General features: G+C 31.3%; 49 protein-coding genes, 1 pseudogene and 1 riboswitch (2 of these 51 cut by a window edge). Of the genes and pseudogenes, 35 read left to right on the top strand and 15 right to left on the bottom strand.

The genetic code is table 11. The annotated features are described in order from the left end of the window. From KMP11_RS04775 to KMP11_RS04730, 10 genes are all read left to right on the top strand, one after another. Positions 1-705: the 3' portion of a DHH family phosphoesterase gene (locus tag KMP11_RS04775; RefSeq protein ID WP_216279591.1), read on the top strand. Its footprint begins 1248 nt before the window's first position; 705 of the gene's 1953 nt are visible here — the last part of the coding sequence; its start codon lies off the left edge, out of view; it ends in the stop codon at positions 703-705. Between the two features lie 44 nt (positions 706-749). Next, complete coding sequence (gene rplI, locus KMP11_RS04770) at positions 750-1193, top strand: 50S ribosomal protein L9 (protein ID WP_215756270.1); 444 nt, start codon at positions 750-752, stop codon at positions 1191-1193. Between the two features lie 89 nt (positions 1194-1282). Continuing rightward, positions 1283-2638 carry a replicative DNA helicase gene (gene dnaB, locus KMP11_RS04765; protein ID WP_216279590.1) on the top strand — a complete coding sequence of 452 codons (1356 nt, stop codon included), beginning with the start codon at positions 1283-1285 and terminating at the stop codon, positions 2636-2638. 3 nt (positions 2639-2641) lie between these two features. Further along, positions 2642-3607 (top strand): signal peptide peptidase SppA, encoded by a 966-nt coding sequence (sppA, locus tag KMP11_RS04760; RefSeq protein ID WP_215756272.1) that lies wholly within the window; start codon positions 2642-2644, stop codon positions 3605-3607. A 10-nt stretch (positions 3608-3617) separates the two neighbouring features. Then, complete coding sequence (locus KMP11_RS04755) at positions 3618-4298, top strand: RDD family protein (RefSeq protein ID WP_215756273.1); 681 nt, start codon at positions 3618-3620, stop codon at positions 4296-4298. Between the two features lie 96 nt (positions 4299-4394). After that, positions 4395-5303, top strand: coding sequence for a class I SAM-dependent methyltransferase (locus KMP11_RS04750; protein ID WP_216279589.1), 909 nt, complete (start codon positions 4395-4397; stop codon positions 5301-5303). A gap of 410 nt (positions 5304-5713) precedes the next feature. After that, positions 5714-7447: an ABC transporter ATP-binding protein gene (locus tag KMP11_RS04745; protein ID WP_253195940.1), complete on the top strand. Its 1734-nt coding sequence runs from the start codon at positions 5714-5716 to the stop codon at positions 7445-7447. After that, positions 7434-9176, top strand: coding sequence for an ABC transporter ATP-binding protein (locus tag KMP11_RS04740; RefSeq protein WP_216279588.1), 1743 nt, complete (start codon positions 7434-7436; stop codon positions 9174-9176). The genes KMP11_RS04745 and KMP11_RS04740 overlap by 14 nt, the downstream gene beginning before the upstream one ends. 35 nt (positions 9177-9211) lie before the next feature. Continuing rightward, positions 9212-9574, top strand: a complete 363-nt coding sequence (locus KMP11_RS04735; protein ID WP_216279587.1) for a DUF1304 family protein — start codon at positions 9212-9214, stop codon at positions 9572-9574. 16 nt (positions 9575-9590) lie between these two features. After that, complete coding sequence (locus tag KMP11_RS04730; RefSeq protein WP_215756277.1) at positions 9591-9872, top strand: hypothetical protein; 282 nt, start codon at positions 9591-9593, stop codon at positions 9870-9872. A gap of 147 nt (positions 9873-10019) precedes the next feature. On the opposite strand, the gene glmS is transcribed toward KMP11_RS04730, so the two are convergent. Together glmS and KMP11_RS07940 are read right to left on the bottom strand one after the other, a co-directional pair. Then, a complete protein-coding gene (gene glmS, locus KMP11_RS04725; protein WP_216279586.1) occupies positions 10020-11819 on the bottom strand; it encodes a glutamine--fructose-6-phosphate transaminase (isomerizing) in 1800 nt (599 codons plus the stop codon). Positions 11820-12182: 363 nt separating this feature from the next. Beyond that, complete coding sequence (locus tag KMP11_RS07940) at positions 12183-12536, bottom strand: DUF6612 family protein (protein ID WP_371741371.1); 354 nt, start codon at positions 12534-12536, stop codon at positions 12183-12185. 213 nt (positions 12537-12749) lie between these two features. On the opposite strand from KMP11_RS07940, the gene KMP11_RS04715 reads away from it, so the two are divergent. The 5 genes from KMP11_RS04715 to KMP11_RS04695 all read left to right on the top strand — a co-directional run bounded on the left by KMP11_RS04715 (position 12750) and on the right by KMP11_RS04695 (position 18969). After that, a complete protein-coding gene (locus tag KMP11_RS04715; protein ID WP_215756280.1) occupies positions 12750-13625 on the top strand; it encodes a YitT family protein in 876 nt (291 codons plus the stop codon). A 192-nt stretch (positions 13626-13817) separates the two neighbouring features. Beyond that, a complete protein-coding gene (gene clpP, locus KMP11_RS04710) occupies positions 13818-14456 on the top strand; it encodes an ATP-dependent Clp endopeptidase proteolytic subunit ClpP (RefSeq protein ID WP_216279584.1) in 639 nt (212 codons plus the stop codon). 276 nt (positions 14457-14732) lie between these two features. Then, on the top strand, positions 14733-16475 hold the full coding sequence (locus KMP11_RS04705; RefSeq protein ID WP_216279583.1) for an ABC transporter ATP-binding protein: 1743 nt from the start codon (positions 14733-14735) through the stop codon (positions 16473-16475). 62 nt (positions 16476-16537) lie between these two features. Next, a complete protein-coding gene (locus KMP11_RS04700) occupies positions 16538-18247 on the top strand; it encodes an ABC transporter ATP-binding protein (protein WP_216280186.1) in 1710 nt (569 codons plus the stop codon). 125 nt (positions 18248-18372) lie between these two features. Beyond that, a complete protein-coding gene (locus KMP11_RS04695) occupies positions 18373-18969 on the top strand; it encodes a TetR/AcrR family transcriptional regulator (protein WP_216279582.1) in 597 nt (198 codons plus the stop codon). Positions 18970-19126: 157 nt separating this feature from the next. Here KMP11_RS04695 and KMP11_RS04690 read toward each other — a convergent pair whose 3' ends face one another. The 11 genes and pseudogenes from KMP11_RS04690 to gshAB form a co-directional block, all read right to left on the bottom strand. Next, complete coding sequence (locus KMP11_RS04690; RefSeq protein WP_215756284.1) at positions 19127-20272, bottom strand: MFS transporter; 1146 nt, start codon at positions 20270-20272, stop codon at positions 19127-19129. A 484-nt stretch (positions 20273-20756) separates the two neighbouring features. Continuing rightward, entirely contained in the window at positions 20757-21608 is an 852-nt protein-coding gene (locus tag KMP11_RS04685) for a hypothetical protein (protein ID WP_216279581.1), read from the bottom strand. A 6-nt stretch (positions 21609-21614) separates the two neighbouring features. Then, complete coding sequence (locus KMP11_RS04680) at positions 21615-22838, bottom strand: MFS transporter (protein ID WP_216279580.1); 1224 nt, start codon at positions 22836-22838, stop codon at positions 21615-21617. Continuing rightward, positions 22831-23148, bottom strand: a complete 318-nt coding sequence (locus KMP11_RS04675) for a pepsin/retropepsin-like aspartic protease family protein (protein WP_216279579.1) — start codon at positions 23146-23148, stop codon at positions 22831-22833. Before KMP11_RS04675 ends, KMP11_RS04680 begins: the two co-directional genes overlap by 8 nt. Before the next feature lie 289 nt (positions 23149-23437). After that, positions 23438-23566, bottom strand: coding sequence for a hypothetical protein (locus KMP11_RS07845; protein WP_256444855.1), 129 nt, complete (start codon positions 23564-23566; stop codon positions 23438-23440). Between the two features lie 781 nt (positions 23567-24347). Next, positions 24348-24776, bottom strand: a complete 429-nt coding sequence (locus KMP11_RS04670) for a cytidine deaminase (RefSeq protein ID WP_253195939.1) — start codon at positions 24774-24776, stop codon at positions 24348-24350. After that, a complete protein-coding gene (locus tag KMP11_RS04665; RefSeq protein ID WP_216279578.1) occupies positions 24766-25641 on the bottom strand; it encodes a Cof-type HAD-IIB family hydrolase in 876 nt (291 codons plus the stop codon). The genes KMP11_RS04670 and KMP11_RS04665 overlap by 11 nt, the downstream gene beginning before the upstream one ends. Before the next feature lie 172 nt (positions 25642-25813). Continuing rightward, positions 25814-26863, bottom strand: a complete 1050-nt coding sequence (locus KMP11_RS04660; RefSeq protein WP_216279577.1) for a restriction endonuclease subunit S — start codon at positions 26861-26863, stop codon at positions 25814-25816. Next, entirely contained in the window at positions 26856-28634 is a 1779-nt protein-coding gene (locus KMP11_RS04655) for an HsdM family class I SAM-dependent methyltransferase (RefSeq protein WP_216279576.1), read from the bottom strand. Before KMP11_RS04655 ends, KMP11_RS04660 begins: the two co-directional genes overlap by 8 nt. Before the next feature lie 44 nt (positions 28635-28678). Then, a pseudogene (locus KMP11_RS04650) lies at positions 28679-29005 on the bottom strand (multidrug efflux SMR transporter). 155 nt (positions 29006-29160) lie between these two features. Beyond that, positions 29161-31416: a bifunctional glutamate--cysteine ligase GshA/glutathione synthetase GshB gene (gshAB, locus tag KMP11_RS04645; protein WP_216279575.1), complete on the bottom strand. Its 2256-nt coding sequence runs from the start codon at positions 31414-31416 to the stop codon at positions 29161-29163. 210 nt (positions 31417-31626) lie between these two features. On the opposite strand from gshAB, the gene murA reads away from it, so the two are divergent. From murA to KMP11_RS04620, 5 genes are all read left to right on the top strand, one after another. Then, complete coding sequence (gene murA, locus KMP11_RS04640; RefSeq protein WP_215756292.1) at positions 31627-32895, top strand: UDP-N-acetylglucosamine 1-carboxyvinyltransferase; 1269 nt, start codon at positions 31627-31629, stop codon at positions 32893-32895. Between the two features lie 10 nt (positions 32896-32905). Further along, positions 32906-33106 (top strand): DNA-directed RNA polymerase subunit beta, encoded by a 201-nt coding sequence (locus tag KMP11_RS04635; RefSeq protein ID WP_215756293.1) that lies wholly within the window; start codon positions 32906-32908, stop codon positions 33104-33106. A gap of 18 nt (positions 33107-33124) precedes the next feature. Continuing rightward, entirely contained in the window at positions 33125-34114 is a 990-nt protein-coding gene (gene pta / locus KMP11_RS04630) for a phosphate acetyltransferase (protein WP_216279574.1), read from the top strand. A 50-nt stretch (positions 34115-34164) separates the two neighbouring features. Next, positions 34165-34270: riboswitch (SAM riboswitch) on the top strand. 105 nt (positions 34271-34375) lie between these two features. Then, a complete protein-coding gene (gene metK / locus KMP11_RS04625) occupies positions 34376-35557 on the top strand; it encodes a methionine adenosyltransferase (RefSeq protein WP_216279573.1) in 1182 nt (393 codons plus the stop codon). Positions 35558-35640: 83 nt separating this feature from the next. After that, positions 35641-36000, top strand: a complete 360-nt coding sequence (locus KMP11_RS04620) for a truncated hemoglobin (RefSeq protein WP_216279572.1) — start codon at positions 35641-35643, stop codon at positions 35998-36000. A 337-nt stretch (positions 36001-36337) separates the two neighbouring features. On the opposite strand, the gene KMP11_RS04615 is transcribed toward KMP11_RS04620, so the two are convergent. Both KMP11_RS04615 and KMP11_RS04610 read right to left on the bottom strand, forming a co-directional pair. Beyond that, entirely contained in the window at positions 36338-36667 is a 330-nt protein-coding gene (locus KMP11_RS04615) for a hypothetical protein (protein WP_215756297.1), read from the bottom strand. A 123-nt stretch (positions 36668-36790) separates the two neighbouring features. After that, complete coding sequence (locus KMP11_RS04610; RefSeq protein WP_216279571.1) at positions 36791-37750, bottom strand: IS30 family transposase; 960 nt, start codon at positions 37748-37750, stop codon at positions 36791-36793. Between the two features lie 211 nt (positions 37751-37961). On the opposite strand from KMP11_RS04610, the gene tig reads away from it, so the two are divergent. The 15 genes from tig to KMP11_RS04550 form a co-directional block, all read left to right on the top strand. After that, the gene (tig, locus tag KMP11_RS04605; protein WP_216279570.1) at positions 37962-39236 is read left to right on the top strand and encodes a trigger factor; all 1275 of its coding nucleotides are present in this window, start codon (positions 37962-37964) and stop codon (positions 39234-39236) included. A 125-nt stretch (positions 39237-39361) separates the two neighbouring features. After that, on the top strand, positions 39362-39790 hold the full coding sequence (locus KMP11_RS07665) for a GIY-YIG nuclease family protein (RefSeq protein WP_253195938.1): 429 nt from the start codon (positions 39362-39364) through the stop codon (positions 39788-39790). A gap of 47 nt (positions 39791-39837) precedes the next feature. After that, positions 39838-40245: a DUF4357 domain-containing protein gene (locus KMP11_RS07660; protein ID WP_253195937.1), complete on the top strand. Its 408-nt coding sequence runs from the start codon at positions 39838-39840 to the stop codon at positions 40243-40245. A gap of 326 nt (positions 40246-40571) precedes the next feature. Next, positions 40572-40697, top strand: a complete 126-nt coding sequence (locus tag KMP11_RS07840) for a hypothetical protein (RefSeq protein WP_256444854.1) — start codon at positions 40572-40574, stop codon at positions 40695-40697. A 533-nt stretch (positions 40698-41230) separates the two neighbouring features. Beyond that, a complete protein-coding gene (locus tag KMP11_RS04595) occupies positions 41231-42211 on the top strand; it encodes a thiamine pyrophosphate-dependent dehydrogenase E1 component subunit alpha (RefSeq protein WP_215756300.1) in 981 nt (326 codons plus the stop codon). A gap of 50 nt (positions 42212-42261) precedes the next feature. Continuing rightward, on the top strand, positions 42262-43248 hold the full coding sequence (locus tag KMP11_RS04590; protein WP_215756301.1) for an alpha-ketoacid dehydrogenase subunit beta: 987 nt from the start codon (positions 42262-42264) through the stop codon (positions 43246-43248). Positions 43249-43279: 31 nt separating this feature from the next. Further along, entirely contained in the window at positions 43280-44398 is a 1119-nt protein-coding gene (locus KMP11_RS04585) for a dihydrolipoamide acetyltransferase (protein ID WP_253195936.1), read from the top strand. A 68-nt stretch (positions 44399-44466) separates the two neighbouring features. Then, positions 44467-46215: a dihydrolipoyl dehydrogenase gene (gene lpdA / locus KMP11_RS04580; protein ID WP_216279569.1), complete on the top strand. Its 1749-nt coding sequence runs from the start codon at positions 44467-44469 to the stop codon at positions 46213-46215. Positions 46216-47080: 865 nt separating this feature from the next. Beyond that, the gene (locus tag KMP11_RS04575) at positions 47081-48538 is read left to right on the top strand and encodes a S1C family serine protease (RefSeq protein ID WP_216279568.1); all 1458 of its coding nucleotides are present in this window, start codon (positions 47081-47083) and stop codon (positions 48536-48538) included. Between the two features lie 196 nt (positions 48539-48734). Beyond that, positions 48735-49613, top strand: a complete 879-nt coding sequence (gene galU, locus KMP11_RS04570) for a UTP--glucose-1-phosphate uridylyltransferase GalU (protein WP_216279567.1) — start codon at positions 48735-48737, stop codon at positions 49611-49613. Between the two features lie 216 nt (positions 49614-49829). Next, positions 49830-50291, top strand: coding sequence for an S-ribosylhomocysteine lyase (locus tag KMP11_RS04565; RefSeq protein ID WP_216279566.1), 462 nt, complete (start codon positions 49830-49832; stop codon positions 50289-50291). A 65-nt stretch (positions 50292-50356) separates the two neighbouring features. Further along, positions 50357-51703 carry a glucose-6-phosphate isomerase gene (locus tag KMP11_RS04560; RefSeq protein WP_216279565.1) on the top strand — a complete coding sequence of 449 codons (1347 nt, stop codon included), beginning with the start codon at positions 50357-50359 and terminating at the stop codon, positions 51701-51703. A 255-nt stretch (positions 51704-51958) separates the two neighbouring features. Next, a complete protein-coding gene (locus tag KMP11_RS04555; RefSeq protein WP_216279564.1) occupies positions 51959-55588 on the top strand; it encodes a DUF1542 domain-containing protein in 3630 nt (1209 codons plus the stop codon). Positions 55589-55940: 352 nt separating this feature from the next. Further along, positions 55941-56093 (top strand): DUF1542 domain-containing protein, encoded by a 153-nt coding sequence (locus KMP11_RS07935; protein WP_371741370.1) that lies wholly within the window; start codon positions 55941-55943, stop codon positions 56091-56093. 340 nt (positions 56094-56433) lie between these two features. Then, positions 56434-57671: the beginning of a DUF1542 domain-containing protein gene (locus tag KMP11_RS04550; protein WP_216279563.1), read on the top strand. It continues 6217 nt past the right edge of the window; the window shows 1238 of its 7455 coding nt (coding positions 1-1238); the start codon lies at positions 56434-56436; the stop codon falls past the right edge of the window.

Here is a 57671-nt window from a genome sequence, read left to right as displayed (position 1 = left end):
ACGTCAGATTCTGACAGGGTAATAGATGTAGGCATATTAAATAAGGCTAACAAAAAAGTAATAATCGACCACCACAGAAGAGGGGAAGATATAATTGCTAATCCTCTATTAACCTATATAGAACCCTATGCTTCATCAGCTTCTGAACTTATAGCAGAACTTATAGAATATCAAGCTAAGGGTAAAAGATTAGATAATTTATCTGCAACCATTATGTTGGGTGGAATTGTTGTTGATTCACAAAATTTTGCTATAAGAACAGGATCAAGAACATTCGATGTGGCAGCCTATTTAAGAAGTAATGGGGCAGACCCTATAAAAATAAAAGCAATTCTTAAAGAGCCACTAGAAAACTTTATTAATAGGGCAGAAATAATTAGTTCGGCTACTCAGATAGCTGATAACATTTTAGTATCTCTTGCTCCTGACTATAAAGAATATACTAATGTTATGCTTGCTCAGAGTGCTGATATACTTTTAACAATTAAAGGAATTGATGCTAGTTTTGTAGTGGGTAAATTAGGAAAAGACAAAATAGGAATATCAGCCCGATCTTTAGGCAACTTAAATGTTCAAGTTGTTATGGAGCGTTTGGGTGGTGGAGGACATCTATCTAATGCTGCTACGCAGATAAGTGGAGATAATTTAGAAGATGTAAAAGTTGAACTTATCAAGGCTATTGAAGAAATATTAATTTCAAAATAAATTATTCAATTAAGAAGAAAAAATTAAAAAGTGAGGTAAATTAAATGAAAGTAATTTTTATTGAAGATGTAAAAGGAAAAGGGAAAAAAGGAGAGGTCAAAGAAATTGCTGACGGTTATGCAAAATTTCTTTTATCAAATAAAAAAGTTTTAGAGGCTAATAATGCCAATATGGCAGTATTAAGAGGTCAACAACAACGTAAAGAAAAAGATAAGGCTGAAGAATTAGCTAAGGCTAAAGAAGTCGCAGAAAAATTATCAAAATTAGAAATCAAAATACTTGTAAAAGCTGGTGAGGGTGGTCGTCTATTCGGTTCAGTTTCGTCAAAACAAGTAGCAGAAGAATTAAGAAAACAACATGACCTAAAAGTTGACAAGAAAAAAATTGAATTACCTTACGGTATTCAATCATTAGGCTACACAAATGTAAAAATAAAACTGCACAACCAAGTAGAAGGTGTGATAAAAGTTCATGTAGTAGAAAAATAATTTTAATAATTAAATTGCAATAAGAAGTTAAATAAATTCTTACTAAAATTAAAAATTATTTCATTATCCTATAAGAAAGGAGAGAAAGTATGAACAATAATGAATATGAGGCAATACTCCAGGCAGAGCAATCTGTTTTAGGAGCCTTGATGATAGATTCTGATAAGCTAGTTGAAGTTCGTGGTATTTTAGAAGAAGATGATTTTATAGATGAGCGTAATAAAGAAATTTATAGGGCAATAATCAAATTAAATGATGAAAATATAGAACCCGACCATGCAACTATTTTTAGTGAAGTCTATGGCAAGGGAGCCTTTAGAAATATTGACGCCTCAATTTATATAGTAGAAGTTTATGAGATTACACCAACATCAAGAAATGTTAGCCATTATGCCAATATAGTAAAACGTAATTCTATTTATCGGGAAGTCAAGAGTGTCTTATCAAATAATATTAAAAAAATGAATGATGGAGAAACTGACCTTGATTCGATAGTTGCAACGGTAATGGAGCAAATAGAAAGAGCGACAGAAAGAGCAAAAACTTCTGAATTTAAGGATATAAAAAATGTAACTCAAGACGTTTTTAATGAAATTATCGCTAAGATGACCGGTGATGGAAATAATAATGCAGTGCCGACTGGTTTTACAACTTTAGATAATATTTTGCATGGTTTTTCTAAGGGAGATTTGGTTATATTAGCGGCTCGTCCGTCTATGGGCAAAACAGCATTCGCACTTAATATAGCCTTAAATGTTGCAGGGCGAAACGAAAAACCTGAAAATAAAAAAACAGTAGCTTTATTTTCACTAGAGATGGGGGCAGAACAGTTAGTATCTCGTATGCTTTGTAGCGAAGGTATGGTTGACTCGGAAAAAATTCGTACAGGAAATATGTCGCAAGAGGACCTGCAAGCTCTTGAGGTAGGTATGGCTTTTTTAAATAATAAAAATATTTACATAGATGATAGTCCCTTTATCAAGGTTAATGAAGTTAAAGCCAAATGCAAGACCTTAAAAAATGAGTCTGGCTTAGATTTGATAATTATAGATTATTTACAGCTATTACAGGGGTCAAGAAAAACTGATAATAGGCAGCAGGAAGTTTCAGAAATTTCAAGAAGTTTAAAACAGATGGCAAGGGAATTAGAATGTCCAGTAATAGCCCTTTCTCAATTATCTCGTAGTGTGGAAAGTCGTCAAGATAAAAAACCTATGATGAGTGATTTGCGTGAATCGGGAAGTATAGAGCAAGATGCTGATATTGTTGCATTCTTATATCGAGATGACTACTATAATCGTGATAAGGATGAAGACATGCCAGAAAATAAAGATGTAGCAACCGTAGAAGTAATTGTCGCAAAACATAGAAATGGTTCTACAGGTAATGCAGAATTATTATTTTTAAAGAAATACAATAAATTTAGTGTCAAACAAGGAGCGTAATCAATGAAAAATAAGAAAAGACTAATAGCATTAATATCATCAGTAGTAATATTAATATTGTCAATATCTTTTGGAAATTCTGTTTCTGTAAATAAAAAATCTGATGATAATTCATTTGTAAAATCTTTACTTAATAAAGAAATTACTGGTAGTAAAATAGTTTTACGTGATGGAGATAGCAGTAATGTAATCCAACGTATAAAAGTTAAGGGAACTATTGATGATGCAATGGCAGATGAAGAAGCGGCTTATTCTGTAATCAACCAAATTCACATGGCAAAAAACGACCCTAATGTAAAAGCAATTTTACTTGTAGTAGATAGTCCAGGTGGTGGTGTATATGAAAGTAATGAACTATATAACGCCTTGGTAAAAAGTGGTAAAGATGTTTATGTTTCAATGGAAAGTTTAGCTGCGTCTGGCGGTTATTATATTTCTATGGCTGCTAAAAAAATATATGCACATCAAGAAACTATTACAGGTTCCATAGGGGTAATCATGAGTAATCTTTCTGCCCAACAATTTTTAAATGAACACGGTATAAAAAATCAAATTATTCGTTCAGGAGAACAAAAAGCAGTTGGTGGCTTAACAGAAGATATGAATGAAGCAACTATTGCAACTTATAAAGAACTGAATTTAGAATCTTATAATCGTTTTGTAGACCTTATAGCCAAAGGTCGTAACATGGATAGGGAAAAAGTATTATCTCTAGCAGATGGAAGAATTTATAGTGCAGAGCAAGCCCTAAAAAATGGTTTGATTGACAAAATAGCTTCGCAAAAAGAGTTAATAAGTGATATAGAAGCTGATAAAAAAATATCTAATGCTCAAGTGGTAGAATACAAGGCTATTGATGTTAATGCAGGACTGTTAAATAGATTTATTAATGGTTTATCAAAATCAATAGTAAAAGAAATTCAGTCTGCATCAGCAGAAACAAATATCCAAAGAAATTATTTAGGTTAGGAGTAAACTTATGAGTGAACAAAATAACCCAAAAGAAACTAATTACATTGAAGAAGAAAATATTGCTGAAAATAATTTAACTACTAAAACTACTGAACAAGTAAACAATAATTTTTCAGATTTTGAAAATCAAATAAAAGAAAATACTGAAGAAAATCATAATAAAAAGGCTAAGGATATAAAAATAGAAAATACACTAGATGAATATTTAAGTATTTCTAAAAATTTTTATGGAGGATTTTTCCTTAGATTTGTAGCCTACTTAGTAGACTTATTAATTGTAATTCATTTAACAAGATTACTTAATACTTTGACCTTTGGTTTTTTAGATTTTGATTACAGCATACCAGTATTTAATTATACAATTTTATTTGCCATTACTTATTTTCTTTATTTCCTTTCTATGACTTATTTCTTATCTCAAACTTTAGGTAAGATGCTATTAAAATTAAAAGTTGAAAAATATAATGGAGAAAAACTTTCTTTAGTAGATACTTTTTACAGGGAAATAATAGGAAGATTTTTATCTCAAGTATTATTCTTGCTACCTTATTTAGCAGTAGCTTTTACAAATAGAAAAAAAGGTTTACATGACTATATAGCTGATACGGTAGTTATCAAAGAAGATTTTTCTAATTTAAGAGCCAAATTAAATGAAAGTTTGAAAAAGGAAGTTAAGATTATAAATTAGCTAGTTATAATTTTAAGTATGACTAGCTATATATTTTAATAAGATAGATTTATATTAATCTTAAAATATAAATTATAAAATTATTTAGGAGTATATATGTCTAATATAGAAAAATTATTTAATAAAATAGATAGTAAAACTGAAGAGATAAAAACAAAAACAGGTGATAATTATTTAAAGGCACTTGTAAAATATTTAAAGTTAGAAGATGATAATGAATATTTTGAAATAGTAGATAATTATTCAAAGGAAGAAATAAAAAAAGTTTATCACTTTTTAGTTTTAAAATCTTTTAAGGAATTGCAAAATATTAACTATAATGTTACACCAGAAATTATAGGTTTTTATATAGCTAATCTAGTTAAAGAAATTTATGACGATAAAAAAATTAGTGTAACAGACTTGGCTAGTGGTAGTGGAACACTCTTACTTTCATTAGCGGAAAAATTAAATTTAGAAACTAACTTTACATCTGTTGATGTAGATTTTGATTATGCTAGTCTACAAGCAAATATTTTTAATTTGCTGGAACAAAAAGTAGATATTATCAACCAAGACGGACTAAAAAAAATAAATATTCCCAAGCAAGATGTTATTGTTAGTGATACGCCCTATGGTTATTATACTGATGAAGACAACAGCCTTAATTTTAAATTATGTAGCGAGGAAGGTTATAGCCTAAATGCCCTATTATTTTTAGAGCAGGCAACAAATTATTTAAAAGATGATGGTCTTGCAGTTTTGCTTATGCCAAAAGAAATAATGAACTTTGATGAAAAAATTAAAAAGTTTATTGAAAAAGATATTAATTTTAATGCCTTTATTGTCTTGCCAGAAGAAATGTTTAAAAATAAAAATCAACAAAGAGTAATAGTCCTTGCAACTAAAAAGGGGCAGACTATCTTACCAAAGCAGGTGTTTTTAGCTGAATTGCCAGCCTATCAAAATAAGAATGCTTATTTGAATTTCATATCCAACTTTAAAAAATGGTTAGCAAGTAAATAATAAAAAAAATATTTAGTTTAGTAAAAGGCTAGGCTAAATATTTTTTTATTTTTTCTAAAAGAAAATTAATTTAGGAAAAAGAAATTTTGAATTTATTACTAGCATAAGTATAATGTTTTTTTAAATACTTATTGAAATTTTAAAAAGTTTTGCTAAGTACAGTACATTAAAAAATTCTTTTGCTGAGAAGATTAGTAAATTTTTTTTGTTTTGCCACATAAAAATAAAAAATTTTTTCCAAAATAATTTAGAAATTTTTTTATGGTTTGATTTTGGAATATTTTCAAGTGAAATTTTATTTGATATTTTTCTTAAGGATTTATTTAATTATTTTGTAATTTTAAAATTGAAAAAAATTTTTATTTATGCTAGTATTATATGATGTTAAAATGTAGTAAGGAGGGGATTTTGTGAATAGTGTTTTAAGATTTTTTAAAAGAGATAAGTGGCGTGTTTTTGCAGTAACGATAACTTCCATGATTTCAAATTTATTGACCCTTTATCCTGTAACGAGGGTGTCTTATATTGTGGATAGTATTTCAACAAACACTATAACCTATAATGACGTTGTTCGAGAAACTTTGCTTTTACTTCTTGTCGGTGTCTTAAAATATTTAATTAGTTCTTTAAATGACTATATTACTTTTCTAGGTTACTTTTCTTCTATAAAATATTTGAGCCAAGATGTGCAAGAGGCAGTTTATAAGCATACGCCAATTTTATTTAATAAGATTAGTATAGGTGATGTTATAAGTAGGTCTACCAATGATGTTATTGACTATATAAGTCCCATGGCTTCTTTTGGTCTTTTTTGTTTTTTAGAGGGAGTTATTTATAACGGCTATATCACTTTTTTAATTTTTTCTAAGTCAACACTTACCTATACGATACTAATAATTTTACCCTACATAATTCAAACAATTTATCTGTATCGTCATAAGGGCAAGCAGGAAATTTATTACGACAAAATGTTAAAAATTATGGATAAGATTACAGATGAAACTTTAGAAAATGTTAAGGGTGTAAGAGTTATTCGTACCTATAATTTATTAAATAAGGTAAGACAAAGTTTTGTAGAAAAATTAAATCTTTATGCTGATAATAATTTAGAATACATGAAAAATGTTAAACTATTCCAGCCAATTAATATGGTTTCAACAGCAGTTTCTTATTTTATTTCTGTTGTATATGGTTTCTATTTAATTCAGTCATCGCAAATGACTATCGGTGGAATTATGGCAATTTTTATTGTCCTTGTTTTGATACAATGGCCCTACATAGCCCTATCACAATTTATAATTTCTTGGGTGGAAACTAAAAAGGGAATGGAGCGTATCGAAGAAATTGAAAATGAAAAAATTCTAGTGAACAATGACTTAGCAACAGAAAATTTCGATTTTGATAGTGCCATAGAATTTAAAAATTTTTCTTTTAAATATGACAATGAAGAAGTTTTAAAAAATATTAATCTAAAAATTAACAAGGGAGAAACTATCGGAATAGTTGGCAAAACAGGTTCAGGTAAATCAAGCCTAGTAAAACAATTATTGCGTTTGTACCCGGTAGCAGAAAATCAATTAATTTTAGACGGTAAAAGTATCGAAAAATATTACGACTATTCAATAAGGTCTAAAGTAGCCATAGCCCTACAAGAGTATCAACTATTTTCTAAAAGTTTAAAAGAAAATATTTTGTTTTATAGAAATAATCTCGAAGAAAATTTAGAAGAGGCTTTACTTATTGCTGATTTGAAAAAAGATGTTGATAGGTTTGAAGATGGAGTAGAAACTTTAATTGGAGAAAATGGTCTGTCCCTATCTGGAGGTCAAAAGCAGCGTATCGGAATTGCTCGAGCTGTAATTGGCAATCCAGAAATTTTAATTTTAGATGATAGCCTTAGTGCAGTTGATGCAACAACAGAAAAAAATATTATAGCTAATATTAAAAATAGTCGTCAAGGCAAAACAAATATTATTGTTGCCCACAGAATTTCTGCGGTGCGTCATGCTGATAAGATAGTCGTTCTTAGTGAGGGTGAAATTATTGGACTAGGTAACCATGAAGACTTGATAAAAACTTGTCTGTGGTACAAAGAGTTAGACGAATATCAAAATAAGGAGGTAGAAAAAAATGAAGAAGAATAACAAAACTTTATTTCAGTTCATTCCTTATATGAAAAATGCTAAACGTGAATATATTTTTGGGTTGGGTGCAGCCTTGCTATCAACTTTAGGAAGTGTAGTGGCAGTTTATCTTCTTGCCAAAATTTTTGATAATGTCGAGGGAACTATCACCCAAAAAATAATCTATCGTTCCCTGCTTATTGTTGCAGGTTACGGAATAATGCAAATAGCTTCAGGTCTACTTACCTACATCAGAAATATTTTTTTGGTTGCTGGTGCAAACAAGGTTTATGTGAGAATTCAAACAAGGATATACGACCATATTCAAAATTTACCTATCAGTTATTTTGATAATATGCCAGCAGGTTCTGTGGTTTCAAGAATAACAAGTGATGCTAATGTAATAAGAAAATTTTTTACCGATACCTTTGTCAATATAGTAGTAATATTTTTAAAATTATTTTTTATCTATATCGTTCTCTTTAGCGTAGATATTTACTTTGCATTCTTTATGCTACTTTTGATACCACTTATGTATTTTATAATGGTGCTTTACAATAAATTTACTGTTAATACCATGATAAAATATCGTAAAACTTATTCAGAGTGTAGTGCTATTATAAATGAAAGTTATCAAAATTTAGAAATTATAAAATCTTTTAATAAAGAAGAAGAGAGTTTAAATTATTGGAAAAAAGCCAACGATAGACGTTATAAATACGGCTTGAAAATTAATTTTTTTGACGCAACTTTATTGCATACTTTGACAGGTTTTTTACAAATATTAATTTTTACGGCAGTAATTTTTTATTACAGCTACTCATATTTTCATGACAATAAATTCGGTATTACAATCGGAATAGCTTATCTATTTATTAATTACAGCCAAGATATTATTTATCGTTTGACTGACTTTACAGCAGAAATTTCAGTCTATACAAGGGCGATTAGTGCCGCAGTAAATATTGGAGAAGTTTTAGAATTAAAAGTAGAAGAAGATACTGGAAAAATTACAGCTAAAGATAATTTTCAAGGAAATATAAAATTTGAAGACGTATCTTTTGCCTACAAATATGATAGCTATGTCTTAAAAAATATCAATTTAGAAATAGAAAAAAATCAAACTGTTGCCTTTGTCGGTTCTACCGGTAGTGGTAAGAGTACAATTATGAATTTATTAATTAAATTTTACGAGGCTAACAAGGGCAGGGTAAGTATAAGCGATGAAGATGTAAAAAATTATAGTCGCAATTACTTGCGTGAACAGATAGCCATAGTTTTACAAGATTCATTTTTATTTGAAGGGAGTTTACTAGATAATATAACTCCAACTGGTGATGAAAATTTAGCGAAAAAATCACTAGAACGTGTGGGAGGAAGTTTTATTTTAGAGCAGGGAAGAACTCTACAATCAAAAGTTGAAGATGGGGGTAATAATTTTTCAACTGGTGAAAAACAATTAATTTGTCTGGCTCGTGCCTTAGCAAAAAATCCAAAAATTTTAATTTTGGACGAATCTACTGCCAATGTTGATAGCCAAACAGAACAATATGTAAGTCGTGCCATAGAAGAATTAAAAGTAGGACGTACAACTCTAATAATTGCCCACAGACTATCAACTATAAAAAATGCAGACAAAATTTTTGTCTTACATTACGGGGAACTCGTTGAAGCAGGAAATCATCAAGATTTGCTTGAGATAGGTGGACGTTACAGTAAAATGTACAGAACACAAACAAAGGGAGAATAATGTGAATAGATAATTTTATAAAAGAGAGGAATTACATGAATTTATTAATCACAATATTATCAATCTTAACAGGACTAGAATTTTTATACATTATGTATTTAGAAACTATCGCAACAACTTCAAAAACAACATCAAGAGTATTTGAGATGTCTAAAGAAGAGTTAGAAAGAAAATCAGTAAACATCCTTTTTAAAAATCAGGGTCTTTATAACGGTTTGCTAGGTTTATTAATTATCACAGCTACAATTTTAGGAGATTTAAGATGGCAAATTTTACTGTTAGTCTATGTAGTTTTAGTAGCAGCTTACGGAGCCTTAACATCTAATCCTAAAATTTTATTAAAGCAAGGTGGTTTAGCAATCTTAGCCTTAATACTAATAGCTATAAATATTATTTAAAATATAAGGAGGGAATATGACAAGATATATCTTATTTTTTAGCGACAAGTGTCCAGATACGCAAGCGTTTGTTGCTGAGCTTAAAGCCCAAAATATCCAGTATCAAGAAGTAAATATTACAGACTCTATGGCAAACTTAAAACAATTTTTAAAATTACGAGATAGCAGAGTAGAATTTGAAGAAAGAAAATTGTGGGGCTTTGTTGGCGTGCCAGTTTTACAACTACCCAATGACAATTTAATTTTTGACCTAGCAGATTTAAAAGGTTTGTCTTGTAATCTAACAAGCAGAGATTAAAAAATATTTTGAAATAAATATTAAAAAATACTTTCTAAAACTTCTGAAGTTTCATAAAAAATAATTTCTAAAATTTAATTACTTCACGGCAATTTATAATTTATTTTCACTTTTTATTTGTTAAATTTATTTAAAAATTTTTTATTTTTATTCTACCGTAACTGATTTTGCAAGATTTCTTGGTTTATCTACATCTAAACCACGATTTACAGCTGCATAGTAAGCAAATAATTGAGTTACTACAATACTCACTATAGGTGCTAATTCTTCGTGAACATTAGGAATTGCATAATCTCCCTTGCGGGCAAGTTTTTCAAGAGTGATAACTAAAGTATTAGCTCCACGACTAGCAACTTCACTAATATTGCTACGAGTATTTAAGTCTAATCTTGTACTTGTTATTAGGGCAATAACAGGAGTTTTTTTCTCGATTAGGGCGATAGTTCCATGTTTTAATTCTCCACCAGCAAAACCTTCTGTTTGAATATAAGAAACTTCTTTTAATTTTAAGGCGGCTTCACAAGCAGAATAGTAGTCAGCTCCACGTCCTATATAAAAAGCATTTCTTTCTGTGAAGAGATTAGCAGCTAAGTTTTTAATATTTTTTGTATCATCTAAAATAGATTCGATGGCATTAGTAACTACTGATAATTCTTTTTCAATATCAATTTTTAGTTTGTTACCTAATCTTTTAGCAACTTCATAAGCAAGAATACTCAAGATTGCAATTTGAGAAGTATAAGCTTTTGTAGAAGCAACTGCAATTTCCACTCCAGCGTGTAAGATTAAGCTATAATCACATTCGCGACTTAGGGTTGAAGCATCTACATTTGTTAGAACCAAAAATTTTAATTCTGGATATTTATCACGTACTTTTGTTAGAACGGCACGTAGGTCAGCAGTTTCTCCTGATTGTGATAGGAATATAAACATTGGTTTTTTTGAAAGTAGGGGCAGATTATAAGCAAATTCTGATGCTAGGTGAACTTCTGTTGGAATTTTTGCCCATTTTTCAAAATATTCTTTTCCTACTAGTCCAGCATTGTAACTTGTACCACAACCAATTATATATAATCTATCAGATTCTTTTACTGAATTTATTATATCTTCATCAATACTTACTTCTTTACCCTTAAAGTATTCAGAAATTATATTACGCATGGCAAATGCTTGCTCGTTTATTTCTTTAATCATATAGTGGGCGTAAACACCCTTGTCAATTTCCCCGTATTTTATGTTTGGTGTGAAAGATTTTCTATCGATACTTTGACCTGTGCTATCTTCTATAACAACACTATCTTTTTTTACTGTTACTATTTCACCGTCATTAATTTCTAAAAATTTGTTAGTGTATTTAATCATGGCAAGAGCGTCACTACCAACATAGTTACAGTCTTGCCCCAAACCTACAAGAAGTGGACTTTTATTTTTTGCTACATAGATAGTATCAGCATTTTCTTTATCTATTAAACATAGGGCGTAAGAACCATGTAATTTTGAGATTGCTTTTAAAAATGCTTCTTTTGTTGTTAAACCATCTTTTGCAAAAAGTTCAATTAGTTGGACTATAATTTCTGTATCTGTTTCTGAATTCATTTGAATTTTTTTGAAAAATCTATCCTTTAGTTCTTGAAAATTTTCTATTACTCCATTGTGAACAAGGGTAAATTTACCGCTAAAACTTTGATGAGGGTGTGAATTTTTTGTATTCACTCCTCCGTGTGTAGCCCAACGTGTATGACCGATACCTATATTTAATTCTAAATCACTTGGAATTAAGTCTTCTAAATTTTTAATACGACCAATAGTTTTTATAATTTCTGTTTTACCATCCACAACTCCAGCTATCCCACAAGAGTCGTAGCCACGATATTCAAGACTACTAAGACCGTCAATTAAAAAATCTACTCCGTTATTATTTCCTATAAAACCTACAATTCCGCACATATATTTTTCTCCTAATTTATTTTTTAATAAGTAATAATAAAACTCTATTTACTTATGAAAATAGAGTTGATTATATACTACTCTTTACATAAGAAAATAAAGGTTTATGCAACCTTATTTTGAATATTGTAAGAGATAGTAACAATTTTGTGGAATAATAATTCTTTTGTATGTTACCTAACGAAACTCTAAATTCCGAAAAAGTATCCGCCGAATTTTCGATAACTTTTTTCCTCGGCAAGTAAATTTATTTTAAACTTTAAAACTTAGTTCGGGAGCTATAATTATAAAAAAATATCTCCGATTTTTAACAAATCAGAGATATTATAACATAATAATATTTTTTTTGCAAATTTACATTTATTAGGCCTTGTATGCTACTTGAGCATTAAGTGCTTCTGCTGGTAGAATTATTTCTGCAACATTATTTATATTTGAAAATTCTGTTTCTGAAATCATAGTAACAATCTCGCTACTTCTTTGTCCCTTATTAAGAACATAAAATTCTGCTTTTGTAGTTGCTGATATAATTTGGAAAGTATTTTTATTTACTAGATACTCCATGCTAGCAGATTTTATTTCTATGTTTTCTATTGCATCATCTAAATCAGTTGCCTCTCTAGCAGAAGAATTTTCTAGAGCATCTTTTATTATATCTTTATATTGCTCATCTGTTCCCTCATAAACTATTTGATATTTGCCATCTTTTTCATTTATTTTAATTCCTTTGTATAGTAATATTTATTATAATTTAAAAATTTTAAATATAAAGAATTTAATTATAGGCTTAGTATATATTTTATATAGCAATTGAAATTAAGCAAATTAACTTTTAATTTTATTTTAAAAATATTTATAATTTTCATCTTGCTTTTTTCTATATTACTTATTACAATAGTAGGGTAAATATATGAAAGAATGAGAAAAATTATGTTTAAAGATTTTTTTTTCCAAGTAGAACAAAAGAAAACTACAAAACAATTTTTATTTCTATTTGTAGGAATAATTATATTTTCTGTTTATGCAGGAATATTGCTACCTGCTAATGATTTAGGAACTGGTGGAGCCTTGGGGCTTGCCTTTGTTTTAAATAAGTTTACAGGTATTAATTTAGGGACAGCTCAGCTACTGTTAAATATCCCTTTATTTTATATAGGTTTTCGTTATGTAGGAAAGAATTTTATGATTTTAACAACAATAGTTGTCCTATCTTCAGCCTTTTTAATTAATTATTTACCCCTGGTAATTCATCCGGTAGACTTGCAAGACAAGTTAGTTGCTACCATATTTTCTGGAATTCTATCTGGTATTTCTATGAGTTTTATTATTATAGCTGGTGGCTCAACTGGGGGTACTGATATTACAGGGAAATATATTGTTAAAAAATTTAATTTAAATCTTCCTACGGTATTTTTGGTGCAGGATCTTATAATATATTTAATAATTTGGTTTTCTTTTGATATTCGCTACGTTATGTATGCCTTTATTATGAGTTTTGTTAGAAATCAAACTATGATAACTATTCAAAAATTTTTATCAGCCTATGTTCAGTGTACAATTATTTGCGACGATACAGAAGAACTTGTAGAAGTTATAAATACTAAAATGAATAGGGGTTCTACTATCATAGACGTAGAGGGTGGCTATAGTCATCAAAAACGCCGTATGATAATTTTAGTTATTCAACAAAATGAAATGCACATTTTAAGAAAAATAGTTAATAAACATTGCCCAAATGCCTTCATCACAACCAATAGTATTAATGCAATTATGGGTAACTTTAAAGAGCATTCTTACAGGTGGTAAGTAAATAATCTTTTAATTAATTTTATAAAAAATATTTAGTGGTTGGGCTGCTAAATATTTTTTTTGTTTGAAAAAAATTTTTTTAAAAGTTTTATAAATTTTTTGTTTCAGTCCTACAATTATTTTAATTTCTTTACTAAAGCAAGTATTTCAAGTATAATTAAGATAAGAAAACTTTACGGAGGAAGAGAGATGAATTTAATTCCAACAGTAATTGAGCAGACTTCACAAGGTGAAAGAGCCTATGATATTTACTCAAGATTGTTAAAAGATAGAATTGTAATTCTTGGTTCAGATGTAAATGACCAAGTTGCTAACTCAATAGTTAGTCAATTATTATTTTTAGAAGCACAAGATAGTGAAAAAGAAATCTACTTCTACATAAATTCACCAGGAGGAAGTGTAACAGCCGGGTTTGCAATTTATGATACTATGCAACATATTAAATGTGATGTAGTAACTATATGTATGGGTATGGCCGCTAGTATGGGAGCATTTTTACTTGCTGCTGGAACAATAGGTAAGAGATATTGCTTGCCAAATGCAGAAGTAATGATTCACCAACCACTAGGAGGGGCTCAAGGACAAGCAACAGAAATAGAAATAGCTGCCCGCCATATCCTAAGAACAAAGGCTAAATTAAATAAAATATTAGCTGACAGAACGGGTCAAACTATCAAGGCAATAGAAAGAGATACAGAACGTGATAACTATATGACTGCTGAAGAAGCATTGGCTTACGGTTTAGTAGACAAGGTAATGTATCCAGAAAATAATAAATTACAAAAAAAAGAAAAAGTAAAAAAATCAAATAAAAAATCAGAAGAATAAAATTATGAACTAACCTGAAAAGTTGGAACTAAATCTAACTTTAGGTTAGTTTTTATTTTTTATAAAGAAAAATAATTTTTCTAATTAAAAAAATATAAAAGAAATTTTAGAAAAAATTCTAAATAAAAATTTATAAAATAAATTAGCAATAGATTATTTAGGAAAAAATTTTATAAAAATAAAAACTTATTAAATAAAAATTTAATTAATCTTTACTTTTTTTTGTAAAAGTTGTTATAATAATTATTGCATTATAATTTGAAGAAAGGAATTTATATGAATCTCATAAAAAAATTGAGTTGGTTCTTAAAACTTGAAAAGAAACAATATATTATAGCTATATCATCACTGATATTAGTTAGTATTTTAAATTTAATACCACCAAAAATTATAGGTATCGTGATAGACGGAATTACAGACGGTAATTTAACAGATTCTCAGTTGCTTATAGATGTTTTTGTTTTACTCTTGTCTGCTCTTGCCATGTATTTTTTACGTTATATCTGGCGTGTAAATTTATTTGGTTCGTCTAGTAGACTGGGAAAAATTTTGCGTTATAAACTTTATTCTCATTTTACAAAAATGTCGCCGTCATTTTATCAAAAATATAGGACTGGAGATTTAATGGCTCATGCGACTAACGACATAAATGCCGTAACGCAAACTGCTGGAGCTGGAGTTATGTCAGCAGTTGATGCAACAATTACTGCCTTTGTAACCCTGCTAACAATGTTTATAAGTATATCTTGGGAATTAACTTTATTAGTTTTAATCCCCCTACCATTTTTATCTTTTGCAACTAATCGTTTAGGAAAAAAAATTCATTTAAGTTTCAAAGAATCTCAAAATTCATTTTCTGAACTTAATAATAATGTTCAAGAAAGTGTTACGGGTATCAAAGTTACAAAAGCATTTAACTACGGTAAGCAAGAAGTAGAGAAATTTAAGCAAACTAATGATAAAACTTATGCAAAAAATTTAAAAACTATGCGATATGATGTTTTATTCGACCCAGCCATTTTGGTATTTATAGGTTTGTGTTATTTAATTTCTTTAACTATGGGAGGTTATTTTGTATCTGTTGATAAAATAACAATAGGAAACTTGGTAACTTTTATTACCTATCTTGATATGTTAGTTTGGCCCTTGCTTGCTATGGGATATTTATTCAATATCATACAAAGAGGTAATGCTTCTTATGGAAGAATTGAAAAATTATTGAATGAAGAAAGTGATGTTGATAGCAACGAAAATTCTAATCTAACAATAGCAAATGGAAAATTAGAATATAATATAGAAGAATTTATTTATGAAGATGTTACGACACTTGCAAATATAAATTTTTCTTTAGAAAAAGGAGCAACACTGGGTATAGTAGGTCCAACTGGTTCAGGAAAAACAAGCCTATTAAAATTATTACTTAGAGAAAGAGATGTAAGTAAGGGAAATATCTCATTAAATAATCATAATATAAATGATTATAAGTTATCAGATTTAAGAAGTTTAATAGGTTATGTTCCCCAAGACCAAATATTATTTTCAGCATCAATTCGAGATAATGTAAAATTTGCTAATCCTGATTTGTCTGATGAAGAAGTTGCAGAAGCAACAAGATGGAGCGGAGTTTATAGGGATATAATTTCTATGCCAGCTACTTTTGATACCATAGTTGGTGAACGTGGAGTAGTCTTATCTGGCGGACAAAAACAACGTATTGCAATTAGTAGAGCCTTGATTACAAATCCAGAAATTTTAATTTTAGATGATAGCTTGAGTGCAGTTGATGCCAAAACAGAAGATTTAATTTTAAATAATTTACGGACACTTAGAGAGGGAAAAACCAATATTATTACAGCCCACCGTTTGAGTGCAGTTGTGCATGCAGATTTAATTATTGTTATGGATAAGGGAACTATTTTAGAAAAAGGAAATCATAATCAACTATTAGCAAATAATGGTTGGTATGCAAAAACTTATCACAAACAACAGATAGAACAAACATTGGAAGGGGAGGAATAGAATTGAAAGAAGAAAAAAATATTCCATCAGCCACTAGACAATGGCAGGTATTTAAAAGATTAATGTCTTACGCTAAAAATTATAAATTATTGTTAGTAGTAGCCTTGTTAGCCTTATTTACAACAACCATAATACAAGCAATTATACCTAGAGTTGCAAAATATTTTATTGATAATTTTATTGGGAAAAATTTTGCTTTTAAAAATACGGTAGTAATGATTTTAGTAGCCTACTATCTGCTATATTTATTACAAGCCCTATTTAATTATATTGGGAAAACTACTTTTGCCAGAGTCTCATTCGGTATAGTAAGAGATTTACGTAACGATGCTTTTGCAAATATTCAAAAATTAGGAATATCATATTTTGATAAGGTAGCTACTGGTTCTGTCGTATCTCGAATTACTAATGATACAGAAGCAATAAGTAATATATTCGGTGTAATTTTTAGTAGTTTTATTAGGGGAACTTTTTTAATTTTTGTGAGTTTATATTCTATTTTCACACTTAATGTGCAGTTAGGATTTTTAATGCTACTCCTAATGCCAATAATTTTTGCCTGTATGTATTATTATCGAAAATTAGCAGTTAGTGCCGTAGCAATAACAAGAAGTAAACTAAGTACCATTAATGCCAAACTTGCAGAAAGTGTAGACGGAATGAGAATTATCCAATCTTTTCGCCAAGAAGAAAGATTGATAAGAGATTTTGAAAAAACAAATGCTGAACACAATGACTACTACATAAAATATTTAAAAATAGATAGTCTGTTATTAAGACCAGCTCTGTCGCTTTTAAAAATTGTCGCCTATGCAATTTTACTTATGTACTTTGGTTTTAGGGGAGAGTATCTAGGTTTTACAGCAGGGATAATGTATGCTCTTATTCAATATGTGAATAGATTATTCGACCCGCTAATAGAACTAACACAAAGTTTTTCATCATTACAGATGTCTGTGGTATCAGCAGAACGTGTTTTTGATGTAGTTGATGAAAATAATTACGAACCAAAACAATTTGACAAAGATATAAAAATTGAAGAAGGTAACATAGAATTTAAAAATATAAGTTTTAGTTATGACGGTCAGCACGACATCTTAAAAAATATTAGTTTCAAAGCTAACAAGGGAGAAACTATTGCCTTTGTCGGTCATACAGGTTCAGGTAAATCTTCTATCATAAATTTATTTATGAGATTTTACGAATTTGATAGGGGACAAATATTAATAGACGGACACGATATTAAAAGTTTCAAACGTGATGAACTACTAAAAAAAGTTGGTTTAGTTTTGCAAGACCCATTTTTATATCACGGAGATATTGAATCAAACATAAAACTTTTTGCTGAGAACCTAACGAAAGAAGAAGTTATCCAAGCAGCTAAATTTGTTGATGCCCATAATTTCATAGCAGAATTTGAAGATGGCTATAAGCACAAGGTTACAGAAAGAGGAAGCACCCTATCATCAGGGCAAAGACAATTAATAGCCTTTGCTAGAACCATAGCCCTAGCACCAAAAATATTAATTTTAGACGAAGCAACTGCCAACATAGATTCTGAAACAGAAGAATTAATTCAAAAATCCCTAAAAAAAATGCGTAAGGGGAGAACTACTATCGCCATTGCCCACCGTTTATCTACTATTCAAGATGCAAATTGTATTTACGTTTTAGACAAGGGAAAAATAATAGAATCTGGTTGCCACGAAGAATTACTAGCTAAGCAGGGAACTTATTACAAAATGTATCAATTACAAACTGGTATGATGTAAAAGTTTTATAAATAATAAGATAAAAAATTTTTAAATGCAATAAATAGATTGATTAATATATATGAAAATGTTATAATTTTTATAATATAATGTTGATTGCGAATTATACTTTAAGGAGAATAAGGATGACATTAAATAATAAGTCAAGAGAAAATATTATCAGAGAAACTGTTAAATTAGTTCAGAAAAATGGATATGCAGGTACAAGTATCCAAGATATTATAAAAAAATCTAAAGCTCCTAAAGGGAGTATGTACTACTATTTTCCAAAAGGAAAAGATGATATGATAGGTTCATCTCTTGATAAGATAGATGCAGAATTTCAAAAAAAATTTAAAAATGCTGTAGCTTCGTGTGAAAATTTGTCATGTACATTGACTACTTTAGTAGATTTATTTAAACACAAGGAAAAAGTATACGGAACCCCAAGTTTTAGACTGACCCTACTAGCCTTAGAAACTATCGGGCAAGATCCAGTAGTTGCAGAAAAATGCTCTGACATATTAAAAAGTTGGAAAAAATTATTGGCTGAATCAATCGAAAATGTAGGTATTGATGCAGAAGTTAGTGAAAATATAAGTGAATGGTTCTTTACTACGGTGCAAGGTTCCATTTGTGCCTCTGTAATTCAAGACGACACAGCATTTATGAAAGTAGCAGACCAATCTATAAAATTAGTACAAAATATGGACGCAGAAGCTTTAAAAGAAATGTTTTCATAAAAAAAGACTACTAAAATAGTAGTCTTTTTTGCTCTATATATAATATTTAGTGAATATAAAAAAATTCTAACTAAATATTCTTTATTATTTTTTATCGACATAATTGACAGAGACTTTTTACTTTTAATTTAAAATCTACAAATTAGTTATAAAATTTTTATCTTCCTTTTAATCTGAAGTATAGAGCTAAATTAAAAAGAATTACACAACTTGTAATGTAAAAAGGAGTTATAAATAAATCTATATTTAATTTTTCTAATAATTTTGTTAAAACTAGAGGTGTTATTATAACTCCAATATTTCCAGCAGTTAGAAACATACTTACTACAAAATTAATTTGATTTGACTTATATGTTTTTGAAATATAGAAAAATGCAGATGATACAAAACCAACGAAACCAGCTCCTATTAGGAGAGCCCCAACATAAAATAATATTTTATTATTAGCTAGAGTAAAGAGTAAATTTCCTATACCCATTAAGGCGTTCATGAGTAATAATACTTTAAATCCTAGTTTTTTTGTTAATTTACCAAATATGATACCTATAATAGTTCCACTAAAGGCTAAAGCTGTTAGCAAATTACTTGCTAAAACACTTGAGTATTGATATTTTGTAACTAAAAGTGTTGGTATTTTTATTGTTGCACCTATGTAGCTAATTCCTCCAAAAAAGCTTATTAACATTAGCACAAAAGTATCACTATTGAAGATAACAATAGATTTAATATTTTTTATTTTATTTTCAACTGGGGGTACATATTTATAAAATAGAAAGAATACAGGAATAACTAATAGATAAACTAAAAATGTATAATTAGCTCCCAGTAATAGTGCATAGCCTGCTATAAGAGTTGTTAGAGCTTTTCCTAGGTTTAGGGTTGCTGTTCTTAGACCAATCATACTAGCCATAACATCACCCTCGTAATAATCACTAATTATACTAATTGATAAGGAATTATATAGCCCAATACCTATACCTAAAAGCAGCCTACAAATAAATATAAGTGTAAAGTTTGTAGTTATAAAAGATACAAGACCAGATATTAGAATCAATATTAAACCCAGTAGAACTGTATTTTTTTTACCAAGCTTAGCAATTACAAAATTACTTAGAATTACAAAAATAGTAATCATCATGGCAGGAATGGTAACTAAATTTTCCACTGATGCTAAACCAATACTATTATTTTTAGAATGATATAAATCATATAGTTTTGGTATGGCTGGGGCAATAGCAACATGGGAAAATACAAATATTGATATTGATAAAATAGCAATTTTTATTGATAATTTATTGTACATAATTATCTCCTTTAATATTTATTTTTTATAAGTATATAAATAAATTTTTTATATGTCAAGTAATAATTTCTATAAAAATAGTCTTAAATTATATATTATAATTTAAGACCTTTTTTATTTTTTAAATATTTTTTTACACCACATGGCGAATAAGTTCCTAATAAATTTTATTTTTCTAAATCTTTTTTTGAAAAGCTAAGAGGTAAAACTTCCTCGAAAAAATTATAGACCTTAAAATTATCTTGTGAATTTCCTAAAATAATTTCAAAATTTTAATCTCTGGTTAGGCTTGAAATTTTAGGTTTGAAATTTGCTTCTGTAATTACTTCTAAGGCTTCGTAATAGGTACGACCACTTGCTACTAAAATTATACGCAATTTTTTTCTAGAGTCTTATACCGCCTTTAAATTATCTTTTGTAATCTTGTGTTCACTATTAAGAAATTTTCCGTCCATGTTGCTTGTTATTAGTTTTACCAATTAATTTATTTGTCTAATATGTATCTATCACAATTCTTTATATAAAAATGTATATATTTCTGCCAATATATACATTCTTGTGATAATATTTCTTTAGCTTCTATAAAGTATTTTTTTGCTTCTAAAATCAAATTAAGAAATAACTTTTTATCATATTTTGGTATAGTTTCTTCTCCATATTCAATATAATATCTATTTACGTAAATATTAAATTGTTTAGCTTTATAATCATCTATGAAATCCTCAAGATCATCTAAAATCTGCCTTCCATATGCAAACTTGTCGTGTGATTCATACAATTCATTGATTATTTCTTCACTCATATATTCTTTTGATATTTTATGATATAGGTACAAAGCAATTTTTGCAAATGAATATTTACTATGCACATATTTTTCTTCTTCTTGCAAATTTAGAATTTTATTATATTCATAAGAGTATTTTTCATTAAACAAACTTGTCAATGTTTTAGCAACATTTTCTATAATATATACATCTTCTGGAAAATTACTCAAATACTTCATATTTATTGAATATTGTTCTAATAAAAGTAATAATTCTAGAGGTTCGTCAATTTTCTGCGAATCATAAATTTTATCTAATAAAAATAATGATGTAAAATGATTATGAGAAAATACAATCAATTCTTCCAACTGTTTATTTGATAAATTAAATTTTTCCCTAAACATTAATGGATATAAAGAATAAATCGACAGGGAGTGTAACTTTCTTGTATCTTCCAAAAATACTAAACTTCTCCCAAGTGAAAAATTCAAACTATCATTTATAATATTATAAAAATATTCTAATTCTTCACTGGTAATTTCTAAAATTTCTTTTACCATACTAACTTTCATAAATAATCACTCCAATTCATCATTGGCTAGATTTATTTTAAATATCCCGGGAATAGGTATAGACACTATCAATAACATGCCAGCTGAAACAAAAAATATTATCCCTGCATCTAGCCTAGCAAACATGTATCCATATATTAGTATACTTAGAGGAATTGTTATTTGGGTAACGGTATTTAATATAGCAAATACTCTTCCTTGGAATTCTTTAGGAATTTTAATCATAGACCAGCTTGATAACAATATATTTCCTATAGTCATAAAAAGTGCTATAGACATTGAATAAATAGCTATTACAAAATACCATGTATTATTAGAAAAATCTAATCCTAAAAGACCACTTAAAATAAGTGTTACTATCCCCATAAGAATAATAGAATATCTAGCAAATCTTAACTTTGTGCTGGTATTTATTGTTGTTGTAATTAATGCTCCTAATATAAGACCAATTGCAAAAATACTATCATTTATTGCATAAGCAGTATTTGAAAATTTTAATACCTGTATTTGCAAATATGGCAGACCTATATTTATTACACCAACTATAAAATTTACTACTAAAACAAATAACATTCCAAATATTATTTTTTTATAGCTAAAAATAAATTTCATTCCTTCTTTAAACATGAATAATAGTGAATTATTAGTACTATTTTTTATTTTATTATATTTAAAGTCTATATTCCAAAAAATAATTAAAACAAAAAATTCTATAACAGCTGATATTATAACTGCTCCAGCAATAGATAATTTATCATATATAAAAACTGCTATAATTGGAGATAAAATCATACTTGCTGCTTGAATCAATTGTAGATGGGAACGAAATGATTGTATATTTTTTTCATTTATTAGACTACTCGTTGATGCAGTAAGTGTAGTTGATAGAAACTGATCCGAAATCTTCAAAATAATCAGCAACACGACTATATTAGCAAAATTTACCTCATTTTCTCCATTCAGTAAATAAAATAATACTAATGCTATACAACTTGCAAATTGAGAAAACTTTATAATTTTATTCCTATTAAATTTATCAACAATACTACCAAGAATAGGAAGCAATAATAGGGCTACTAAGGGAGCGATAATTTGTGATAAACTATATAAAAATACTGAATTAAGTACTTTAAAAATATATAAACCTAATGCAAAAGATAAGACACTACTTCCAATTTGACCTAATCCATTTCCAATCAACAATAGCTCTTTTAAATAATTTTTATTCAAATATAACCATCTCCTTCATTGAATTTCTCAGGAAAATTTTTCTATTTTCAAAAAAATCCATCCCTAATTTAAATTTCCAGTTAAAATTTTCTGATTTAATTAAAAGTTTCCTAGATTTATATTCTATTCCAGCAATGTTTAAAATAATATTTTTAATTGTTGCTACTTTAATCAATTTAATACCGTTTATTCCTAGAACAATATTTCTTTCCCAAATAACATCATAGTTGTTGAAAACTTCTTGAGTTACAAATGATTCAGTAGCTCCTAAATCTATCAAAGCACTATGCAAATCATTCTTATATTTCATTTCTATTACTAATTGCTTGTCTGATATGATAGGCGTTCCTATTTTCTTATTTTGAGTAGTTTCTGTTACAAGGCTGAATATTTTATTTTCATGTCAATAAGCAAATCTAGTTTTTTTAATATGTCCCAACCTAATATTCCATCTATTCCTAAATATAAAAATAAACTATTTCTTTTTTTCTCTAAAATCTCTACCTTATGAATAATTGTATTATCTATATTTATTTTTGGAAATATGTATTTATTTTTTAAAAATTCTTCTTCTCCAATTCCTTTAACTTTTATTTTTTCTAAAATATTTTGTTTGTATTTCTCACTATAAAACTTCTTTCAGAACCTGTATCAACTAAAAACTTATAATATATTTCATCTATTTTTATTTTTATAATTATCATATTTCTTTTAAGAATAAATCTCATATATAAAATTTCCTATATTATAATAAAGGACTCGGAATAAATCCAAGTCCTGATTTTACCATTTTACTGTAACTTTTACTTCTGGTAATGATTCAATTTCAATAACAGATGAATCTACAGAAAAAACAACTTCTTTTTCAGAATTTAACACTGTATCTTGATTTTCCATTTTTATTTACTCCTAATTATTTAATATATAATTAATACTTTAAATATTTATAATAGCTAAAATTAGTTTTAATCACCTCACCTTGTTTATTTTTTAAATTATATTTTATAAAAAACTAATTGTCAATATTTTTTAATAAGTTTTTGTATTTTTTATTTATTCTTTTATGATTTTCAATTCTCTAGCTATTAATTCTCATTTTAGAATATGACTTTGTTGTTTTTTTAATATTTTTCGCACACCACATGGTGAACAAGTTTCTAACAAATTTTATTTTTCTAAATCCTTTTTTGAAAAGCTAAGGGGTAAAACTTCCTCGAAAAAGTTATAGACCTTAAAATTATCATGCGAATTTCCTAGAATAATTTTAAAATTTTCATCGGCAAATTCTGCAATAACTTGCCTACACACACCACACGGTGAACAAGATTCTAATAAATTTTATTTTTCCAAATCTTTTTTTGAAAAGCTAAGGGGTAAAACTTCCTCGAAAAAGTTATAGACCTTAAAATTATCATGCGAATTTCCTAGAATAATTTTAAAATTTTCATCGGCAAATTCTGCAATAACTTGCCTACACACACCACACGGTGAACAAGATTCTAATAAATTTTATTTTTCCAAATCTTTTTTTGAAAAGCTAAGGGGTAAAACTTCCTCGAAAAAATTATAGACCTTAAAATTATCATGCGAATTTCCTAGAATAATTTTAAAATTTTCATCGGCAAATTCTGCAATAACTTGCCTACACACACCGCACGGCGAACAAGTTTCTAATAAATTTCCGTCTGGGCCTCCGACTACGGCTATTTTTTCAAAGTCTCTAACGCCCTCACTTACTGCCTTAAATATTGCTGTACGCTCTGCACAGTTGGTGGGTGTGTAGCTGGCATTTTCTATGTTGCAACCTGTGTATATCTTACCATTTTTTGCAAGTAGGGCAGCACCAACTCGAAATTTAGAGTAGGGAACGTAGGCAAAGTTTGTCGCTTCAATTGCCTTGTTTATAAGAATTTTATTTATTTCCATTTTAGATACCATTTACTTCTTTCAATAATTTTTTTATCATACGTCCGACACCAGAATTATTGTTATCAAATTCTGTAATGTATTTTGACTTTTCTTTAACTTTAGGAGTGGCATTTTTCATGGCAACACTATATTTTGAAATTTCTAACATGGAAATATCGTTGAGATTATCTCCTAGGCTCATAACATTTTCTAGGTCTATATTCTTTTTCTTGCAAATATCTATCAGGGCATTTCCCTTTGACGCCTCTTTACTAATAATTTCTAAATTGTTGTAACCTGAAGAAGTAATTTCGATATTAGTATTTTTTTCTAGTAAGTTTTTAGCTTCTTCTAATTTTTTTCTATCTTGATGAAGAACAATTATTTTTATTGTTGGATTGTCAGCAAGATTAATATAGTCTTCGACATTAGCAACTTCGACTATATGCCCCTTGTCTTTTCTTCTTAAAACTTCCTTAGTAAGGCCTTCAACATCTGGTTCAAAACCTTGTCCTTTTACCAAATCAATAAAGGCTTGAATATATTCTTGAATACTGTCTGTGTATAGGCAGTTTTTTGTATAAATTTTACAAGTGATACCAATATTTTTTAATTCATTAATAATAAACTTAATATCCTTAGTATCCAAGGGAAAAATTTTTGTAATTTCACCACTAGTGTCATAATTTACAGCTCCGTTTAGGGTTAATATTTCGGTTTTAAAATTTGCTTCTGTAATTACTTCTAAGGCTTCGTAATAGGCACGACCGGTTACTACTAAAAATTCTACGCCATTTTTTCTAGCATATTCTACCGCTTCTAAATTTTCTTTTGTAATCTTATGTTCGCTATTAAGAAATGTTCCGTCCATGTCGGTTGCTATTAATTTTATCATTTTACTTGTCCCTCCATAGTTATTGTATTTAGGAATTTAAACCTAGTTGTAACTTTCTCTATTATAGCAAAAAATAAAACTTTATTCTATTTTGATTTGACTTGTGTTGATATTACTATAATTACTATTTTTTAAAATAAAAAAACTACTAAGATTTTATTCTTAGTAGTTTTTATTTTATAAATGCTAGTTTTTTTATTATATTTAGACTTAATTTTGTAATGTAATTTTCCATTTGCTCCCAATCAGGAGTATTGTCTGTTTTAACTGGCAATTTTATTTTTTCTTTTTTTAGTAAGTTAGGAAATAGACCGTTGCTATATGAATATTTTTTAGATAGTGTTTGTAAACAAGAAACTAAAAATAAACAAACTTTTTCATTCAAATGTTGAGTATCTATATAATAAATATCTCTTCCTGATACAAAACTTTCTTTTTGATAGAAAAAAGAAGCATTTTCTGCACCAAATGAAATAACTCCTTTTGGGCTGGGCTTCATATATCTACTTTTCTTAACCCTATATTTTATACCATTATTAAACTTTGTTCTTACAACATAAGGTATACCGTCTTCATCTTCAACAACTTCTCTTGAATGAAGTACATTAGGTTTTACAATTTTTTCAAATAAATCTCCAATTATAAATTCCCTCCACTTACTTGTATCAACCCTATTTGTTTTTGAATTTTCTAAATGCTGTAAAAGATTGCTTGAACTCTCTCTCTCTCTAGTTTCAAGCCTTTTTACAAAGTTTTCCATATATTCAAAATCAGGGCTACCGTCAGATTTTACAGGTAGTTTTATATTTAATTTTAGTGCATCAGTTCTTGTAAATTTATTTACATAATCGTAATTCATTAATGATGCTTTTTTCTTAAATATAACTGTAAAAAATATTAAACTATCTTTGTTCCATTTCTCTTTATATTTTATTGGTTTTAAGACTTGAACGTGGGGATACCCTACAAAATCATTAGGTTGGTAGAAAATGCTATCAGAAGTTGTTGTATCACTAAAAGTAATTACATTTCCTTTCTCTGTTATGTCATAATTAGTATATCCGCCTATACCGTTATTATAGCTAGAATTAACAATAACTGGATTTTTACCATCTTCTTGCATTAAATCTTTATTAGTAAGTTTATGATATTTTGTTGGATTAATATCAAATAATTCACTCATTTCAAAGACTTTCCACTTAATTATATCTAATTTATTCATCTTTCTCACCTAAATTTAAAATTAATTTGTTTTCTACTAATTCCGATTTATATAGAACTTCTTTTAATAATTTTTCGTTAAATTCTTTAACGTCAATTTTTTCTTCAAACATTATATAGTCAATAATCGTCTTTTTAAAGTCTTCTTCAAATATCTCAAATTCTTTTTGTGGTTTTTGGTATGATAAATTTTCGCTAGCATCAAGCCATTGATGTGTATTGTACTTAGTATCAACTTTTGTTCTTACAACATCTAGCCAGTAGCTTTCAATATCATTCCATTTATTTTTTATATCGTGTCTACCTTGATTTTTAACTCTTTCTAAACCGTCATCTTCTATGTAACAAGCAAAAATCTTTTTATTACCTTGTGGTTTACCTGTTTCAAATACAAAAATACTCGTTGTTACGCCGCCATCAAATAGTTTTTCAGGCAATTTAATAATCATATCTAGTGTATGTTTTTTTAGTAGAGCTTGCATTTTATCTTTTTCAAGTTTTTTGTCTGGTAAAATAAATGCACATTTAATGCCACTTGGCACATTGGTTAAAACATTTTCTACTATTTTTTTACAACCATATTTTCTTTCAAAGGGAGGGTTCATTAAAACTTTTGTTATCTTCTTTGACTTTATCCATTTACAAGCTTGTTCTTCTCTTGTATCTAATTGTTCTAAATTAGTTTTACCATCTTTATGTATTAGCATATTTGCACAGGCTAGGGCAAATATTTCTCTATCAAATTCTATTCCGAAGAGTTTATTTTGTTTAATATCTTCTGCTTCTTTTGTATTTAGACCGCCGACTTCTTGGAGCATATTAGCCATTGATTTTACTAAAAAAGCACCACTACCACAAGTTGCATCAAGAACTCTGTCATTGTAACTGACTTCTATTAAATCGTACATAAAAGATGTAATGTGTTCTGGAGTAAACACTTGTCCGCTTTCTGATTTTTTCTTATATCGATTAAACTCATTGAAGAATATTCCCATAACATCTTCGCCGTTCCAATTATCAGAATTAACGGAAGAAGATATTTCAATAATAGCGTCTATAAAAGAATTTATATCATCTTGATTTTCAACTATATTCATTTTAATTTCGCTATATACGTCTAGTAGAATATCAATTTTCAAATTTTGTTGCCTATGTTCTCGTAGAGATTTTGCTAAGGTATCATAAATTTTATTTCTAAAGGGTTCATAACCATTATTTTTGATAGCTTCTAAATTACCACCAAATCTTTCTACAACTAAAGCAGCGGCTGTGAAAATCATTCTATGATATAAATTTTTAATACCAAATTTAAAGTGTAAAAGGTCGTTAATTTTTTGGGTAAGTGAATAAATTTTATTTTTATCAATAAAGTTATCTTTGAATAAATTTATGTAGTATTGCTTCTCTTGTAAAGTTACTGCACAATCAATTTTTTCTCTATTTTTGAATACCGAAACTTCTTTTCCGTTGTATAATATACCAATAGTTTTTTTATATTTACCTGAGATAATATCTATATTTTTTAGTAATTCATCAATAAAAACTTTTTTATCTATATCCTTATCTTCAGATTTTGTTTCAAGTATTATGGCTACCTCATTTATATTTTTAGGCAAATACCAACCGTCAGGCTTATCGTTAATTCCCTTAAATCCTAACTGATTAAAAGTAGTTATCTGTCCAGTGCCTTGTTTTATATCTTTTTCTTTTTCATTGAACCTCAATATAATTTTTGCTTCATCTCTAACTTGGTCTTCTGTTCTAAAATTCATAATAATTCTCCTTTTTTGTAAAAATTTTTAATATTATATTTTTATTAATGACTAGCATTTCCAAATAAATTTACGATAATCACACCGACAACAATTAGAATAATACCTAGTATAGTAGGAACATTAATACTTTCTTTAAAAATTAAAACAGAAATAATAGAAGTGAAAACTATGCCGACAGCTTACCAAGTTGCATAGGCAACTCCTAGATTTATTTTATTTAAAGATAGAGCTAAAAAGTAAAAACATATAGCAAAGCTAATTATAGAAGCAAGTCCAGGATAAAGTTTTGTAAAGCCTTCTGATAATTTCAACATACTTGAACCAAAAAGTTCTATTAAAATTGCTATAAATAAATATAAGTAATGCATTATAATCTCCTTTAAAAATGTTATATTTTTAAAAATTATATAATGAAAATATAAAGAAATAAAGAATTTTATTTTACTACAAACTTATAGCAATAAATTTAATAAAAAAATTTAAAAATTTAAAATAAAACAAGCTAGAATTTCTATCTTGTTTTTTAATATTTTTCAGGAAATAAGATTTTCAAAACCTCTTCTGTTAGCCTATGACTTTTACCCTCTGCTGGGAAAATATGCATCATCATCATGGGGTTGAAGTTGGCTTCAATAACACCGTAATTTTTATTTGTGGCAACAGCTTCTATATCTTCTATAATTAGGTCGACACCGCAAATTTTTGCCCCCATAGCTTGCGTTATTTCCACCGCTAATTTTTTATAACTTTCATCTACTCGGTCTGTCATATCGATAGAGTCGCCACCAGTAGAAATATTAGAGTTGGCACGGAGATAGGCAATTTTCCCCTCAGCCAAGATACTAGTAGCATTTAAACCTTGCTCTTTTAGCTGTAATAATTCTATATCTCCCAACTGAATTTTTTTCAGGGGAGAGGATAGCCCATCACCACGCAGAGAATTTTCATTTTTTTTAGCAACTAATTCAGCTATTGTCGACTTGCCGTTGCCAATAACATTGGCAGGTACTCTTAGCAAGACTGCTAGAGTTTTATCGCCAAGAACAAAAAATCTATATTCTGTTCCCTCGATAAATTCTTCTACCATTATTTCCTTGTCTTCTTTCAAGGCGATTGACAGAGCCTTTTCGTAGTCGTCTAAATTATTAATTCCATTTTTAAAAATTGTAATACCCAGACCAAAGTTTGTACTTTTTGGTTTTATGACTATGGCCTTGCCCCTAATTTTTTCAAATTCGCTTTTTGCCTTGTCGATACTATTGTACTGATAACTTTTTGGCACTCTGAAATTATTTTCTGCCAATATTTTTTTTGTAACGACCTTATTTTCCATAATTAAGGGAGAAATGTAGGTGTCGTATTTTGTCATATTGCCATTTTTTACATATTCAGTGTGCTTGCCGTATGAAAGTTTTAAAAATTGGTCTTGTTCATCGAGAATTTTTATGCTAATACCTTGTGCAATGGCATCACTCATCAAGGCTTGTGTTGATAGTTCCATATTAGAAAAGGCAGTTAGTGAATAATATTTTTCTAGTGCTTGATTTTTATATTCTATGGCTAACTTACTTCCTAGGTCTGCCATGCTCCCAACTTTTTCATATTCAAGCCATAGTTTACCACCAACAGTTAGTTTAGCATTGTAGATTTCTTTTATTTTATTTTCAACTAATTTCTTATCTTCTAAACTAAAGTTTGCATTTTCTATTATTTCTAACAAGTTATTTAATAAATATTCAGCTTCTTTTAAAAATATAGGAGATTTAAGTGGATTATCTAGGGCAATTTGTTCACTATAATTTTTTCCTATCTCGACAGAAGTTTTTTCATCTTCTTCATCTAACCATAATAAGAGCATGGCAAATAATTGAATAAAACGAATATCTTCTTCCTTAATACCATAAGGAGCAAATGGATTAATATCAAACAACCTAAATTCTAAATACTGGATTCCTTTTTTTTGCAAGTCAAAAACTTTACTCGCTCCTCTAAAACGAACGCTCGAATAAAATTCTTTTTCTGCAATAAGTTTACCCTCAGCTACAAACCCAGTTAAAGTTTTTGCATACTCTTCTATGGAAGCAAAAGAAACTTTGATACTTTCATCATTGACATAACCATATTTACTCGTTCTAAGACTTCGAACTATTTTTTTAGGATTTTTCAGTTTTGTAAAAAATTCATCTGGTGCTAGGGGACTAGCCCCGTAAAAATAAACTAGTAGCCACTGATAACGAATAAATTGTCTAGCTAATTTCATATACAGCTTATTGCGTAAAATATTTTCTTCTAATTTTGTTATCTCTACCAATCTATTTATAAAATCTTGGGAGAAACCAAAATTATAATGAATACCAGAAATCATTTGAATATATTTGCCATAAACACTAACCAAATATTCACGGTATTCAACATCTTCTTTTTTATCAAATTGAGCAACCTGTATATCTTCTTCTTTAGGAAGAATTGCCGGAATACTAAGCGGCCATATAAATTCATCTTGTGGCAATTTTCTCAATAAAACTTCGTGGATGGCACTAAGATATCTATATACTTCCCTGCTATTTTCTTCTGGAGATGTTATTAATTCAACCTGCGATTCTGCAAAATCTGTTTGAATGTAAGGGTGATTTTGTCTATTTCCTATATTTTTAGGGTGAGGAGTTTTTGCTATTTCTGCATTTTTGAGAACTCTTTGCCCCTCTTTTTCAATTCCGATTGTTGCTTCGTTAAATAAAGCGAATAAATCCTGTTCTTTTATTATTTCTTTAAAATTCAAAGTAACACTCTCTTTCTATATTATAGTATTATAGTTAATTTTATTTGCATTAATAATTTTAGCATAAAAATATTTTTAAGAGTATTAAAAAGAATTTTTTAATTTTTCTTGAAGATAGATTAGAAATTTTTATTTTAAAATAATATTTTGTATTATTATTGTAAATGTGTTATTATTATTTCGATATATTGTGTTAATGGAGGAAATATTTTGAATAAAATAGTAGTTAAAGGTGGGAGACCTTTAATGGGAGAGGTACAAATAGAAGGAGCAAAAAATGCAGTTTTGCCTATCGTAACTTCAGCTTTGCTAGCTACCGAAGGAACAAGTAAATTTTATAATGTACCAAATCTTTCAGATTTAAAAATAATAAGTAATCTCTTAGCTTCTATTGGAGTTAAGGTTATTTACGACCCACAAGCAAAAATTTTAGAAATAGACGCAAGAAATAATTTGAAACAAGAAGCATCTTTTGAATTTGTCAGTAAAATGCGAGCTTCATTTTTAGTGGCAGCCCCCATATTAGCAAGAGAAAAATTTGCTAAAGTTGCTATGCCTGGTGGTTGTGCAATAGGGAGTAGACCCATAGAACAACACTTAAAAGGTTTTGAATGCCTTGGTGCTGAAATTATCCAAGATGCTGGTTATGTAGAATTAAAAGCAGAAAATGGACTTAATGGAACAACAATTTTCTTTGACTTTCCCAGTGTCGGAGCAACGCAAAATGTTATCATGGCATCTTGCCTAGCAAAAGGAACAACAATTTTAGAAAACGCCGCACAAGAACCAGAAATTGGGGATATGATAGCCTTTCTAAAAAAAATGGGAGCAAAAATTAGTGGAGAAAATACACCACGCTTAGTAATAGAAGGTGTTGAAAAATTACATGGTGCAGAACATACAATAATGCCTGACAGGGTAGAAGCCGCTACCTACATGATAGCTACCGCCGCAACAAAAGGTAATGTCTTAGTCAGGGGAGCAAGATATGAAGATAATGTAGCCCTAGTAGCAAAAATGCGAGAAATGGGTATTGAAATAGAAGTTTTAGAAAATGCAATGCGTGTTCGTAATACTAAAGAATATCTAAAACCCATAGATGTAAAAACTCTACCTCATCCAGGATTTTTAACAGATATGCAATCTATTATCATGGTATTAAGCTTACTAGCCAAAGGAGTTTCTACAATCACAGAAACAATTTTTGAAAATAGATTTATGCACGTCGAAGAACTAAGAAGAATGAATGCAAAAATTCGTATAGAAGGACGCAGTGCCTTAATCGAAGGTTTAACAAAACTAGAGGGTACAAATGTTAAGGCTACCGACTTAAGAGCAGGTGCAGCACTTATAATTGCTGGTCTTATATCTCACGGTCAAACTACAATATCTCATATAGAGCATATAGATAGGGGCTATGTAGATATAGAAAATAAATTAAGGAAATTAGGAGCAGATATTGTTCGCATAGAAGAATAGGAGTGTTTTAATGGCTGAACTACATAAGAAAACACAAGAAATAAATAAATTTTTTATTAAGGTATTAAAAGTTATAAAATTTTTAATAATTTGCTTTGCAATACTTTATATAGGTGTTATAATAGGATATAGTGTGATAGGAAACGGACGCATAATCGATGCAATAGATTTAACAGCCGTAAAACACATAATAGATATAATAAAAAATTAAAAAAGGGAGTTATTTAAAATGGTAACAGCAAGAAAAGATTTGTTCGAAGAAATACAGGAAAAACTTGAAGGCAAAAAAGTTCGTATAGTTTTTCCAGAAGGGAATGATAAACGTATTCTTTCAGCGGCGGTAAGATTAAGTCTTACTACTCACCTTCAACCAGTTGTTCTTGGTAAACCAGAGGAACTAAAAGAATTAGGTAATTCATTATTCTTACAAACAAGTGGTTTAGAAATTATTGATCACCTTAACTATGACGAAATAGATGAAATGCTTGCAGCTTTTGTAGAACGCAGAGCAGGAAAAGTAACAGAAGAACAAGCAAGAGAATTATTAAAAGATGTAAACTACTTCGGTACAATGCTAGTATACATGAAAAAAGTTGCTGGTCTTGTATCGGGAGCAACACATTCAACAGGAGATACTGTTCGTCCAGCTCTTCAAATAATAAAAACAAAACCAGGAGTTAAACGTACTTCAGGAGCCTTTATTATGAGCCGTAACGCAACAAGATTTATATTTGCAGACTGTGCTATCAACCCAACTTTAGATGCAGAAGGTCTAGCAGAAGTTGCAGTAGAAAGTGCAAAAACAGCAAAAAGTTTTAACGTAACACCAAGAGTAGCCATGCTAAGTTTTTCTACACTAGGTTCAGCGTCAACACCAGACAGCCAAAAAGTAGCCGAAGCAACAAAATTATTTAGAGAAAAAGCACCAATAGTACCAGTAGTCGGAGAAATTCAATTTGACGCTGCCTTTGTACCAGGTGTTGCAAAATTAAAATGCCCAGATTCAGAAATTCAAGGGGACGCAAATGTTTATGTTTTCCCAAGTTTAGAAGCTGGAAATATCGGCTATAAAATTGCACAACGTCTTGGACAATTTGAAGCTATTGGACCAATCTTGCAAGGACTTAATGCACCTGTAAATGATTTATCACGTGGTTGTGATGAAATAGACGTAATTAAACTTGCCCTAATTACAGCAGTGCAATCATTACAAGATTAATTTTATTGACAAAAAAAAATTAATATAATAAAATATAAAAGATAAAAATAAACTTATCAAGAGTGAGTGAGGGATAAGGCCCGATGAACTCCAGCAACCTAGTATAAAATACAAAGGTGCTAACCTAAGCAAAGTATTTACTTTGAACGATGAGAAAAAATTACTCCTTTCTCGGACGTTCGAGAAAGGAGTTTTTATTTTGTTAAAAAATAAAAAATAAAAAATAAAAAATAAAAAATATATTAATAGCGAGGAAGAAAAATGGCAAAAACATATTTATTTACATCAGAATCAGTAACAGAAGGACATCCGGACAAAATAGCAGACCAAGTGTCTGATGCAGTTTTAGATGCAGTCTTAGCCCAAGACCCTTACGGTCGTGTTGCTTGCGAAACGGCAGTTAATACGGGGCTTGCAGTCCTAATAGGAGAAATTTCAACAACAGCAAATGTAGACTTCCAAAAAGTTGTTCGTGATACGATAAATAATATCGGTTATAAGGATGCGAGTAGTGGTTATTCAGGAGATGCAATATCAGTTTTAGTTGCACTCGATAAACAATCGCCAGATATAGCTCAGGGTGTTGATGACGCCATAGAAACTAGAGAAAATTCTATTAAAGAAGTTGGTGCAGGCGACCAGGGTCTAATGTTTGGTTTTGCAACCAACGAAACAGAGTCTTATATGCCCCTACCAATTCATCTAAGTCATAAATTATCAAAAAAACTTGCAGAAATTAGAAAAGACGGAACTTTATCTTACTTAAAACCAGACGGCAAGGTTCAAGTAACTGTCGAATATGATTTGAATAACAAGGCACAGAGAATTGACACTGTTGTTGTATCAACTCAACACGCCGAAGAAGTTAGTCAAGAACAAATTCATAAAGATATAAAAGAGTATGTAATAAAACCTTGTCTTGATGAAAGTTTACTTGATGAGAATACAAAATATTTTATTAATCCGACTGGACGATTTGTAATTGGTGGCCCAGTAGGGGACGCAGGCTTAACAGGACGTAAAATTATTGTAGACACTTATGGCGGTTACGCTCGCCATGGTGGTGGGGCTTTTAGTGGTAAAGATGCAACTAAGGTAGACCGTTCAGCAGCTTACATGGCAAGATATATTGCTAAAAATATTGTGGCTAGTGGTGTTTGCGACAAGGTAGAAGTTCAGCTTGCTTATGCCATAGGTGTAGCAAATCCAGTTTCTATTTTTATAGATTCATTTGGAAGTTCTAAAGTTGACGAGGGGGATATTGTAAAAGTTATTAAAGAAAACTTTACTTTGACACCGAACGGAATTATAGAAACATTAAATTTACGTCGTCCCATTTTTAGTAAAACGGCAGCTTACGGACATTTCGGGCGTGATGATAAAGACTTTACTTGGGAAAAATTGGACAAGGTGCAAGTCTTTAAAAAATTACTCACTAAATAATTTTATAAAAGTTCTAAAACTTGACATAAATTTGCCATAATTTTATAATAAGAGGCAAAAATAAATATACTCGGGAGATTATGATGAATTTATACGACCAAATAGGCGATGAAAAAATTGATTTATTAATTGATATTCTATATGATGAAATAATTGCTAATGATGATAGAATAAATATTTTATTCCATAACGGTTTTGAGAAGGTAAAAATGGAACAAAAAAGATTTTTCAGAATGTACCTAGGTGCACCAGGAAATATTTTTTCCATGCCTAACTTAAAACAGAAGCATTACATATTTCCTATCTCGGCAAAGGAAGCACGTTATTGGGCAGAAGATTTTGAAAAGGCACTAGAAAAATTAGAATTAGATGAGACGCTAAAACAATTTTTAGCCCAAAAAATTCGCACACTAGCTAGTCAAATGATAAATACTGTAAAATAAGATTTAATAAGGTAATCAATATTTATAAATATAAATACTGTATCTATATTATAAAATTTTAGAAAAATAATAATTTTATTTTTGAGATATTAGAAAAAATATAATTATTTTAAATTTAGATATTAATATTTTGTGTGATAAGTTTATCCATATAAAAAAAGAGAATCGTCAGGTTCTCTTTTTATTGACTTGCAAAGATAAGGGCTTCATTGTAACTTAAATCACGCAAGAAAATATCAGCATCATTTATTGAGATGTGTTTTAATTTTCAGTATTTCATCAAAATTTTAATTGTAATTAAAAAGCTTATGTATATAAGTACATAAGCTTAAATATATTACTTAGCTAAAATATAACAATTTATAAAACTTTCTATTATTTTTTTTATTTTGTAATCATTTTTTAAATTTGGAAATTTTTCTTTAGTTTTTTCTATTAATAATTCTTTATTTATTAAATGAATATCTTTAGATGAAATTTTTTCCGTAATATCTGCATACAACATAAATAAATCATCTGCTTGGTCTCTGTTTAATCCATTTTTCATACAAGCGAATGTAAAAGATGCTTCTTCATCGTATTTTGTATTAAGATATTCATTTATTTCCGTAATAATTCTAAAATTTAATGATGTGTCATTATATATTCTTTCAATAATTGGATCCATATATAATTTCTCCTACGCTAATAATTTTTTCTATCTTCATAGAAATAATTTTTCTTTTGAAAATAATTAAATATAGTATAACTTATTTTTTATGAAAAGTATATAAATTTATTAAATCGCAAATTACAATAGTAAGTTAGCCACCTCAGGCAAGTCATAAGGACATACATAATTAAATAATTTACGTGGATAACGATTTATCCATTGTTCAACAGCCGTTACTTCGTTAGGAGTAACGGTTGTTGTGCCTTTTGGGAACCATCGTCTAATCAATCGATTTGCATTTTCGTTACTACCTCGTTCATAAGAAGAAAACGGATGTGCGTAATAAATAGGACAAGTGATGGCTTCGTCTAGTCTTAAAAATTCAGAACCATTATCAGCTGTTAAAGAGCGAATTAAATAGTCTTGTTGAATAGACGTCAAAGCGGTATTCACACTTTGGGCCGTTTTATCAGGAATAAGACGAATGATTTCATAGCGTGTTTTTCTGTCTGTTAATGTCAATAACTGTTGTCCACGTTTCTTGTTTAAAATGACTAAATCAATTTCAAAATGCCCAATTTCTTTTCGTTCGTTAATCTCTTGTGGTCGCTGTTCAATAGAGAGGGCATTCGTTTTTCTTGGTGGTCGTTTTTCATTTGATTTTATTGGTTTAGTTTTTCTAGGGTAAATCAGATGTTTACGTGAAATACCTGCTATCCATCCTTTATATATCCATGTGTAAATTGTCGTAAAAGACGGCATATCTGGTAATTGACTAATCATTTCAGGGGAATATTTATCCATAATTTTTTCTCTGATTACATTTTCTTTTTCTACAGTCCACGTATCCGTTCTACCTACGGCTAAACGTAAATGATTATAATCATTCTGTGCTTTTTGAGCAGAGTATTCTTTAGTGCCACCATGAAAAGATAAATCAATCAGTCCGCGTTTAATTTCGTTATTAATAGTTTGGTGATTTTTGCCTAATAATCTAGCGATTTCTCGGTTACTTTTTCCTTCTTTTTTCCATTTTTCAATTAAATAACGCTCTTTTTCTGTAATGTGTTTGCCTTTTGTGTTATAATGTTCTTGCATCTCTTGGTATCCTTTTTTTGTAGTTACTAAAAGTATATCCTATGAGATGCTTTTTTTTGTATCACTGGCTAACTTAATTATATAATTTACTAAATTTATTAAATCATTGTAAAAAATTGACTTTTAAGAGCATATCATATATAATAATTCAAGAGTTTTCGGGAACTTTCCGAAATATTATTGATAACGTATTTTTGGAGGAAAAAATTAAATGTCAGAAATTTTAAAAAAAGAAGATGGACAAGTAGTTGTTGCATTTTCATCATCAAGTGAAGAATTTAACAAGGCACTAGATGTAGCTTTTAAAAAAGTTGTAAAAAGAGTTAATGCACCTGGTTTTAGAAAAGGAAAATTACCAAGAAATGTATTTAACAAAATGTACGGAGAAGAATCTTTATACCAAGATGCAGTAGATTATTTATTGCCAGCTGCATACCAAAAAGCTATTGAAGACTTAGAAGTTAATCCTTTAGCATTGCCAGAAATAGATGTTAAAGAAATTTCTAAAGAAAATGGTGTATCATTTGAAGCTACTGTAACAGTAAGACCAAATGTAGAACTAGGTGAGTACAAAAATCTAGGCCTAGAAAAAGAAAAAGTAGAAGTTACTGACGCTGATGTGGACGCTAGAATTGAACAAATCTTATCAAGACAAGCTGAATGGGAAATTAAAGAAACAGCTTCAGAAAATGGGGATATAGTAGTTATAGACTTCAAAGGATTTGTTGGCGATGAAGCATTTGAAGGTGGAGAAGCTAAGGGATACGAATTAGAATTAGGTTCAAATTCATTTATTCCTGGCTTTGAAGACCAACTGGTTGGTAAAGTTGCACCAGTTGATGTAGATGTAAATGTAACATTCCCAGAAAATTACCAAGTAGCAGACTTAGCAGGAAAGGACGCTAGATTTGAAGTTAAAATTCATGATGTAAAAGGGAAAAAATTACCAGAACTAACAGATGAATTTGTAAAAGACTTAACAAAAGATTTAACTGATAATGTAGCAGACTACAAAGTTAAACTTAAAGAAGAAATTACCTTAGAAAAAACTGATTCAGCAGAAAAAGCATATGCCGATGCAGTCTTAGCAAAAGTTGTAGAAAATGCTACAATTAAAGTGCCTGCTAAACTTATCGACCAAGAAGTAGAAGGAATGTACTCTAATTTCAAGTCTAATCTTGAACGTCAAGGTTTATCAGTAGAACTTTATGAGCAATTTACAGGAAAAACTTCAACAGCTGTAAAAGATGAAATGAAAGAAGAGGCCGAAAGAAAAATCAAAACATCATTCGCTTTAGATGAAGTTTCAAAAGTAGAAAATATTCAAGTAACAGAAGAAGATGTAACTAAAGAAATTCAAACTTTAGCAGACGCAAACTCAATGACACCAGAAGATGTTAAGAAAAATCTAGGAACAAACTTTGATATCAAATCAGAACTAATTATCAAAAAAACTGTTGAATTTTTAAATGAAAATAATAAGTAATTTTATAATTAGCTTAAAATAAATAAAATAGCGAGTCAGTTATGCTGGCTCGTTTTTCTTTTTCAGCAAACATTTTAAATTTTTTGCTATAATACTACTACGAAATAATTAAATGGAGAAATTATATGAATAAAAGTAAAAATTTTAATCTTTTTCTTATGGACGGCCAAGTTACTGGAAGAATAAAATGTACCTTGTCTAATTGGACAGGTCTTGCCTATAAAATTCCGAGAGCCTATTTAGAAAAATGTAAAGAAAGACAAGATTTAAAACAAAGTGGAGTTTATTTTCTATTCGGTAAAAATGATAACGATGAGGTAGAAGTTTACATAGGTCAAGCAGGTATAAGAAAAAATGGTGAGGGTGTACTTTTCAGAGTGTTGGAACATTTAAAAGATGCTACATATTTTACTGAGGCTGTTATGCTTACAACGCAAAATAATTCTTTTGGTCCTACCGAAATAAGTTACCTAGAAAATAAGTTTACAAATATGGCAATTGAAACAGACAGGTATAAACTTAGAAATTCTAAGACCCCAACCCTGGCAACGTAACGGAAGAAAAAGAATCAGAACTCGAAGATTTTGTAGAATATTCAAAAATGGTTCTCGGGGTTTTAGGTTATAAAATATTTGTTCCCCTGCTTAAATCTGAAAAAGAACAAGAACAGAATGAGATGGTTTTCTACCTATCAAGAAAAATTAAAAAATCTAATCAAACAATAGAAGCCCAGTGTATAAAAACTAATGAAGGTTTTGTCGTTTTAGCAGGAAGTATGATTGAAGATATAGATGCAAAATCAATTCCAGAAACAATTAAAGAATTGAGATTAAAGTGTAAAAATAATAACGAAATTGTAGGTGGGAAAATTACAAAAAATTATCTTTTCAATAGTCCCTCTTATGCCGCCTCTTTTCTTTTAGGTATTAATACTAACGGAAGAACAGATTGGAAAAACAAAGAGGGCATATCATTAAAAGAATTAGAAGAAAGAGAACTACAAGAATAATTTTTTGTAAAAATATTTCCTCAAGCTTCAATAACTTTATTTATAGAAAGAAATAATATGGTAGATTTAAAAAGTATTTTTAAAAATAAGTTAATAAATAAAGAAAAACTTTTAAAATATGTCTTTACTTATAGCGATAAAAAATATATAATAAATATTTCCATATTAAATGGAGAATTTTTTGTAAATATTAGAAAGAAAATGCTAAAAAATAAAGTATACATCTAGCAAAAGACTGAAAAAATCTTAAAAATAATAGCCTAGAAATTCCTTATAGCCACATTGAATTTAAGGTTTTTGAGCATAAAACAGGTGATTAATATGTCTTGTTGCATATCGAGGAAGCTAGGGGAGAATTCCTTGGAGCTAGCAGGGCAGAGTGTGAAAAAATATTATCCTATATAGCAGGATTTTCTTTTACTTTAATAAGCTACAATGAGGCTAAGGTTTAAATATTTATATAGACTATTAAAAATTTTATTTGGAAAAATTTTCTAAAGTTTCAGCTATTATTTGCACCTAAACAACCTCTATAAATAAGAACTTGTTTAATAATGAACTCACCTAACTTAATTTAAAGAAAAGACTTATAAGAGAGTTTTAGGCCAGGTTATAAAAGAGGAAATAGAGAAAAATTATTAATAATACATTGATTAATAATACACCTTAGTAGACTTGCATAAATATAATCTTGAAGATTCTTTCTGTTCAACATTGAAAAAACTCAGAAAATAGGCACATAAAAAAGATTTACTAGCAATAATAATTTGATAATAAATAAGTATAGATCATCTTAAAGTTGATTAGGAATATTTTATAAATTTAAGATTAAAGGCTATAATTTAAAATTGGATTTTTATTTAAAATAATAGCTTAAAATAAAAAATTAAAACGCTTTATTTTATTTTGTTGACATTTATAATTTTTATATGTATAATAAGATATCAAGTAAAGTATTTTATACATATAGTTATGGAGGTAATTTATGGTGAAAACATCAAAAGATTTGACAAAAAAAGAGCATTTAGAAATGTATGAACTGATGCTTCTTATGCGACACTTTGATATGGAATTGAGTAAGCTTTACTCACGTGGCTTAGTTCACGGCATGACTCACTATTCTGTAGGCGAAGAAGCAGCTAATGTGGGGGCTATTTATCCACTTAGAAAAGAAGACTTAATGTTTTCTAACCACCGCGGCCACGGCCAAACTATTGCTAAGGGTATAGAAATAGACAGAATGATGGCAGAAATATTAGGCAAGGCCACTGGGCAATGTAAGGGGCGTGGAGGCTCTATGCATATTTATGATATAGAAAATGGCAATATGGGCTGTAACGGTATCGTAGGAGGAGGACACGGTCTATCAACTGGAGCGGCCCTTACTCAAAAAATGAAAAAAACTGGTAACATTGTTATTTGCTGTATGGGAGATGGGGCTACCAACGAAGGAAGTTTCCACGAATGTTTAAATATGGCATCTAACTGGGACCTGCCACTTATCTTCTATGTTATCAACAATAAATATGGTATATCAATGGCACAGGAAAGATGTATGCGTGTAGAAAAAATAACTGAACGTGCAGCATCATACAGAATTAAATCAGTATACATTGGAGATGGAAATGATGTTCTTGCAGTCTACGACGGAATACAAGAAGCAATCGAACATGTAAGAAGTGGAAAAGGACCTGTTTTAGTAGAGGCTGTAACATATAGATGGTTTGGACATTCAGCTTCTGATGCAGGAAAATATCGTAGTCGTGAAGAAGTTGCAGAGTGGAAATTAAAAGACCCAAATGCAAAATATAGATCATACTTGTTAGAAAATGCAATTGCAACAGAAGATGAATTAGTTAAACTTGAGGAAGCATCGAAAGCTATTATTGACGACGCTGTGGAATTTGCAAAAGAATCACCATTTGCAGAACCAGAAATAGCATTTCAAGACAACTATGCAGACTAATTATAAATTGTTACAATTATTATAGAAATAATTTTAGGAGAAATATTGATATGACAAAACAAACTATGACAGTACGTGAAGCTATAAAAGAAGCAATGACTGCTGAAATGCGTGCTGATGAAACTGTATTTTTAATGGGTGAAGACGTGGGTATCTTTGGTGGGGACTTTGGAACTACCGTAGGTATGTTAGAAGAATTTGGACCTGAAAGAGTACTAGATACACCCATTTCAGAAGCCGCTATTGCCGGCTCAGCCGCTGGGGCGGCTGCCACAGGCATGAGACCAATTATTGATATTACATTTATGGATTTTATAACAATAGCTATGGATGCTATTGTAAACCAAGCGGCACCGATGAGATATATGCTAGGTGGAGAAGTCCAGGTTCCTGTAGTTTATCGTTGTGCATCTGGTTCAGGTACGGGAGCCGCCGCTCAACATTGTAAAGCCTTAGAATCATGGTTTTGCCATATTCCAGGCTTAAAAGTAGTAGCACCAGGAACACCACAAGATATTTATTCAGTCTTGCGTGCATCAGTTCGTGATAACAACCCAGTTATCTACATAGAACCAAAAGCATTATTCGGACGCAAGGGTGAAGTTGATACAGATAAAGTTTATCAAATTGGTAAAGGGGAAATCAAACACGAAGGCAAGGATATAACCCTGGTATCTTGGGGGCGCATGCTAGAACGCTCATTACAAGCCGCCCAAGAATTAGCTAAAGAAGGAATCGAAGTAGAAGTAGTCGATCCCATAACTTTGGTACCACTTGACACAGAAATAATTATTAAATCAGTTAAGAAAACTGGTAGATTAGCTATTTGTCATGATTCATTTAAGACGGGAGGTTTTGGAGGAGAAATATCAGCTCGTATTTCAGAAAGTGATGCCTTTGATTTCTTAGATAGTCCAATATATCGTCTTGCAGGTGCTGATACAAATATTCCATCAGCTAAAAATTTAGAAAAATTAGTAGTTCCTGATGTAGAAGATATTAAGGAAAAAATTAGAAAAGCAGTAAATAAGCAATAAAAATCTCTAACCAAAGGAAGTGAAAAAACAAATGGCAGTAGAAGGAATAATATCAAACATTGGCAGAGAAATGGAAGAAAGAGATGATTTGAAAGAAGTAGAAAAAACATATTATTCTGGTATTCGAGCTACTCCCGCCGCAAGAGCCTATGCAAGAGAAAAAGGAATAGATTTAACAAGAGTTGCAGGTACTGGAGCAAAAGGGCGTATTCACAAAGAAGATGTAGTTAATTATAAATTGCATGATAAGATTAAAATTTCTCCCCTAGCAGAAAGAATAGCAGAAGTAGAGGGAATTAATATTAAATCTATCGTGGGAACTGGTCCTAAAGGGAAGATAATGAAAGAGGACGTTCTTGCCCTTATTAATGGACTTAAGCAAGAAGTTCCAAAAGCAGAAGCTAAACCAGCACCTAAGCAGGAAGAAAAATTACCAAATGAAAACAAATGGGGTCTTGTCGAAACAGTTCCTATGTCTCCAATGCGTAAGGTTATATCTAAACGTATGAGTGAATCTTACTTCTCAGCACCAACATTTGTAGTAAATGTAGAAGTGGACATGGCAGAATTACTAGCTCTGCGTAAAAAAGTACTGGACACAATCCTAGCAGAAACAGGTAAAAAAGCCACAGTTACTGACTTTGTATCACTAGCAGTAATTAAATCACTAATGAAACACCCTTACGTTAATGCCTCATTGTCAAAAGATGAAAAAGAAATGTACCTACACCACTATGTAAACCTATCAATAGCTGTTGGTATGGATAGTGGTCTAGTAGTACCAGTAATCAAGGGTGCAGATAAGATGAGCCTAAAAGAATTAGTAGTAGCTTCAAAAGAAATTACAACTAAGGCACTTGAGGGTAGATTAAAACCAGATGAAATGGCGGATTCAACATTTACAATTTCTAACTTAGGAATGTATGGGGTTCATAGCTTTGTACCCATAATTAACCAGCCTAACACAGCTATCTTAGGAGTTTCAGCAACTCAGGAAAAACCAGTTGTAAGAAATGGTGAAATAGTAGTTAGACCTATAATGATGTTGACATTGACAGCTGACCATCGTGTAGTAGATGGATTAGAGGGGGCTAAATTCATGAAGACTCTAAAAGAAGCTATCGAAAATCCAATATCATTACTAATTTAAAATTAAGATAAACTCTATATAAATTTAAGAATATTTAATTGAAAATAAAAACAAAGGAAGTGTCAAAAATGGCAGTAGAAGTAATAATGCCAAAAGCCGGAAGCGAAATGGAAGAAGGCGAAATTGTACAATGGTTTAAACAAGAAGGAGATGAAGTAAAAGAGGGAGAAGTTCTTTTAGAAATCGTAACCGACAAGGTGAATATGGAAGTAGAGGCAGAAGCAAGTGGAACCCTACTTAAAATTTTACACAAGGCAGGAGAAATAGTACCCGTAGTAGAAACTATTGCATGGATTGGGAAAGCTGGCGAAGAAATTCCTGGCATGGCCTCTTCATCAACAGAAGCGGCTAAAGAAGTTATTGCAGAAGTTTCAGCCGATGTAAAAGTACCAACAACAGCCAAGGAAGAAGTTCTACCACAAAGAGAACGTCAAGGAGATTATGACGTTTGTGTTATCGGTGGGGGACCAGCTGGTTACGTGGCGGCTATCAAGGTGGCACAGCTAGGTGGTAAAGTAGCCTTAGTAGAAAGTAGAGAACTAGGTGGAACATGCCTTAACCGTGGTTGTATCCCAACAAAAACATTCCTACACAATGCAGAAATTATAAATCATATTAAATCTGCCCGCGATCGTGGTATCAAACTTGTAAATGATGCTTTTTCTGTTGATATGCAAAAAACGGTTGAAGTTAAAAACAAAGTCTCTAAAACACTATCTGGCGGAGTTGCAGGTCTTCTTAAATCATACGGAGTTAAAGTTTTCAACGGAGTGGGGCGTTTAACTGCCGATAAAAAAGTTCTTGTAAATGATACAGAAACTATAGACGCCGATAAAGTAATTCTAGCTGGTGGTTCTAAGGTTTCTCGTATTAATATTCCAGGTATGGACAATGAAAAAGTTTTAACAAGTGATGAAATTTTAGACATTACAGAATTACCGTCAAGAATGGTAGTAATCGGTGGTGGTGTTATCGGTTCAGAATTAGGGCAAGCATTTGCTACATTCGGAACAAAAGTTACAATAGTAGAAATGGCCGACAGACTAATTGCTAACATGGACAAAGATGCATCGGCAGTATTAGAAAAACAATTTAAAAAACAAGGCATAGAAATCCTTACATCTTCTAAATTATTAGAAATCAAAGATAACGGCCCTGATTTAACAGTTAAGCTTGAAGGCAAGGCAGATATAGTGGCTGACAGAGTATTACTTTCAATAGGACGTCTTCCTGATAATGAATGTTTAGGCCAACTAGCTGACAAATTTGAAATGGAACGTGGCAGAGTTAAGGTTAATGAATACATGGAAACATCAGTAGAGGGTATCTATGCTCCAGGTGATATTAACGGAACTAAGATGCTTGCTCACTCAGCCTTCAAAATGGGAGAAGTTGCAGCTGAAAATGCAATGGGACACCGTAAAAAAATTGACCTAAAATCTACACCGGCGGCAATCTACACCCACCCAGAAATCGCCATGGTAGGTTTAACAGAAGACCAAGCTCGTCAAAAATACGACATTAAGGTTGGACGCTTCAACTTTGGTGCAAATGGTCGTTCTTTAGCATCTAATCAAGGTGAAGGATTTGTTAAAGTAATTATGGATACAAAATACAGAGAAATTTTAGGTATTCATATTGCAGGACCAGTTGCCGCTGAATTAATCAATGAAGGTTCTACACTAATCCAAACAGAAATGACTATTGATGATGTTATGGACGTCATACACGGACATCCGACATATTCAGAAGCACTATACGAAGCAATGGCTGACTGTATAGATATGTGCATCCACGCACCTAAAAAGAAAAAATAAGGACTAAAATATCAAATTTACCTGTAAAACATATACTAAGTCTTGAAAAAAAAGACTTGACGGCTAAGCCAAAAAGATTTAGTTTGTCCAAGATATTAGAATTTCATAAAAGCCCTAAAGCCAACTCCTATAAGAAATAGTCCGTCAAACTAAGAAATTAAACTTGCTATAGTTCTCATCTTCTTTAAATAGGATTTTAGAACTATAAAATAAAAAATCCAAAGTTAAGGCTTTGGATTTTTATTTTTTACTTGCTTATAGGTAAAGTATTAGTAAAATAAAATACTGACTGGGTCAAGCAAGGAAACTGTATAAAAAATTCATCATTTCTTAAGACATTAAGCAAAAAACTATTTATTACTGGGGACTTGAATTAAAATTCCACTTGCAAAAAAGCTTTATTTTTTGCAAAAATTAAAAATGAAATAAAAAATTATTAGGATAAGTATAAAGAATACAGGTCTGTACACCTCCACATAAAAATTATCAGGTTTTGGAAAGGGCTTATAGTAGAAAAAACTATGCACTTAATATTAGAACTAGGGAAATTCCATTTTTTCATTTTGATTACTTTTAAAATATCCTTTATAAAAATAGCTAGCAAGCCAAAAGCCAAAGTAAAAATACTAAAAATAATACTGGCATGTTGATAATATTTAATCTTTTATCAAGGCCTAAGTTGCTCGTCAAAGTATATAAAAATAAGTTTAGTAGACAGTAAAAATATAAAATAATTCTTTAATCATAACAGCCCATAATTTTTTTAATTATAAGATTTAGAAAACTTAAAAAGAATATAAATTAAAATTTAAGTTTTCTTTTAATTAAGCATGCTAGAATAAAAAACATACAGGAGGTAACTTTTATGAACGATAATAAAAATACGGAAAATGAAGAACTAAATAATAATTCTGCTAGACCAGCTGACAATTTTGAAGCTACTAATCATAGCAAAGAAAGCAATAAGGGAAATTTTGAAACTACTAATCATAACAAAGAAAGCAATAAGGAAAATTTTGGAGCTACTAATCATGGCAAAGAAAGCAACAAGGGAAATTTTGAAGCTTATTCTTCTAAAGAAAATATAGAAAATAATATTTCTAAAGACTCTGCAAATAATCAGGCTAATTTTAATGAAGAAGTAAAAAATAAAAATAATGTAAATTTAAAATACGCCCTAATGTTTGCAACAGTTTTTGCCCTGGGAGGATTAAGTGTTTTTGGAGTCCAAGGCTTTATGCAGGGGGCTAAAATAGTCCAAATTTCCAAAGTAGCGCCGTCAGCCCAAGAAGAAGCTAGCGAAACAACAAATATTAATGCCGTTTCCAAGTCTAAGGACGCCGTTGTGTCAGTAGTTAGTTATGCCAGCCCAAAAAATCTTTCCGGCCTGTCTAATATTATTGGAGACAAGGCCAAAAAAGGAGACTTGCAGGCCATAGCCAATGGTAGTGGAGTAATTTATAAAAAAGATGGTTCTTATGCCTATGTGGTAACTAATCATCACGTAATAAATGGAGCAGAAAAGGTGGATGTGGTACTAAGTGATGGTACAAGCGTCAGTGCTGAAATACTAGGTAGCGATATTTGGACAGACCTAACAGTTTTAAAAATTAGTGCTGAAAATGTTAAGGTCATAATGGCCTTTTCAAATAGCGATGAGGTGGCAGTCGGGCAAACAGCCCTTGCCATTGGTTCTCCCCTGGGCCTGTCCCTATCTAATTCGGTTACTCGGGGCATAGTTTCATCCAAGGAAAGACAAATACCCATTGACATAAACAATGACGGCTCTTACGACTGGTATCAAACGGTTATTCAAACTGACGCCGCCATAAATCCAGGCAATAGTGGTGGAGCCCTAATCAATAGTTCGGGAGAATTAATAGGAATAAATGAACTTAAAATTTCTAATGTAAGAGAGGGAATTAGTGCCGAGGGTATTGGTTTTGTAATTCCAGCAAATGAAGTAAAAATAATAGCTGAACAACTAGAAAAAAATGGCAAGGTTTCAAGACCAGCCCTGGGAGTACAGTTAGCATCCTTGTCAACAATAAATAAAAATTTAGCCGAAGAAAAATTAAATTACGACACCAGCAAAAAAGGCGTGGTAATAAAAAGTGTCGAAGCTGGAAGTGCGGCTGAAAAATCAAACTTGAAAGACTATGACATAATTACCAAAATTAATGACACCAATATAGAAAGCATAGCCGACCTTAGAAAATACTTATTCGAAAAAACAAAAATAGGGGAAACAATAAATATTACCTACTACCGCCAGGGTAAGGAATATCAAACTAAATTAACCCTGGCCAGGCTAGATCAATAAGAAAGACACCTCAAATTTTTGAGGTGTCTTTTTTAACCTCTTATTTTTAAGATTTTTACTGGCTAATAATTTTTAAAAAATCAAATAAAATCCTCACTTATTAGAAAAAGTAAGAAAATCTATTTTAAAATAAGTAAAAAAATGTTATAATTTTACTGAAACTAAAAGTTTAATATTAAAATGTAAAGGTGATGAAATGAAAAAAGTAAAAAAAGCAATTATACCAGCCGCAGGCTATGGAACAAGATTTTTACCAGCAACCAAGGCCCTACCCAAAGAAATGTTACCCATTATTAATAAGCCCACCATTCAATACATAGTTGAAGAAGCCGTGGCCGCTGGAATAGAAGACATAATTATAATAACTGGCAAACCCAAACGTGCCATAGAAGACCACTTTGATAAAAATTATGAACTCGAGGTAGAATTAGAACAAAAAGGCAAGCTAGACTTACTAGAAAAAGTTAGGCAGGCCTCTAATCTAGCTAATATTTATTACGTACGCCAAAAAGAAATGGCAGGCCTAGGCGATGCAATTTTAACTGCCAAAAGTTTTATTGGCGATGAAGCCTTTGCTGTTCTTTTAGGTGATGACATAGTAGTTAATGACGGCCTTACGGCAACAAAACAGTTAATTAAACAACATGAAAAAACGGGAACTTCTATTGTGGGCGTGCAAAGAGTAGCCGATGATGCAACCCACCGCTACGGAATTATCGACCCAGCAGGGGGGCGAGATAGACTCTATGAAGTTAATAGCTTCGTAGAAAAACCAGCAGCGGGTACTGCCCCCTCAAATCTAGCAATCCTGGGCAGATACTTACTAACTCCCGGCATCTTCAAACACTTAGAAAAAAGACAGGTGGGAGCTGGAGGGGAAATTCAACTCACAGACGCTATTCAAATGCTAAATAAAGAAGAAAAAGTCTTCGCCTACGACTTCGAGGGTAGACGTTATGACGTGGGCGAAACTGACGGTTTTGTAAAAACTACCATTGATTTTGCCCTGCAAAGTGAATTAAAAGATGATTTAGTCCTCTATCTAAGAGAAAAATTAGCAGAACTAGAAAAATAAGTTTATTCACTACTTTGAAACTAATAATTTATAAAATTAAGATTTTGCTAAAATATTTAAGACCTCTACTTAGTCCATACCCTTTTTAAAATAAATCTATCCACTATACCACATAAAAATTTAAGAATTATTAATAAGATAAATTATTTGTATATAATAAATATTTATTGTAAAATAAATTATTAAACTATAAAAATATAATTTTACAGGTGAAAAATGGCAAAGGTAGAAAGTTTTGACTTAGACCACAATAAAGTAAAGGCTCCCTATGTAAGGCGTGCAGGCCTAGAACAACACGCCAGGGGCGTTAGTATAAGTAAATTTGATTTGAGATTTTTACAACCCAATATGGCCAGCCTGCCCACAGCGGCCTTGCACAGCCTAGAGCATCTACTGGCAATAAATATGCGTGATTATTTGGAGGGGGTAATAGACATATCTCCAATGGGCTGTCGCACGGGCTTTTACATGATAACATGGGGCAGGCCGACTATCCAAGAAGTAAGAGATGCCCTGGTAAAGGTTTTAGAAATTGTAGAAAAAACAGAAACTCTTCCAGCAACCAGGCCCAAAGAATGTGGAAATTTCAGGGACCATTCATTATTCGGAGCTAAAATTTATGCCAGGGAAGTTTTGGCAAAAGGAATTAGTTTAGACCCCTTCGAAAGAGTAATATAATATTACTAAAAATTAGATTTATAACTTACAAAATGACGATAAATATAACAAGCTAGGAGGATTATATGTATTTGAAATTTGATTATTCAAAAGCACGCAACTTTTTTACCCAAGAAGAAGTAAAAAACATGACGGACTATGTAAAAGTAGCCCACGCACAACTACACAATAAAAGCGGTCCAGGAAATGACTACCTAGGCTGGCTTGATCTACCAACAAATTACGACAAGGATGAATTTACAAGAATAAAAAAGGCTAGTCAAAAAATTATAAGGGATTCTGACGTCCTCGTGGTAATCGGTATTGGTGGCTCTTATCTCGGAGCAAGAGCAGCAATAGAAATGCTAAATGACAGTTTTTATAATTTTTATGCCAAGGAAAGAAAAAATCCCCAAATATTTTTTGCAGGCCACACAATTTCTTCTACCTACACCCAAGAATTACTTACCTACCTAAAAACAACGGGGAAGGATTTTTCTCTTAATGTCATTTCTAAATCTGGTACAACAACAGAACCAGCAATAGCCTTTAGGCTCTTTAAAGAACTACTAGAAGAAAAATACGGCAAAGAAGAAGCAAGGGGTAGAATATATGCAACCACGGACAAAAGTCGAGGAGCCTTAAAAACTTTGGCAGACAAGGAGGGCTATGAAACCTTTGTCGTGCCTGATGATGTGGGTGGACGTTTTACCGTCCTAACAGCAGTAGGCTTATTGCCAATAGCAGTTAGTGGACTAGATATCGACAGGATGATGGCTGGGGCCAAACTCGCCCAAGAAGAACTTGCAAATCCCGACTTGTCAAAAAATATTGCCTATCAATATGCAGTCATGAGAAATATTTTACAGCAAAAGGGCAAACTAATAGAATCCCTGGTTACCTACGAGCCGTCAATGGTCTATTTTAATGAATGGTGGAAGCAACTCTACGGCGAGTCGGAGGGCAAGGACGGCAAGGCCCTCTATCCAGCAAGCCTTTGTTTTTCAACAGACCTCCATTCCATGGGTCAGTACATCCAAGAGGGGAAACGTATTTTACTAGAAACGGTTTTAAAGGTAAAAGCTCCCAGACTTGATTTCACCCTAAAAGCTGAAAAAGAGGACTTAGACGGCCTTAACTACCTGGCAGGCAAGACCGTGGACCTTGTAAATACAAAAGCCTTTGAGGCGACCCTGCTAGCCCACACCGACGGAGGTGTGCCGAATTTTGTAATAGAATTACCAGACATGACAGAATTTACATTCGGCTATCTAGTCTACTTCTTTGAAGTGGGAGTTGCAATTTCTGGCTACATGCAGGGCTTAAACCCCTTCGACCAGCCAGGAGTCGAAGCCTACAAGAAAAACATGTTTGCCCTCTTAGGCAAACCAGGCTTTGAGGAATTGAAAAAAGACTTAGAAGACAGATTATAAAATTAAAATCTAGGACTTAAAATAAATTTTCATACCAGATTATATAAATCGCAGTTTTTCGAAAAAACAAAAAAAGGTTCTAAAAACTAGGATTTTTAGAACGGATATATATAATTTAATTTTGTATGAATTAAAGGTAAAAAACCTTATTTTATTATCTTTATTTTGGAAAACAAAGTATATATAGATAATAACATAAGCGTTCTAAAAATCCTAGTTTTTAGAACAAATTAAAATATTACAAGGAGAAAAAATATGTATCACAAGAAAAAAGACAGGTTTTCAATACGTAAATTTAAGATAGGGGTAGGTTCAATTTTCCTTGGATCTTTCCTTTTAGTTACGCCACAAGTTTTTGCCAGTGAAAAGGAAAATCCAGATACTCTAACAAGTGTCCAACCAGCCCAAGAAGCAAGTGGATCAGAAAAACCAACAACCCCAAAAGCAGGTCAGGCAACAACTAAAGAGGATAAGAAAGAGGACAAACAAGAAGACAGAGAAAAAGCAAGAACCCTGCCAAGTGGGGGGACAGAAGCCAAGACAGGAGACCAGACCTTAGAAAAAGGGGGAAGTCTGGAGCCGACTGCAGAAAAAAGCCCAGCCAATTTAGGCTCTGAAAATAAAAAAGCTGAGGCTGGAAAAGCTGAAAATAAAAAAGCTGAAGATAGAGAAGCGACAGAAGAAAAAACAGAGGAAAAAGCAGAAGAAAAAGAGAGGCACATTACCATTGAAGACTTCAAAAACATGGAGCCTGAAGACTTAAAAAAGCTGACATTTAAAGACTTTGAAGACCTAAAACCTAGTCAAGAAGTGGTAGACAGCCTATCAGACGAGCAAAAAAAAGCCCTGCAAGAATCTGAAGCCTACCAGGAATACAAAAAGGCAAGCAAGCCCCTAAGAAGAAGTAGAAGGGCTGCTCCAAGCAACAGACAAGCCAACCAAACGGGACTTATATCCGTACCCGGCAAAGACATAAACAAAGACGGAATCTGGTCTAATTTTGCCAATGAAAATGATGCGAGAAATGACATAAAACTAGAATATAAATTTCATAAAAACAGAGATGGTAGTTTAAATAAAAGCAAAATAGTTGTTACGGCAACCTATAATTCTGGTCATGTAAGAACCAGACTGGGTAATGGTGCAACCTACTACCTAACAGCACCAGAACTAGTAACTAATGTTATTAGCGTGGGCTATTTCGGTTATAGACAAGGATCTTCATCTTTAGCCGCTACTGCAGGTGGTACGGGAGGCTATACATCTTTAAAAGACTGGGTATCTGATACGGATAAAAGCCACCTATTGCATGCTGAAAGAACAGACGGCTATCCAACGGGTAAATCCTACGTGGAAAAAGGACAAATCGGGGCAGGTAGATTTACAGGCCGCTTTAATGATAGATATGTAGATGTGCTAGATGGTTTATTACAAAGTGGTGGATATAAATCGGTGCAAGAGAAAGCAGATAGGATAAAAAATAAGACTAGGGCAATAGTATCCTTTGAAACAGAAGCTAACAATTATGAATACCAACTAACTTATACAGCTGACCTAAAAAATCCCATAGACAGCCTTGATGAGTTGGACTTTCTTGCAGGATATAAGACTTACGAAGGCGACCAGGATAGATACGGTATAGCCTACCTAAAAGAAGGGGTAGAAAAACCCCCAGCACCCCCAGCCCAAAAAGAAAACCTAGCTATCCATTTAAGTAATAATAATAATAAGTTAATCTTTTGGGAAAATGAACCGACAAAAGAAGATATAGATATAGCAAATTTTGACGGGGATATAGATCGAGTATTAGTTGTTGATCCAGCTACAGGACAAGATGTCAATCAAAGTGGAACTTCGGGAGTTAGACTAAAATTTGGATATGATAAGACTAGAAAAAAACTTACTTTAAAAGCTGGTTCGCTAGTTGCCCCACTATCAGAAACTAATACTGGCCGTCCAGTACAAAAAAAAGATTTCACACTTAGGATAACTGGTAAGGGTCAAAATGCTAATGAAAATGCTGAAGAAACTATTACCGTAGCAACGGCAAAACTAAATAAAGATATTAAATTTAAATATAATGAGGGAAATTCTCCTTTCGGTTTATCACAAGTCTTAAAAGATCTTCTTGTGCCAGCTTACTCTGGATACAAAGAAGATGGAAGTGAAGCTGATGATATACCAATTCAGGCTCTGGGTAACGGAATAGAAGAAGTAATAAGAAATGGTAGAAAATTAAATATTTCACCTTCTTCGATTAAAGACCTGCCAGACGAAAGAGGGCTCAAAATAAAATTAGAAGTCAAAACACTTACTGGGGCAACAACTGTTATTGATGTAACAGTAAACAGATTAGCCAAAGACGCAGCCAAGGCAAGATTAGATAAGATAGCAGAAGATACAAAAAGGGAGATACAAGACAATATAACCCTAACATCTCAAGAGAAAACTTCCAAACAAAATGAGGTGGATGCAAAACTACAAGAAGCAAAAAGGAATATAGATAGAGCATCTTCAGTATCTGGTGTGGATGGTGCTGAACAAGCAGGAAAAAAAGCAATAAGAGCGATAGTAGGGGATTCTGAAGTAAAAATTGCTGCAAGAGATGAAATAGATAGAGTCGCAAGAGAAAGAAAAGAAGCAATAGAAAACAAGCAAGACCCAGGCGACAACCTAACAGAAGATGAAAGAAGAGAAAAACTAGCAGAAGTAGACAATCTAGCAAGTCAAGCAAAATCCAATATTACCTCTGCAAGAGAAGATCAAGATGTAGAAATTGCCAAAGAAACAGGAACTAAAGCCATAAACGCTGTCTCAACAAGATCACCTAAAAAGATGCAAGCATCAGCAGACCTAAATCAAGCCAAAACAGATGCATACACTGCAATAGGTGGATACGGACACCTAAGCCCAGAGCAAACAAGAGCGGCCAAACAAGAAGTAGACCGAGCAGTAGCTGATGCAATAGCAGCTGCAAATGACGCAACAACAAACAACCAAGTAGACAATGCAATACAAAAAGGAACAAAAAAAGTAGAGCTAGCCAAAGCAAAAGCAGAAGCAATAGATGGAATCTTAGCAAGAGTAGAAGCAGAAAATGCTCTAATAGACAATGAAGCAGGGCTAACTCCCGAGCAAAAACGATTAGCAAAAGAAGAAGTAAAAAAAGAAGCAGACAAAGTAATAGCGTCAGTAAACGGAGTAACATATAATGATGCTGATCCTACACGTGACTATGTAGGAGATGTAACAAGCTTTAAAACAGCAGGATTAGAAGACGTTGGACTGAAAAAAGCAAAAGAAGTAGCTAAAAAACACCTGGACAACAAACTAGCTGAAAAAACAGCTGAAATAAACGGACCAAACTCAAACCTAACAACTTCAGAAAAACGAGTTGCAGTAGCAGAGGCAGAAAGGCTAAAAACTGAGGCAAGCAGTGCAATAGATGGAATAACTGACGTAAACCAAATACCACCAGCCCAAACAACAGGAGAAAACAACATAGCTGGAGTAAGTAGCACAAACTCACCATCAAAAGCAGCCGCAATAGAAGAAGTAGAACTAGCCAGATCAAACGCCAAAGCAGCAATTGAGCAAAATAACCACCTAAGCCCAGAACAGCAGCAAGCAGCCAAAGACGAAGTAGACCAAGCAGCAACTGATGCAATAAGAGACATCAACGCAGCAACAGACAACAACGGAATAGACACAGCCAAAGCAAGCGGCTTAACAGGAATAGAACTAGCCCAAACAAAAGCAGATGCAATAGATGCAGTAGAGGCAGCAGTAGAAGCAGCACAAGCAGATATAGACGGTGATGATCTCTTAAATACTGATGAAAAAGAACAAGTCCTAAATGCAGTAAAAGCAAAGCAGCAAGAGTAGTAAATAGCATAAAACTCAAACAACAAAAATTAATACCAATGTAAAAGATGCAGGAATAGAAGATATTGTACTGAAAAAAGCAAAAGAGCTAAAAAACGTGTAGAAAAAACAGCAAAAACAAAGAACAAGCATAAAAACCTCAAAAAGACAGACAGCGAAAACAAGCTGCATTAAGAGATGTAAGACAAGCTAAACAAGACAATAGATGCAATAGATAATACACATACAAACACTGATGCAGCTAAACAAGCAGGAAAACTAGGTGAAACAAACATAAACAACGTCTCAACAACTCAAGAGCAAAAACAGATGCTAAAAATGCAATAGATCAAAGTAAACACAAACTAAGAATATAGACGGTCCGGAAACAACCAAAACAGCTGAAGAAAAAGCAGCGACAAAAGCAGAAGTAGAAAGACTGGCAAGAGAGGCAAAAGCCAATATCGACGCTGCAACTACAGACAGAGATGTAGAAATTGCTAAAACAATGGAACAAGAGTTATAGAAGGCGTTCCAACAAACTCAGCTAAAAAACACAGCAGTACAAAGCTAACAAGCCCAAACAAATCAGACACTGAATAGACGGCAAAGCTGGCCTAGAAGACCAAGACAAACAAAAGCTAAAGACGCAGTAGCTACGGCAACAAATGCAGCCATACTAGCAACAGGCTGCAACAACAGATGCAGACTTAAACACAGCAAAAACAACAGGAACAACAAAGTAAATGCAATAAAAGCCCTGCAAAAAACAAAACAAGCAATGAACAATAAACAACAACCCAGACCTAAGACCAGAAGACAAATTAGCAGCAAAAGAAAAAGTAGCAGCCGCAACAGCAGCCGCAATGGATGCAGTAAACAATGCAGCAAACACAAACGAAATAAACGCAGCTAAAACCCTAGGAGAAAACAAGGCAGACGCCCTAAAAGACCTAGCAGACAAACAAGGACAAGCAAATAAAGCAATAGACGGCAGTCAACACGTAGGTCCTGCAGACAAAGACTTAGCTAAACAAGCCATAGCAGCAGCAACAGCAGATGCAATGGGAGCAGTAAACGCAGCAGCAGATACAAACGGCATAAACGCAGCAAAACAAACAGCAACACCAGGAATAGACCTGGCCAAAGCCAAAGCAGCCGCAATAGAAGAAGTAGAACTAGCCAGATCAGACGCCAAAGCAGCAATTGAGCAAAATAACCACCTAAGCCCAGAACAGCAGCAAGCAGCCAAAGACGAAGTAGACCAAGCAGCAACTGATGCAATAAGAGACATCAACGCAGCAACAGACAACAACGGAATAGACACAGCCAAAGCAAGCGGCTTAACAGGAATAGAACTAGCCCAAACAAAAGCAGATGCAATAGATGCAGTAGAGGCAGCAGTAGAAGCAGCACAAGCAGATATAGACGGTGATGATCTCTTAAATACTGATGAAAAAGAACAAGTCCTAAATGCAGTAAAAGCAGAAGCAGCAAGAGTAGTAAATAGCATAAAAGCTCAAACAGACAAAAATAATATACCAGATGTAAAAGATGCAGGAATAGAAGATATTGTACTGAAAAAAGCAAAAGAATTAGCTAAAAAACGTGTAGAAAAAACAGCAGAAAACAAAGAACAAGCAATAAGAACCTCAAAAATGACAGACAGCGAAAAACAAGCTGCATTAAGAGATGTAAGACAAGCTAAACAAGATGCAATAGATGCAATAGATAATACACATACAAACACTGAAGGTGCAGCTAAACAAGCAGGAAAACTAGGTGAAACAAACATAAACAACGTCTCAACAGACTCAAGAGCAAAAACAGATGCTAAAAATGCAATAGATCAAAGTAAAGCTGACAAACTAAGAGATATAGACGGTCCAGGAAACAACCAAACAGCTGAAGAAAAAGCAGCGACAAAAGCAGAAGTAGAAAGACTGGCAAGAGAGGCAAAAGCCAATATCGACGCTGCAACTACAGACAGAGATGTAGAAATTGCTAAAACAAATGGAACAAGAGTTATAGAAGGCGTTCCAACAAACTCAGCTAAAAAAGACACAGCAGTACAAGAGCTAGGACAAGCCCAAACAAATGCAGA

This window comes from Gemella sp. zg-570, assembly GCF_018866345.1.
GTDB lineage: Bacteria > Bacillota > Bacilli > Staphylococcales > Gemellaceae > Gemelliphila.
The sequence above is the reverse complement of the archived record's forward strand: the minus strand, read 5'-3'. Positions and strand labels throughout refer to the sequence as shown.

Coding starts and splice junctions, on each gene's coding strand:
- rplI (WP_215756270.1), top strand. CDS start 750: ATGAAAGTAATTTTTATTGAAGATGTAAAAGGAAAAGGGAAAAAAGGA.
- pta (WP_216279574.1), top strand. CDS start 33,125: ATGGTAACAGCAAGAAAAGATTTGTTCGAAGAAATACAGGAAAAACTT.
- KMP11_RS07660 (WP_253195937.1), top strand. CDS start 39,838: ATGGTTCTCGGGGTTTTAGGTTATAAAATATTTGTTCCCCTGCTTAAA.
- KMP11_RS04685 (WP_216279581.1), bottom strand. CDS start 21,608: ATGAAAGTTAGTATGGTAAAAGAAATTTTAGAAATTACCAGTGAAGAA.
- galU (WP_216279567.1), top strand. CDS start 48,735: ATGAAAAAAGTAAAAAAAGCAATTATACCAGCCGCAGGCTATGGAACA.
- sppA (WP_215756272.1), top strand. CDS start 2,642: ATGAAAAATAAGAAAAGACTAATAGCATTAATATCATCAGTAGTAATA.
- KMP11_RS04675 (WP_216279579.1), bottom strand. CDS start 23,148: ATGAAATATAAGAATGATTTGCATAGTGCTTTGATAGATTTAGGAGCT.
- KMP11_RS04705 (WP_216279583.1), top strand. CDS start 14,733: ATGAATCTCATAAAAAAATTGAGTTGGTTCTTAAAACTTGAAAAGAAA.
- KMP11_RS04660 (WP_216279577.1), bottom strand. CDS start 26,863: ATGAATAAATTAGATATAATTAAGTGGAAAGTCTTTGAAATGAGTGAA.
- metK (WP_216279573.1), top strand. CDS start 34,376: ATGGCAAAAACATATTTATTTACATCAGAATCAGTAACAGAAGGACAT.
- KMP11_RS04740 (WP_216279588.1), top strand. CDS start 7,434: ATGAAGAAGAATAACAAAACTTTATTTCAGTTCATTCCTTATATGAAA.
- KMP11_RS04610 (WP_216279571.1), bottom strand. CDS start 37,750: ATGCAAGAACATTATAACACAAAAGGCAAACACATTACAGAAAAAGAG.
- KMP11_RS04590 (WP_215756301.1), top strand. CDS start 42,262: ATGACAAAACAAACTATGACAGTACGTGAAGCTATAAAAGAAGCAATG.
- clpP (WP_216279584.1), top strand. CDS start 13,818: ATGAATTTAATTCCAACAGTAATTGAGCAGACTTCACAAGGTGAAAGA.
- dnaB (WP_216279590.1), top strand. CDS start 1,283: ATGAACAATAATGAATATGAGGCAATACTCCAGGCAGAGCAATCTGTT.
- KMP11_RS04750 (WP_216279589.1), top strand. CDS start 4,395: ATGTCTAATATAGAAAAATTATTTAATAAAATAGATAGTAAAACTGAA.
- KMP11_RS04655 (WP_216279576.1), bottom strand. CDS start 28,634: ATGAATTTTAGAACAGAAGACCAAGTTAGAGATGAAGCAAAAATTATA.
- KMP11_RS04690 (WP_215756284.1), bottom strand. CDS start 20,272: ATGTACAATAAATTATCAATAAAAATTGCTATTTTATCAATATCAATA.
- KMP11_RS04715 (WP_215756280.1), top strand. CDS start 12,750: ATGTTTAAAGATTTTTTTTTCCAAGTAGAACAAAAGAAAACTACAAAA.
- KMP11_RS04585 (WP_253195936.1), top strand. CDS start 43,280: ATGGCAGTAGAAGGAATAATATCAAACATTGGCAGAGAAATGGAAGAA.
- KMP11_RS04665 (WP_216279578.1), bottom strand. CDS start 25,641: ATGATAAAATTAATAGCAACCGACATGGACGGAACATTTCTTAATAGC.
- KMP11_RS04735 (WP_216279587.1), top strand. CDS start 9,212: ATGAATTTATTAATCACAATATTATCAATCTTAACAGGACTAGAATTT.
- KMP11_RS04595 (WP_215756300.1), top strand. CDS start 41,231: ATGGTGAAAACATCAAAAGATTTGACAAAAAAAGAGCATTTAGAAATG.
- KMP11_RS04575 (WP_216279568.1), top strand. CDS start 47,081: ATGAACGATAATAAAAATACGGAAAATGAAGAACTAAATAATAATTCT.
- KMP11_RS04615 (WP_215756297.1), bottom strand. CDS start 36,667: ATGGATCCAATTATTGAAAGAATATATAATGACACATCATTAAATTTT.
- KMP11_RS04620 (WP_216279572.1), top strand. CDS start 35,641: ATGAATTTATACGACCAAATAGGCGATGAAAAAATTGATTTATTAATT.
- KMP11_RS04555 (WP_216279564.1), top strand. CDS start 51,959: ATGTATCACAAGAAAAAAGACAGGTTTTCAATACGTAAATTTAAGATA.
- KMP11_RS07665 (WP_253195938.1), top strand. CDS start 39,362: ATGAATAAAAGTAAAAATTTTAATCTTTTTCTTATGGACGGCCAAGTT.
- glmS (WP_216279586.1), bottom strand. CDS start 11,819: ATGTGCGGAATTGTAGGTTTTATAGGAAATAATAACGGAGTAGATTTT.
- KMP11_RS04670 (WP_253195939.1), bottom strand. CDS start 24,776: ATGGTATCTAAAATGGAAATAAATAAAATTCTTATAAACAAGGCAATT.
- KMP11_RS04730 (WP_215756277.1), top strand. CDS start 9,591: ATGACAAGATATATCTTATTTTTTAGCGACAAGTGTCCAGATACGCAA.
- KMP11_RS04560 (WP_216279565.1), top strand. CDS start 50,357: ATGTATTTGAAATTTGATTATTCAAAAGCACGCAACTTTTTTACCCAA.
- KMP11_RS04755 (WP_215756273.1), top strand. CDS start 3,618: ATGAGTGAACAAAATAACCCAAAAGAAACTAATTACATTGAAGAAGAA.
- tig (WP_216279570.1), top strand. CDS start 37,962: ATGTCAGAAATTTTAAAAAAAGAAGATGGACAAGTAGTTGTTGCATTT.
- KMP11_RS04695 (WP_216279582.1), top strand. CDS start 18,373: ATGACATTAAATAATAAGTCAAGAGAAAATATTATCAGAGAAACTGTT.
- KMP11_RS04565 (WP_216279566.1), top strand. CDS start 49,830: ATGGCAAAGGTAGAAAGTTTTGACTTAGACCACAATAAAGTAAAGGCT.
- KMP11_RS07845 (WP_256444855.1), bottom strand. CDS start 23,566: ATGAGATTTATTCTTAAAAGAAATATGATAATTATAAAAATAAAAATA.
- lpdA (WP_216279569.1), top strand. CDS start 44,467: ATGGCAGTAGAAGTAATAATGCCAAAAGCCGGAAGCGAAATGGAAGAA.
- KMP11_RS04635 (WP_215756293.1), top strand. CDS start 32,906: ATGGCTGAACTACATAAGAAAACACAAGAAATAAATAAATTTTTTATT.
- KMP11_RS04700 (WP_216280186.1), top strand. CDS start 16,538: ATGTCTTACGCTAAAAATTATAAATTATTGTTAGTAGTAGCCTTGTTA.